Raw genomic sequence first — 57,671 nt, 5'->3', positions numbered from 1 at the left:
CGGTCCGCCGTGGCCGGGTGACCGGAACCGATCTGTTCGGACGGTTCGCGGGCGTCGCCCCGGTGGACGTCTTCGGCATGGGCGTCTCCGGGCTGACCGGCGTCACCGCGCACGAGGACCTCCCGCAGCGCGACATGCACGCGGCCGTCGCACAGCGGCGCGCCTACCTGCACCTGTGCCGGTGGACGTCGCTCGGGCTGAGCCTCATCGAGGCCATGCAGATGGGCATGCCGGTGCTCGCCCTGGCCACCACCGAGGCGATCGCCGCGGTCCCACCGGACGCCGGGGTGCTGTCCACCCGGGTGAGCACGCTCGTCGAGGCCGCCCAGTGGCTGATCGACGAACCGGAGGAGGCGGCCCGGCTGGGCGCGCGGGCCCGGCAGGTGGCGCTCGCGCGGTACGGCCTCGACCGGTTCCTCGCCGACTGGGACCGACTGCTGGAGGAGGAGACATGCGGATCGCGATGATCTCGGAGCACGCCAGCCCGCTCGCGGCGCTCGGCGGCGTCGACGCGGGCGGGCAGAACGCGCACGTCGCCGAACTGGCCGCCGCGCTCGCCGGGCACGGTCACCAGGTGCGCGTCTACACCCGGCGGGACAGTCCCGCGCTGCCCGAGGTGGTGCCGATGGCCGACGGCGTCGACGTCGTGAACGTGCCCGCGGGACCGGCCGGCGCGCTGCCGAAGGACGAGCTGCTGCCGTACATGGGCGCGTTCGGCGAGTGGATGGCCGCGGACTGGCGTGACGTGTGGAAGCCCGACGTGGCGCACGCCCACTTCTGGATGAGCGGCCTGGCCGCCGTCGCCGCCGGGGACGCCTGCCGGGTTCCGGTCGTGCAGACCTTCCACGCCCTCGGCTCGGTGAAGCGCCGCTATCAGGGCAGCGCCGACACCAGCCCGCCGGAGCGGATCGGGTACGAGCGACGGCTCGGCCAGACCGTCGACCGGGTCATCGTGCAGTGCCGGGACGAGATCGGCGAGCTGCTGCGTCTCGGGGTGCCGCGCTCCCGGATGGCGCTCGTACCGTCCGGGGTCAACACCGAGCGGTTCTGCCAGCGGGGGCCGGTCGTCGCGCGTACCCCCGGCCGGGCCCGCATCATGACGGTGGCCCGGCTGGTCGAGCGCAAGGGCATCGAGGACGCGATCCGGGCCATGCCGGGAGTTCCCGGTGCCGAACTGGTCGTGGTGGGCGGGCCGCCGGTGGACCGGTTGCACGCCGACCCGTACGCGCGCCGGCTTCTCGCCCTCGCCGAACGGTGCCGGGTCGCCGACCGGGTCACCCTGGCCGGCGCGGTCCCGGCGCACGAGATGCCGGCCTGGTACCGGTCGGCCGACGTGCTCGCCGCGACGCCCTGGTACGAGCCGTTCGGGCTCACCCCGCTCGAGGCGATGGCCTGCGGGGTACCGGTGGTGGCCACCGAGGTCGGCGGGCTGACCGACACCGTCGTCGACGGGATCACCGGCGACCTGGTGCCGCCCCGTGACCCGCGGGCGCTGGCGGCGGCACTGCGACGGCTGACCGGGGACGAGGTGCGGCGCTTCTCCTACGCGGCCGCGGCCGCCGACCGGGCCGTCTCCTCCTACTCCTGGCCCCGCATCGCCGAACGCCTCGCCTCGGTGTACGCAACCGTCGCCGACCTCGAGGTCGCGGCGTGACCCCCTCGCACATGGGAGACCGCGTGAATCTGCTCGACGAGCATCTGACCGGGCTGATCCAGGCCCTGCTGCCGTACCGGTCGCAGGCCGGGCGGCTGGCTCGCTGGGGCGCCTATCTGGCCCGCCATCTGGCCGGTGGTGGCCGCCTGCTGGTCGCCGGCAACGGTGGCAGCGCCGCCGAGGCCCAGCACCTGGCCGCCGAACTGGTCGGCAAGCTGCGCGAGGACCGGATGCCGTTGTCCGCGATCGCCCTGACCCCCGACTCGTCGGCGGTCACCGCGATCGGCAACGACTACGGCTTCGACGAGGTGTTCGCCCGGCAGGTCCGGGCACACGGCCGCCGCGACGACGTGCTCATCCTGATGTCGACGAGCGGCCGCAGCCCGAACCTGATCGCCGCGGCCCGGGCCGCGAACGAGATCGGCATGCGGACCTGGGCGATGGTCGGGGAACGGCCCAACCCGCTTGCCGACATCTGTCACGAGGCGCTGTGCTGCCCGTCGCCGGACAGTCAGGTCGTCCAGGAACTGCATCTGCTGTCGGTGCACGTCATGTGTGAGTACGTGGACCGGTACCTCGTGCGCCCTTTCGACGTGGACCGCGACGAGCTGGAGGAGATGGTCAAGGTATGAGGCTTGTCATCATCGGTGACACCCTGCTCGACCGGGACGTGCACGGGACCGTGTCCCGGATCGCCCCGGACGCCCCGGCCCCGGTCCTCGACGAGGAGACGGTGGACGAACGTCCCGGCGGCGCCGGTCTGGCCGCGGTGCTCGCCGCCCAGCAGGGCCACGAGGTCGCCCTGGTGACGGCTCTGGCGTCCGACGCCGCGGGAGCCCGGCTCAGCGAGCTGCTGTCGGCCGCCGGCATCGAGGTGTACGCCCTGCCACTGCCCGGCGCCACGCCGGAGAAGATCCGGCTGCGTGCCGGCGGTCAGGTGCTGCTCCGGCTGGACCGCGGCGGCCCGGCCCAGCCGCCGGGTGACGCCCCGCAGGCGGTCGTCGACCTGCTCCGCGAGGCAGACGCGATCCTGGTCAGCGACTACGGCCGCGGTGTCGCCCGGCATCCGGCCCTGCGCGCCGCGATCGAGGAATCCAAGGCGCCGGTGGTCTGGGACCCGCACCCGAACGGTCCGCCGCCGGTGCCGAACGTCCGCCTGGTCACCCCGAACGAGTCCGAGGCCCGCCGTCTGTCCGGTGACGCCGGTCGCGGGTTGAGCAGCGCCCAGCGAGCGGGGCACACGCTGCGGCAGCGCTGGCAGGCCGGAGCGGTGGTGGTGACGCGCGGCGCCGAGGGCGCGGTGCTGTGCCAGGGCGGCCCGACCCCGCTGGTGGTGCCGGTCCCGGAGACGTCCGGCGGGGACACCTGCGGAGCGGGGGACGCGTTCGCGGCGGCCGCCGCGGTCGCACTCGCCGGAGGTGCGCTCGTGTCCGAAGCGGTGGCCGCGGCGGTGAACGCTGCCAGCGCCTACGTCAGCGGCTCCCGCGAGGAGGAACCCGGCACGGGGGAGGAGCGGATCGGCGCGGACCAGGCCGGACGGCTGGTCGCGGAGGTCCACGCGCGCGGCGGCACGGTGGTCGCCACCGGCGGCTGCTTCGACCTGCTGCACACCGGCCATCTCGCCACCCTGAAGGCCGCCCGCGCGCTCGGCGACTGCCTGATCGTCTGCCTGAACAGCGACGACTCGGTGCGCGAGCTGAAGGGCGAGGGCCGTCCGCTGACCCGCCAGGACGACCGCAGCCGCCTGCTCGCCGCCCTCGACTGCGTCGACGCCGTCGTCATCTTCGACGAACCCACACCCGAGTCCGTCCTCACCTGGCTGCGCCCCGACGTGTGGGTCAAGGGCGGCGACTACGACACGCTGCCGGAGACCGAGGTCGTCGAACGCTGGGGCGGCCAGACCGTGATCGTCCCGTATCTGGACGGCCGTTCCACCACCAAAACCATCGCGCAAGCACGCAGGAGGTAACCGAGTTGGACGCAGTCATCGTCACCGGCGGTTCGAGCGGCCTGGGCGCCGCCGTCGTCGACGCCGTCATCAAGGCCGGCGGCCGCCCGTACGTCATCGACCGTCAGGCCCCGAAGGAGGGGGTCGAGTGGATCGAGTGCGACCTGGCCGACACCCGTGCCGCCGAACGCGCCACCCGGGAGCTGATCGAGCGGGCCGGCGGCAGCATCGACGGTGTCGTCACGGCGGCCGGGATGGACGTGCCGGGCGCCCTGTCCGACGTGCCCGGCGAGATCTGGGACCGGATCGTCGCGATCGACCTGCTCGCCACCGCCGCGGTGATCCGGGCCGCGTTGCCCGAGCTCAAGCGGTCGCACGGCGGTGTCGTCACGATCTCGTCGACGCTCGGCGTCAAGGCCGTCTCCGACGCGACCGCCTACTGCGCCGCCAAGTTCGGTGTCGTCGGGTTCACCCGGGCGCTCGCCGCGGAACTCGCCGGGCAGGTCAACGTCACGCTGCTGATCCCCGGCGGGATGCGGACGAAGTTCTTCGACGAGCGCGACGAGAGGTACAAGCCGGGCCCGGACGCGATCCTCAACGATCCGGCGAACGTGGCTGCCGCCGTCCTGTTCGCCCTCGGCCAGCCGGCCGGCTGCGCGGTCCGGGAACTGGTCGTCGCGGCGGAGACGGAGAGCTCGTACCCGTGATCCTCGTCCTGCGCGCGCTCGGCGTGGGTGATCTGGCGACCGCGGCGCCCGCCTTGCGCGGGCTCCGCGCCGCCTTTCCCGGTGAGACGCTGAGCCTTGCTGCTCCCGCCTGGCTCACCCCGCTGATCCTGACGATCGGCGGTATCGACCGGATCGTGCCGGCCGCCGAGCTGGAACCCCTCGATGCGGCGCCCGCCGAGCCGCGGATCGCGGTCAACCTGCACGGTTCCGGCCCGGAGTCGCATCTGCGGCTGCGGGCGCTGCGGCCCGGCGCGCTGTGGGCGTTCGCCAGCCGGGCGGCCGGTCACCACGACGGTCCCGGCTGGCACGACGACGAGCACGAGGTCCGCCGCTGGTGCCGGCTGGTCCGCCACTACGGCGTCGCCTGTGACGAGACCGACCTGGACCTGCACGTTCCGGACGCCGACGTGCCGTCCGGCGTCACGATCATCCACCCGGGCGCGAAGTCCCCGGCACGGCGATGGCCTCCGGAGCGCTTCGCGGCCGTCGCACGGCGGTTGCACGCGGCGGGCCATCAGGTCCTGGTCACCGGTTCTCCCGCAGAGCACGATCTGTGTGTACGGGTGACCGAGCTCGCCGGGCTGCCGGCGCACGCGGCACCCCGTACCGGATTGGGGGAACTCGCCGCCCTGGTCGCCGCCGCCCGCCTGGTGATCTGTGGTGACACCGGCGTCGCGCATCTCGCGACCGCCTACCGGACGCCGTCGGTGGTCCTGTTCGGCCCGATGTCGCCGGCCCGCTGGGGCCCGCCCGCCGGCCGGCCGTACCACCGGGCCCTCTGGCACGGCACCACCAGCGAGCGTGGGGACCTGCCGGGTCCCGTGCACCCCGCGCTGCTGGCCGTCGGCGTGGACGAGGTCCTCGCCGCCGCCGAGCAGGTGCAGCATGCGGTTACGGCGCAGTGACCTCGGCCGGCCCGGCCTGACCCGGCGGCGGGCGGGCAAGGGCTGGAGCTATCGGGACGCCTCCGGCGAGCCGTTGCGCGACGAGGAGACCATCGAACGGATCAAGGCGCTGGTCATCCCGCCGGCCTGGCGGGACGTGTGGATCAGCCCGGATCCGCAGGGTCACATCCAGGCCATCGGTGTCGACGGGGCCGGCCGCAAGCAGTACCTCTACCACCCGGCCTGGCGTGAACAGCAGGACCGCGCCAAGTTCGACCACGCCCTCGAGGTCGCGGAGCGGCTGCCGGAGGTCCGCGACCGGCTGCGCGACGACCTGACCGGCCGTGGCCTGACCCGTTCCCGCGTTCTCGCCGCGATCGTCGGGCTCCTCGACATGGGCATGTTCCGGGTCGGTGGCGAGGAGTCCGCGGCCCGCGAGGAGGACCCGTCGTACGGGCTGTCCACGTTGCGGCCGGACCACGTCCGTACCCGTGGCGGCTGCGTGCTGCTGGAGTTCCGGGGCAAGTCGGGTGTCGAGCACGCGGCCAGCGTCGGCGACGGTGAGGTCTGCGCCGTGCTGCGCGACCTGAAACGCCGCCGCCGGGGTGAGGAGCGGCTGTTCGCCCACTGGGATCCGGCGCGCCGCCGCTGGCAGGAGATCCGCGCCGACACGATCAACGACTACCTGCGCGAGATCAGCGGCGAGCAGATGACCGCCAAGGACTTCCGGACGTGGCACGGCACCGTCAAGGCCGCCGAGGTGCTCGCCGAGGCCGGGCCGCAGCCGACCGCCGCCAAGCGCAAGAAGGTCGTCGCGCACGCCATGAAGGAGGTCGCCGGGCTGCTCGGCAACACCCCCACGGTGGCCCGCAACTCCTATGTCGACCCGCGGGTCGTGGAGGCGTACACCGAGGGCGAGGTGATCGACGTCGAGCCGGACGATCCGAAGGAGAAGGCCGAGGAGGAGGTCCGTGACCTGCTGAACGACGCAGTCACCTGACCGGGCCGGCAAGCGCGCGGATCACCAGTCCATCCAGCCGTCCAGGCTGGGTTTACGCAGGTACGGCGGCTCGTCGTAGTTGATCGCGGTGAGCCACCGCTGCCCCGGGGCCGCCCGGCAGCCGAGCTCGCCGGTCAGCGTCCGCACCACGAGCGGGATGTGCGCTGCCCCGAAGACGACGCCGACCTCCATGTCCTCGCCGGCGAACTCGTCGTGGATCTCCCGGATCACCCCGAGCAGCAGCCGGTCCCGTTCACCGAGGCCGTCGGGCCCGATCACCTCGCCGGGCGCCGGCAGGAACCGGGTGGTGTCGTGGATGTCGACCGTGTCGCCGGCGATCCAGTCGTCCCGGCCGGAGATCGCCATCTGGATCGCCAGCCTCGGCGTCGTCAGCACCACGTCGGCCCAGCCGATGTCCGGCATCCGCCGGTCCGGCTCGGGCGGTGGGGCGGTGTGCGCGTCCGGGAAGATCACCGGCACGCCCAGGGCCCCGTAGTCGATGTCCTGGTGCACCAGTTCCCGGCCGGCCCGCTGCCCGGTCAGCCGCATCGCCGCGACGTAGGCGTACCCGGTCGAGCTCGGCCCGTCGTACTGCTCGGCGATCACCGCCTGGCATTCCCGGAGCCGCTGCCAGATCGCCCAGTAGTAGTCCGGGTGCCCCATGTGGATCGTCGGCAGGACCACCCACCGGAGCCCACCGCCCGGCTGCTCGAACACCGTCACCGAGGTCCGGTATCCGGTGACACTCATCTCTGCCAGCAGCATGCCGTCAGCGTAGGAATCGCCTGCCAGCCGGCCGTACCGGTGGCGCCGCCTACGGCAGGGTGAGACCGTCGAGCATGGCGGCCGGGCCGCCGCCGAAGGCGGTCAGGCGGTCCCGGACTGCGGCCGGCAGGTGCGGGAGCAGGCGCATCACCTGGGCCGTCGCCCACACCTGGGAGCGGCTGCGGGGCACGATCGCGTTCAGCACGGCCGGGCCGATGCGGCGGCTGTTGCGGACCGGGGCGGCGAGGGCGTCCTCGTACTCCCGGAGTGCCGTGGGAATGCCGGCTACCGTCACGTCGCGCAGCCGCGCCGCCAGCACGTAGGCCCCGGCGGCGGCCAGGCTGGTGCCACCGCCGACCGCCGGGCCGGGGCCGTAACCGGCGTCGCCGACCAGCGTCACCGGGCCGCGTGACCAGGTGTCCATCCGGATCTGCGAGATGTCGTCGAGGTAGAAGTCCCCGGCCGCGCCGGCGTGCTCCAGGACGGTGGCGACGCGCGGCCCGAGCGCGTCGCCGACGAGCTCCCGCAGCAGCCGTTTCTGCGCCCGCGGGTCCCGGCGGTCGTGCGGGATCTCCTCGGGCGTACGGGCGAGGAACAGCGCCCGGGACAGTCCCTCGGTCCGGGTCGGATAAACGGTGGCGGCCAGACCCGGCGCGGTGAACGCGGCGACGGTCGGCCCGGCGCCGAGCACGTCGGGGAGGGTGTAGACGCCCAGGTAGGCGCCGAGGAACCGGCGATGGTCGCGCTCCGCCCCGAACACCAGGCGGCGCACCCCCGAGTGCAGACCGTCGGCGCCGACGATCAGGTCGGCCTCGATGGTGGTGCCGTCGGAGAGCGTCGCTCGCCCGGCGTCGAGGCGGTCGATCACCGTGCCGAAGCGGTAGTCGACGTCGTCGAGAGTCGCCTCGTGCAGGAAGCCGGCCAGGGTGCCGCGCATGATCTCGACGTGCCGGCCCGAGATGCCGCCGGCCAGGTCGGCGGTGGCCACCGTGATCGGACGGCGGCCCTCACGGAACAGGGTGATGGTGTCGTTCGCGGTGCGGGCCCCGGTGACCCGGTCCAGCAGGCCCATGCGTTCGATCACCTCGACGGCCGGGCCGAACAGGTCCACCGCGTGTCCGCCGTCGCCGGCGCGCATGTCGGTGGCCCGGTCCACGACGGTGACCTGCCAGCCGTTGCGGCACAGCCAGTAGGCGAGCACGGGACCGGCAATGCCGGCGCCCGAGATCAGCGCGTGCACGGGGGCTCCTCTCCACGTTTGTTTACCTATCGGTAAGTAATCAACACGGTAGGACGGCCCGTCAATGCTTACCTTCCGGTAAGTAGAATTCGGGTGTGCCACGTGCCCGTACGACCGAGACCGCCGACCGCATCCGCAGCGCCGCCCTCGAGCTGATCGCCGCCAAGGGCGTGCACCAGGTCAGCCTGCGCGAGATCGCGGAACGTGTCGGTGTCACCAAGCCGGCGCTCTACTACCACTTCGCGTCCCGGGAAGAGCTGGTGCGCAGCCTGGTCCAGCCGTTCATCGACGACGTGGAGGCGACGCTCGCCCCGTTCGGGCCGGGTGCGGACGCGCGGGAGCTGCTCGGCGCCTACTTCGACGTCACGTACCGGCACCGGGACATCACCGCCATGATCATGCGGGAGCCGAGCATCCTGGCGCTGGTCGACCTGGCCGCCGCAGTGGGGGACTGGCGCCGCCGGATGGTCGCCATGCTGGCCGGGCCGGAGCCGTCACTGTCCGGTCTGGTCCGGGTGCAGATGGCGATCGGTGGCCTCGGTGACTGCACCGTCGTGCTGCCCGGGATCCCAGGCGGCGACCTGCGTGAGGCGGCCCTCGACGCGGCGTGCGACCTGTTGGCGGGCGGTCCGGACCGAGCGTGAGGCGTCCGTCTCCCGCGTGGCGTGCGACCTGCTGGCGAGCAGTTCGGACCGGGAGTCCAGTCCGGTGCGGCGTGCGAGTTGGCAGCGGGCGGTCCGCGCCCGGCGTTCGTTTCCGGCGCGGGTTCAGGTGAGGCGGGCGACGCCCGGGCCGGACAGGTCGGCGAGTGCGGCCCGCCGCCCGGTTATCGCCATGCCGAGGGCCTCGGCCGGGCCGGTGACCAGCGCACCCGAGCCCGCCGCCCACTCGATGTCGGTGGCGGCCAGGCGCAGACCGTCCAGCCGTCCGGGCGGGCACAGCGCGGGTGTGGCCGACGGTGCGACGAGGTGGTCGAGCAGAATCCGCCAGTGCGCGGCCGGCACGTCGATGCTCAGGCCGAGCGGCCTGGCGATGTCGCGCAGGTGCACGCACGTCTCGGCGAACGGGCCGATCGGGCCGACCCGTGGCGGGTCCACCCGGTCGTGCGCGTGCTCGCGCAGCAGGGTGATCAGCTCCCCGCGCGACTTCCGGGCCAGGCGCCGGGTGAAGTGGTCGACGGTCCGGGCGGTGTCGCCGCGATAGCGGAACGAGGCCAGAAAGAACCGTCCGAAACCGATCAGCATGGGCTGAACGAGATGGGCCGCCATGTGATGAACGGTCCAGCCCTCGCAGAGCGTGGCCGTCGCCCAAGCCCGGTCGTCCAGGCCCTCCAGGAAGCCGGCGATCATCAGCCGGTTCTCGGTGGCCAGCCGGAAGACGTCCGGGCCGGTCACTGCCGGGCCTCCGCCCGCACGTCGCGGTTGAGAGCCGCCAGCACCCGCAGCGCGGTGGTGATCTCCTCGTCGGTGCAGTCGGCGGCCATCCGGCCGAGGCGCCCCAGTTCGTCGGCGCGGATGCGGGCGAACAGTGCGGCTCCGGCCGTGGTGGTGCCGATCAGCACCGACCGGCGGTGTGCCGGGTTCGGTCGCGACTCGACGCAGCCGAGCGCCATCAGATCGTTGACGTGCCGCTGGATGCCCTGCCGGGCAAGGTCGAGCCGGTCGGCGATGTCCGGCACGGTCAGGGGGCCCTGCTCGGCGAGCATCTCCAGGACAGCCCGCATGCCGACGGTCAGGCCGTCGCCGTGCAGGGCGGCCTCGACCACCCGGGCCGAGTTGAGCACGAGCGGCCGGACGTGCCGGAGAACGTCGTAGAGCATCGTGCCACGTGGGTTCATGACAACAATGATGTCATATCTAATTGAGCCGATACTATTGGGGTCCGTCCTCAATTTCCCGCACGAAGGCGGGCCTCGACGAGCGTCCGGGTCGAATGCGCGACGAACGCGCCGTGCGTGCGAATGTGCTCGTCCATCCGTACCAGCGCCTCGCGGTATCGGTCGATGTCGAAGTCCGGCACCCACCACACACATTTGCGCAGGATCCAGACGACCGCGCCGACGTCGGAGAACTCCATCCGGCAACGAGCCGTCCGCAGGTCCACGATCTCCAGCCCGGCCGCCCGCGCCTCGTCGGCCTCCCGTACCGGATCGCGGGCCAGATCCCCCCGCGGCAGCGGCCCGAGGAACCACTGGATCAGCTCGAACGCGGACGCCGGACCGACATGCTGCGCGAAGTAGACACCGCCGGGCGCCAGCACACGGGCGATCTCGGCCCAGTCCGGCCGGACCGGATGCCGGCTGCTGACCAGCTCGAACGCGCCATCCTCGAACGGCAGCGGCTCACCCGGCCGTGCCGGAACCACCTCTACACCGCGCGGCCCGAGCAGCCGCCGGGCCCGTTCGGCGTTCGGCGCCCAGCCTTCGGTCACCGCCATCCGGGGTGGCAGCACCGGCATCTCCGCGACGATCTCCCCGCCGCCGGTGTCGATGTCCAGCGCCGACTGCACGCCCTCCAGGCGCCCGGCGAGCAGCCGCGCATACCCCCACGGCGGCCGCTCCTCGGTGGCCCGGCCCTCCAGCCAGCCGAAACCCCACCCGCCGACGTCCGCAGCAGAGGCTTCCTTCAAAAGATCATCGATCGTACGCACAAGCGACTCCCGCCTTGGCCCGGCCCGAAGTCTGCTGCCCCGCCGGAGTCACCGCATCCGATTTCCTCGCCGCGGTCACGCTCCGGCGTCGCCGGTCGCCCGGCGGCGTCGCCGGTCGGCGGCGGGTCAGGCCGAACGGGCCGCAACCTCACCAGTTCGTGGTGGACGCGGGTGGCGCTGCCTGCTTTATGCCGCTCGATCAGGCGGGCCGTTCCACCAGCACCGGCACTCCCGCCTCGGCGAGTTGCGCGGCCAGTAGGCGCAACTCCATCTCTGTGCCGCCCAGGCCCTCTCCGGCCAGGGCCGCGATCAGGATCGGGATCTCGGACAGCGGTGTGCCGCGGCGTTCCCGGAGCACTCTCATGACGGCAACCCGGCTCGCGTCACCACTGCCCAGCCGCAGCCGATGGAGCCCACACTGCTCCAGCAATGCCCGGCGCAGCTCAGCGGGCGGCTCATCACGCCCACATTCCTCGCTCAGCCCGACGGTCCCCGGATCGCTCACGTCCGGACATGAGTGCGAGACCGACCAGTGCAGCCGCCCACCGATGATCGTCTCCCCGAAGGTCGCGCTCCCCGCACACCGTTCACAGTCGAAGGGCACGACCGCCTCACATTTCGATCCCACAACGCGAACCTAGTCCCCGGCCGACGTGACGGTGTCCAGCTCACCGGTCGGCTCGATCGTCCCGGTCTGATAGATGCGGAGCACGTCATCGCAGACGATCAGCGCGTCCCGCCCGAACTCCGGCGCCCGCACGGGCGGCGCCGGCAACGACATCCCTCTCACCCGGCCCGCGGTTGTAGAGATCTTGGGCGCCTTTCTAGCGCTCCACCGCACCGGCAGTCGAACCGGTGCCGCCCCGGATCAGCTCGGCCACCCAGTCGACCGCCACCTGCGCCTGCGTCGCCGGTCCCGTGTGCAGACCGTTGACGATCAGCCAGATACGGTCGGCCAGTAACTCGTCGCCTCCGATCCCGGCCACCAGCCGATCCAGCCGTGCACGGCATGCGGCCAGATAGGACCGGGCGACTTGAGCCGGCTCGTCGTCGTCATTCGGGAACTCGGTCAGATAGTTGCGAAACGGGCACCCCCGGTATCCGGGCCGCCGGACGAAGTCGGCGATCTCAGTGACCAGCGCCGTCAGTTGCCCGGCCGGATCCGGGAACCAGCGCAGCGCCTCGGCCACCGACCGTTCCCGCTCCTGCCGGGTGAGCGCCAGATATGCCGCCGCGAGCTCGGCCTTGCTGGGAAAATGCTTGTACAGCAGGTTCTTGCCACAGCCGGCCGCCTCGACCACCTGCGCCATCCCGACGGCGCGGACGCCGTACTCGTAGAACAGCCCGGCGGCCGCGGTCAGAATGGTGTCCCGGGTGCCGGGGGCGGGCGACCGTGCCATGATCCCACTCTAAAGAACTAACCGGTCCAATCAGACATTCTTCACTTTCAGCCCTCGCCGGCCGCCCTGCCGCCCGATGCCGTCCCGGCCGACCTCGGCCAGGCCTCCGGGGCCGAGCTCGAATGTCCGGTCCACCAGGTCGAGGCCTTCCTCCCGGTGCGCGAAGACCAGCACGGTCCGCCCGGCAGCCGCATCCAGCAGGTCCGCCATCAACTCCCGGGCGCCCGCCTCGTCGATCCCCTCGGTGGGCTCGTCGAGAATCAGCAGAGCCGGATCCGCCAGCAGGGCCCGCGCGGTCGCCAGCCGCCGCCGCTGCCCGCCGGAGACGGTGCCGCCACCGGTACCCAGCCAGGTGTCCAGCTCCATCCCGCCCAGACCCACCCGTGCGAGCGCGGCCAGGAGCTGCGCATCGGTCGCGGCCGGCGAGGCAAGACGCAGATTCTCCCGTACGGTCGATGCGAACACGTGTCCCGTCTCGTCCCCCACGAGAACCGCGGTGCCGCCGGCCTCCACCACACCGGCCCGGGGCGCGAGCAGCCCGGCCAGCACCGCCGCGAGTGTCGACTTCCCGCACCCCGATCGCCCCGTGATCGCGGTACGCGAGCCCGCCGGAAGGCGAAGGTCCAGCCCGTCCAGCACCGGCGGCCGCCCCGGATCCCACCCGGCCACGAGCCCCTCGACCCGGACCGCGCCGTCCGCACCGGCTGTCGCGGGAAGGCCGGTGGCGGTCCGGTCCGTACCGGCGATCCCGGGGGCGGCGGTCAGCGCGCCGACCCGGTCCTCGGCGGCCGCGGCCCGGCGCCGGGCGATCGCCGCCTCCGGCAGGGCGACGACGGCCTCGCCGAGTACCACGGTCGCCAGCAGCAGGACCGCGCTCCACTCCGCTGACAGCGTCGCGCCGCTGAGCGTCATGGCGACGCCGGCCACCGCCACGCCCCAGCCGGCGTGAGCGACCGCCGCAGCCAGTCCGGCGGCTCGTGCGGCTCGCGCCTCCAGCCGGGCCAGTGCGCGGCTGCGCTCGTGCGGCACGTCCGGCCGCCCGCCCCCGGAGCCCAGTTCCTCGGCACCGCCGACGGTCTCGACCATGGCGTCACGCAGTTCGGCCCGTGCCGTACCGGTGGCCGCCTCCTGCCGGTCCGCCTGCCACCCGGCGACTGCCGGAGCCAGAACTCCGGAGATCAGCAGGCCGGCCGCGAGCAGGACCGCGGCCCGCGGCGCCGTCCACACGACCGCACCGAGGCACATGACGGCGGCCACCGCGGCGGCGACGGCCGGCAGGCGGCCCCGCAACAGCCCGTCGGTCCCGGCGTCCACATCGTCCACCAGCCTGGTGAGCAGGTCGCCACGGCGGTGCAGGCGCGGCCCCGGTACGTGCGGGATCAGATCGGCGTAGACCCGGGCCCGCTGGTCTCCCAGCCGGGCGAACGCCACCTCGTGCGAGACGAGCCGTTCCAGGTACCGCAGCAGCGGCCGCGCGACAGCGCTGCCCCGCACCAGTACGACGGCGCCCGACAGGCTGAGCACCGGCGGCAGCGAGGACGCCCGCACCAGCAGCCATGCCGCCGCCCCGGTCAGCAGGATCCCGGCCAGCGACGACCCGGCTCCCAGTCCGGCCGCCACCCCGGGGGTCCGTAGCCGCGCCCACCACGCCCGCCGCGCGCCCGCCACCGCCCGGCCGTCGGTGACCGCTGTCTCGGCGGTGCCGCTGCGGCGCTGGTCGCCGGCCGGGTGGGCCGGGCCGTCGGCAGGCGCTGTTTCCGGGGTGTCGTTGCGGCTTTGGCTGCGGGCGAGGTTCGCCGTGGTCCAAAACGGCCCCTCCGAGGGGTGCAGGATCGCGGCGGTCACGGCACCGCGCAGCGGGAGCGTTCCGGTGGGCGCGGTGACGGGGACCGTGCGGTCGGCGGCGGCAAGCAGGGCCGGGCGGTGTGCGACCACGAGGACGGCGCAGCCCCGCGCCGCGAACTCGTGCAGGCGGTCGATCACGAGGCGTTCCGCGAGGCTGTCGAGGTGCGCGGTCGGCTCGTCGAGAAGAAGGGTGACCACGGGTCCGGCGGCGGTCCGGCGGCGCTCCGCGATCGCGCGGGCGGCCCGGTGCAGGAGCACGGCGAGGGCCAGCCGTTGCCGCTGGCCCGCCGAGATCCCGGCGGCCTGCTCGCCGAGCGGTGTCAGTGCGGTGACCTCGCCGGTCAGGCCGACGGTGCGTAATGCGTCCTCCCGCTCGCCCGGCGTGGTGTCCGGCGGGAAAGCGCCGGTGATCGTGCGGGCGTGCGGCAGGGCCGGGCGTTGCGGCAGATAGAACGTGCTGCCGACGGCGATGGCTCCGGCCTCGGCGGGATGCAGTCCGGCCAGTACGCGCAGCGCGGTGGTCTTTCCGGCTCCCGACGGGCCCTTCAACGCGACGAGCTCACCCGCGCGGACGGACAGCCCGGGCAGCCGCAGCGCGTCCTCGACGGCCCCCGGATACCGGGCTCGGAGGCCGGTGACCCGCACACCCCAGCGTCCGGCGGCGATGGCGGTGGAGGCCAGGGCGGCGCCGTCGGCCGTGGTGCTTGCGGAGGACTGCCCGACGACGGTGGAGGACTGTCCCGTGCCGGTGGAAAACTGTGCGGTGCCGGGGGAGGGCTCGCCGGCGGTGAGCACCTCGTCGACGTCGGCGATCACCGCACCCGCGTCGGTGGAGGCGTGGTAGCGGGCCGCCATCTCCCGCAACGGGCGATAGGCCTCCGGCGCCAGCAGGATGACGAGCAGGGCTGGGCCGAGGTCCATGTCACCGGCGGCCACCCGCAGTCCGGCCTGGACCGCGATCAGGCCGACGGACAGCGTGCCGACCAGGTCGAGCGCGGTCGACGACAGGAACGCCACCCGCAGCACCCGCATGGTGGCCCGCCGGTGGCGGTCGGTCAGGTCGGCGATGACCTGGATCTGGCGTTCCGCGCGGCCGTACATCCGCAGGGTGGGCAGGCCCTGCACGACGTCGAGGAAGTGGCCCGCCAAGCGGGCGTCCGCGGCCCAGCGCTGCTGCGCGCGGGCTTTGGTGGCCCAGCCGATCAGCGCGCCCAGCAGTGGGATCAGCGGCAGTGTCAGCAGGGTGATCACCGCGGACGCCGGGTCCACCACCGCCATGATCGTGATGACCAGCGGCGGGAGGACGACGCCGAGGACCAGCGCCGGCAGGTATCCGGAGAACCACGGGCGCAGTGCCTCCAGCCCGGTGCCGAGCACGGTCGTCAGCCGGCCGGGGCCGTAGGCGGCCACCCAGGCCGGGCCCCGCTCGATCACCCGGTCCAGCAGCGACCGCCGCAGTTCGTCGGTGACGCGGGCCGCGGTGCGCTGGGCCGCGACCTGCTCGGCCCAGGCCAGCGCGCCGCGCGTCACGAACGCGGCGGCCAGCAGGAGGATCGGTCCGCGGCCGGGCCGGGGGAGGGCGGTGACGATCGCGCAGAGCGCCACCGCGATGGTGATCGTCACGGCGGCCTGGCCGGTTCCGATCACGGCGAGCATGGCGACTCCGGTCCGGCTGGAGCGGGCGTGCCGCAGCAGTCGCGGGTCGATCGGTGCGGCGGTCACGACGGGACCCGTTCGCTGGCGACGCGGCGGCGGAAGACCCAGTAGGACCAGGCCTGGTAGGCGAGGACGCCGGGGAGGGTCAGGACGCCGGCCACGGTGATCAGGCGCAGTGCCTCCGGGCCGGCGGCGGCCGCGTCGCGGGTCAGGGACCAGGCCGGGTCGAGCGTGCTGCGCAGGACCACGTCGCCGTGGGTGGTGAAGACGGCGGCCACGGCGGCGGCGACCGCGACGGCGACGGCCGCGAAGGCGGTGCCCTCGCGGGAGCGCCGCGCCTGCAGCCCGGAGATGAAGACGATCGCCGCGGCGGCCAGGGTGAGGCGGCTTCCCGTACCGATGCCGGTGACGAGAAGTGTGACCGCGCCGGCCGTGCCGGTGTGCCGGGCCACGTCGCGGGCCCGGCGGCGGACCGGGCCGGTGGTGCGCAGGGCGAGGAAGGTGGCGCCGAGCAGGACCGCCGCGAGAAGCGCGGCGAGCGCGCCGATTCCGGCGGCCGGGGTGACCAGCGGGCCGAGGCTGCGAGCGATGCCGGTGCCGGTGACCTCACCGTCCGGGCCGAGGGCCAGGCCGTCGACGAGGATGCCGAGGACGGCACCCCAGAGGACGACGATGGCGGCGGAGCTGCCGGCCAGGAGCAGGTCGGCGCGGCGGCGCCACGCCGGTGAGTCGTGCTTGCCGCGGAACTCCAGGGCGGTGCCGCGGATCGCCAGGAGCAGCAGGACGGCGACCAGGGGCAGGTAGAGGGCGGACATCAGGGCGGCGTACCAGTCGGGGAACGCGGCGAACGTGACCCCGACGGCGGCGACCAGCCACACCTCGTTGCCGTCCCAGAACGGCCCGACCGTACGGACGATGGCTCCTCGTTCGTGCTCGTCCCGGCCGAGCAGCGGGGACAGGATGCCGACGCCGAAGTCGAAGCCCTCGAGGACGAAATAGAGCACCCAGGCGAGTACGAGCACCGCGAACCAGAACGTGATCATGAGGGGTCGCTCCTAGTAGGCGGGAACCGGCTCGGACTCTTCCCGTTCGGCGGGAAGCGGTGTCAGCGGCTTGCGGGACAGGTGCACGACGAGGCGGTACCAGACGACGGCGAGCAGGCCGTAGACGATCGTGAACCCGGCCAGCGACACGATCACCTCGGCGCGGGTGAGGCCGGGGGAGATGCCGTCGGCGACCTTGGAGATGCCGAAGGCGAGCCACGGCTGCCGTGCGGTCTCGGTGAAGATCCAGCCGAACGTGTTGGCGGCGGCCGGGATCATGGGTGCGAGCAGGACGAAGCGCTTCAGCCAGCCGGGTGTGCCCCCGCCGGGCTGCAGGAAGCCGGGCAGCAGCGGGACGCGCCGGGTGGTGTCCCAGTTCGACCACAGGTGGTACGCGGCGAGCGCCATCCCGAGCACGCCGGCGCCGATCATGAGACGGAAGGTCCAGAACGCCACCGGGATCATCGGTACGTAGCTGCCCGGCCCGTACTGTGCGACGTAAGCGGCCTGGAGGTCGTCGATGCCCTGGACGGTCCCGCCGAACGAGCCGGTACCGAGGAACGACAGCAGGCCGGGGATCTCGATGCTGAAGAACGGCCGGTCGTGACCGAGTTCGCCGATCGCGAAGACCGAGAACGGTGCCCCGGTGGTCGTCTCGTACAGGGCCTCGGCCGCCGCCATCTTCATCGGCTGCACGGCCGTCATCACCTTGCCGAGGTGGTCGCCACTGATCGCGGTGACCGCGCCGCCGATCAGCATGGTCCACGCCCCGACCCGGGAGAGCGTGCCGAAGGCGGTGTCGGCCGAGGCCCGCCAGATCCCGATCGCCAGCAGCAGCCCGCCGCCGGCCATCGCGGCCCCGCCGATCGTGTGCGGGAACGCGGCGAGCACGACCTCGTTGGTGAGCAGTTCGGTGAAGCTGGTCAGGTGCGCGCGCCCGGTGTCCGGGTCGAGTGCGTAGGCGACCGGGTTCTGCATGAACGAGTTGGCGGCCAGGATGATGTACGCCGAGAGCAGCGTCCCGACGGCGACGATCACGATGGTGGCGGCGTGCAGGCGGCGGGGCAGCCGGTCCCATCCGAAGTACCAGAGGGCCAGGAACGTCGCCTCGAGGAAGAACGCGAGCATGCCCTCGATGGCCAGGGTGGGTCCGAAGACGTCGCCGTAGAACCGGGCGAACGAGCTCCAGCCGAGTCCGAACTGGAACTCCTGGACGAGTCCGGTGACGACACCGACGGCGAACGTGACGATCAGCAGCTTGCCGGTGAACTTGGCCAGGTGCAGGTACTTGTCCCGGCCGGTGCGCAGCCAGGCGAGGTGGAACCCGGCCGCGGTGGCGGACAGCGAGATGGAGACCGGCACGAACAGGTAGTGGTAGATCGTCACGACCGCGAACTGCAGCCGGGTGAGGTCGAGCACGTCCATGGCAGCCCCTCTACGACGTTTCGTAGTAGATACTACGACGCGTAGTACGACACGGTGAAGTAGAGTGGGTCACATGGCGAGGAACGATCTCGAACGCGAGGTCATGACGAAGTTGTGGGACGCGGGCGAACCGCTCACCGTCCGGCAGGTGCACGAGCTGCTCAGCCGGGACCGTGACCTGGCGTACACGACCGTGATGACCGTGCTCGACCGGCTCGCCAAGAAGGGCCTGGTCACCCAGCAGCGCGCCGACCGCGCCTACCGGTACGCCCCGGCGCAGACCCGCGAGGAGATGACCGCCGGGGTGATGCTCGACGCGCTCAGCGCCACCCCCGACCGGGACGCCGCTCTCGCGTACTTCATGGGGCAGTTGCCCCCGGAGGCGCTGCGGGCCGCGATGGAGAAGGCCGCCCGTAACATCGAGCGGTGACCGCCCTCCTGCTCGGTGCCCTCGGGCTGACGCTCTCCCTGGCCGCGCCGAGACTGCTGGCGAACGCCCGGTGGACCGACCGGGCGCCGGTCGCCGCGATCCTGCTCTGGCAGTCGCTCACGCTCACCGCCGTGCTCTGCGCGCTCGGCGTGGTGCTGGCCGCGCCCGAGGAGATGTCCCGCGAGGCCGGAGCCCGTCATCCCGAGGTGGTCGCGGCCCTGCTGTTCTCCCTCGCGGTGGCCGCCGTCATCGTGATCCGGCTGCTGATCTCGCTGGGCCGGGTCAGCCACCGCGCGCGGGCCCGGCGCGCCCGGCACCGGATGCTCGTCGACCTGCTCGACCGGGTGGAACGCCACGACGACCTGGGCGGCGAGGAGGTACGGGTGCTCGACGGCCCGCTGCCGCTTGCCTACTGCGTGCCCGGCCGGCACCCGCGGGTGGTGCTCAGCGACGGGGTCCTGCGCGTGCTCGACCGGGAGCAGGTGGACGCGGTCCTCGCCCACGAACGCGCCCACCTGCGGCACCACCACGAGCTGGTGATGGAGTCGTTCACCGCGTTCTACCGGGCGGTGCCGGGACCGCTGCGGTCGAAGGCGCCGCTGGACGCCGTGCACCTGCTGCTCGAGATGGTCGCCGACGACGCCGCCCGGCGCCGGGCGGGGACGGCGCCGCTGCGTACCGCGCTGGCCCGCCTGGCCGACGCCGTCCCCCTGGCGGAGGAGGTGACCGCCGACCCCGAGGGTGAATCCCGGCGTCGCCGGCTGGCCCGGCTGGACGGCCCGGAGCGGAGTTCGGCGGTCCTCACGGTGGCGGCCGCGGCCGGGGCGGCGGGTCTGCTGGTGTTACCCACCGTGATCGTGGTGGTGCCCTGGCTGGCGCGGGCCATGGACAGCTGGCCGTTTTAGACCACCCAGCGTGAACTTAACCGTGCGTACAGTTCGCCGGGGTGTGCGACCTTCATTTGCCGCCTTGATCCGAGTACGGTGGTCCCCGGTTCGACCAGCCCCCCATCGGTCACCCGGCCGATCTGGCGAGCCACCGCCTAATCGCGCCATCGCCTGATCGCGAGCCGGGGAACCGAGCACCTGGGGTGAAGCCGCGGCGACGCGGCCGGGCAGACTTCCCGCCCGAACCCGTCAGCTAACCCGGTCGGCGGCTGAACGGGAAGAAAGGAAGACGCACCAGCGTGAAACGGATTGGCGCGCGTCGCGCCGGCCTCGTGCGCATCGTGCTGTGCGCGGCGGCCGCGGCCGGCATCCTGGTCACGGGACCGGCCGTCGCCCATGCCGAGCCTTCCCCCGCGGAGATCGAGAAAAAGATCGACAAGGAGTGGAACGAGCTCGAGCCCGTCATCGAGGACTACAACGGCACCCACGCCAAGCTGGTCAAGCTGCGCAAGCAGCAGAAGGACCTGGCGAAGACCCTCGCCCCGCTGCAGGCCCAGGTGGACAAGGCGATGGTCCAGGTGAAGGGTCTCGCGGTCGACGCCTACATGCAGGGCCCGCCGGGCACCATGAACGCGATGATCCTGACCGGTTCGCCGACCGGCTTCGTGGACAAGCTGACGCTTCTCGATCAGCTGTCCGCCAACCGGAAGGCCTCGATCGCCGAGGTCGCCAAGCTTCGCGACAAGTACGCCGCCGACAAGGCGACCGTCGACAAGCTGGAGTCCGAGATCGAGGTCCGGGACACCGACCTCGCGACCAAGAGGACGGCGATCGAGAAGGAGATCACCAAGCTCCAGAAGCTCCGTCTCGACGCCTACGGCGATGTCGACGCGAGCGACGGGGAGCTGCGCACCGGCCCCTGCCCGGTCGCGTACACGAACGACAAGGGCGGCCGCGCCGCCCAGAAGGCGTGCGACCTGATCGGCAAGCCCTACGTCTTCGGCTCGAACGGCCCGAACACCTACGACTGCTCGGGCCTGACGCAGGAGGCCTGGGGTGCGGTCGGCGTGCACCTCGAGCACTACACGAAGGATCAGTGGGGCTCCACCAGGGCGGTGAGCCGGAGCGAGCTGAAGCCGGGCGACCTGGTCTTCTACTACTCCGATGTGCACCATGTCGCCCTCTACATCGGCGGCGGCAAGGTGGTGCACGCGCCGCGCACGGGCGACCACGTGCGGATGGCCACCATCGACCGGGGACCTATCGCGGGCTATCGACGCCCGGCCTAGAAACCCCATGCGGAAAGGTCGCCGTCCTCGGACGGCGGCCTTTCTTCATTTCGTACGGGCCACATTTCGTACGGGCCACGAAGGTAACCGGCCCGCGCCCGCGAGCCGGGCGGTCCGCCCCGGCGGGACACGCGACCGCCGAGCTTGAGCGATCCGTCACCGGCTGTGGTGCTCCAACAGCCTGCGCAGCAAGCCGGTGAGCTGTTCCCGTTCGCCCGCCGAGAGCGGCGCCAGCAGCTCGTCCTGGATCGCATCCGCCCGTCCGCTCAGCTCGGCCCCGCGCTCCTGCCCGGCGGCGGTGACCACGACCACGTTGCGCCGCCGGTCCGCCGGATCCGGTGCCCGCTCCACGAAACCGGCCGACTCCAGTTCGTTCAGGGCTCCGACGAGGTCGCTCAGGTGGATCCCGGTGCGCCGCCCGAGCGCTGCCTGACTGGCCGGGCCGTCCGTGATCAGCGACGCCAGCAGCCGGTAGTGACAGCCCTTCGCCCCGGCGGCCGCGAAACCGCCGGCGACGAGCCGGTGCGCGTGCACGGCGGTCTGGGAGAGCAGCCAGCTCGGCAGGTGATCCACGTGACGACGATATCATTCGACGGGCTAACGTTAGTCGGACTAACGTTAGCCGTATGAACGATTTTCGGGTGCACGTCCCGCAAGCCGACCTCGACGACCTGGCCGCGCGCCTCACCCGTACCCGATGGCCCGAAGAAGCGCCCGAGGAGTACGGCATCACCGTGGCCCGGGTGCGCGCACTCGCCGGGCATTGGCTCGAGTTCGACTGGCGCGCCCACGAGGCCGCGCTCAACGCCGTACCGCAGCAGGTCACCGAGATCGGCGGTGACCGCGTCCACTTCTTCCACGCCCGGTCCGCCGACCCGAACGCCCTGCCCCTGCTGCTCACCCACGGCTGGCCCGGCTCCACGGTGGAGTTCCTCGACGTGCTCGGACCGCTCACCGAGTACTTCCACGTGGTGGCCCCGGCAATCCCCGGCTTCGGGCTCTCCGGCCCGACCGGCGGCCGCTGGGCAATCCAGCGGGTGGCCGAGGCCTGGGCCGAACTGATGTCCCGGCTCGGATACCGGCGCTACGGCGCCCAGGGCGGCGACTGGGGCTCCGGCATCTCCCGGCTGCTCGCCACGGTCGCTCCCGAGCGGGTCATCGGCGTGCACGTCAACTACCTGCCGACACCCGGCTCCCCGGACGGGCTCGGACCCGAGGATCAGGACCGTCTCGCCCGGACCATGCGGCTGGCCGCCAACCGGCACCCGCACCAGATCCTGTTCGCCGCGACCCCGCAGACCCCCGCGTACGCCCTCAACGACTCACCGGCCGGACTGCTCGCCTTCATGGCCGAGAAGTTCGACACCTGGGCCGACCCGGCCACACCGGTCCCCGACGACCGCATCGTCGCGAACATCGCCCATCACTGGCTGTTCCGTACCGCCGGCTCGGCCGCACGTCTGATCAAGGAGAGCGGCCTCGGCGGACCGCTCCCGGCCTGCCCGGTCCCGCTGGCCGTCGCGGTTCTTCCCCGTGACATCGTCCAGTCGATCCGCCCGCTGGCCGAGCAGCGCGAGACGATCACCCGCTGGACCGAGTACCCCCGTGGTGGCCACTTCGCGGCCCTGGAGGTGCCCGGCCTCTACACCGCCGACGTGACCGAGTTCTTCCGCACCCTGACAAACCGCTGACCCCCGGCTGTCGCGCACCGCTGTCTCAGCAGCCCCCGAAACAGCGGCACAGTCCAGCCGCAAAGGCCCGGCTGTGCGCCACTGTTGTCTCAGCTGCGCTGAGACAACGGTGTGCGACAACCGGGGGGTGGGTGGGTGTCAGGCGGGGCCGGGCAGCCCTGCGGGACCGGCCACGCCGGGCCCACCCTCCAGGTCGTGCAGCTGCCGGACGACGTGGTCACCGAGCGCCGCCCGGTAGTCGACGGCCAGCTGACCCAGGTTGTCGATCTCCTCGAGCAGGGCGGCCCGGCTCCGGGCCAGGTCGTCCATCGCCTCGGTGTGCTGCCGCTCGGCGTCGGCCTCCAGTGCGCCGGCCGCGCGGCGGGCCTCACCGGTGACCTGCTCGGCGCGGACCTGTGCGTCGGCGAGCAGCTGGTCGGACTCCCGCTGCGCGTCACGGACGTGCTCGTCGGCGGTGCGCTGCGCCATCATCAGGACCCGGTCGTCGGGCTCGCCCGCCATGCCGTTGCCGCGCACCTCCGGCGGCGCGGAACGAGCCTCGCGCCGCGCCTGCTCGAGCCGGGCCTGCGCGTCGCGCGCCTCCTGCTCGGCCCGCGCGAGACCCTCACGCAGCTGCATGAGCCGCGCCGCGAGTTCGGACACCTCGCCGTTCAGCACGGTGGTCGCCGCCGGGTCGGCCGGGGCGCCGCGGTCCTGGCGCAGCCGCTCGGCCAGGCGGTCGTTCTCCTCGATCAGCCGGATCAGCTCCTGGCCGGCCTCGTCGAGGAAGGCGTCGACCTCCTCCTCGTCGTACCCCCGCTTACCGATCGGTGGTTTCCGGAAATCCATGTTGTGGATGTCTGCCGGAGTGATCGGCATGGTGACCTCGATTCCCGCCGGTTCCGGTCGATCCGACGTCGTTGGACGACAGCGCCGATTCGAAGCCCGGCCCTCGGGCGGCAGCCGGACTCCCGGCGTGAACAGGCGCGCCGGCGAATCGTATCCGCATCTGTCACCCCACTCACGGTGAACCGATCCGGTATCACCGGTAACGCCTACCGCATCGTCCGCGTAACGGCAGGTCACCGGCGATCGCCCGGTGCGCCGAACATTTCCCCGGCCGGGCCACTCGTCGGGACGCCGCCGGTGGCCGGGCGGCGGGGCCGAACCCGGGGCGTGACCGGGGCATAATCGCTTGTCATGAGCGATGCCTTGATCAACAGCCTGGCCGCTGCCGTCGAGTCGCAGCCGGACGATCTGACGCTGCGGTTGCACCTGGCCGAGATGCTCGTCACGGCCGGCCGGGGCGCGGAGGCGATCGGGCACGCCGCTCAGATCTTGGCACGTGAGCCCGGCCACAGTGCGGCCCAGCAGTTGATGGCCCGCGCGCTGGGCGGCGCCGCCCCGGCCGTTCCGGCCCAGGATTCCGAGGACCCGGACGCGACTCCGGCCGTACCGGCGCGGGGGTCCGGAGATCCGGGAGAACCGCCGACCGGGACCGAACCGCCGCCGCCCGCCGCGAAGGGGGTCGACTGGGCGGCCCTGGAGGAGCAGTTCGGGGACGTGGTGCCACCCCGGTTCACGCGGGCCGACGGCGAGCCGGACCCGGTACGCGGGCACGCCGACCGGGCCTTCGACGTGGAGCGGTCCACCGTGACGCTTGCCGACGTCGGCGGCATGGACGAGGTGAAGAAGCGTCTCGAGGTGTCGTTCCTGGGGCCGCTGCGCAACCCGAAGCTGCGCAGCCTGTTCGGCAAGAGCCTGCGGGGCGGGCTGCTGCTCTACGGGCCACCCGGCTGCGGCAAGACGTTCCTGGCCCGTGCGGTGGCCGGTGAGATGGGCGCGGCGTTCATCAGCCTTAGCATCACCGACGTGCTGAACATGTGGATCGGCAGTTCCGAGCGGAACCTGCACGACCTGTTCGAGTCGGCACGGGGGCACGCGCCGTGCGTACTGTTCCTCGACGAGATCGACGCGCTCGGGCACAAACGCAGTCAGCTGCAGTCGTCGATGCGTACGGTGGTGAACCAGCTGCTGACCGAACTCGACGGTGTGGACGGCGGCAACGACGGCGTGTTCGTGCTGGCGGCGACGAACGCGCCGTGGGACGTCGATCCGGCCCTGCGCCGGCCGGGACGGCTGGACCGGACCGTGCTGGTGCTGCCGCCGGACGCGACGGCCCGGACCGCGATCCTGGAGTACCACCTGCGGGACCGTCCGGTCGCCGGGATCGACCTGCCGGCGGTGACCGCGGCGACGGAGCACTACTCGGGGGCCGATCTGGCGCACCTGTGCGAGACCGCCGCCGAGTACGCGATGCGTGACTCGATCGCCGCCGGCGAGGTCCGCATGATCAACCAGGCGGACATGCTGGAGGCGGCCCGCGAGGTGCGGCCGTCCACGGACGCCTGGTTCGCCACCGCCCGCAACGTGGCGATGTTCGCGAACGAGAGCGGCGCCTACGACGACCTGGCCGCCTACCTGAAGAAGCGCAAGATCCGATGAGCGCGGCGGCGCGGGCCCGGGCGCTCGCCGACGTCGGCCGTCTCGACCAGGCGGAGCGCGCCGTCCGGGACGGACTCGCCGGCACGCCGTCCGATCCCGAGCTGCTCGGGCTGCTGGCCGGGTTGCGGCGGCTGCAGGGCGACTCCGGGGCCGCGCTGGAGTTCGCCGACGCGGCGGTGGCCGTCGCACCCGGTCAGGCGTTCGTGCACATCGAACGGGCCGAGTGCCTGCTCGTCCTGGCCCGCCCGGCGGAGGCGCTGGAATCGGCGAGCGAGGCGGTGCGGCTCTCTCCGGACCGTCCCGAGCCGCACCGGTCGCTGGCCCGCTGCCTGACGCTGCTGAGAAGACACGACGCGGCCCGGGACGCGGCCGGGCGTGCGGTGACGCTCGCGCCGCACTCGGTCGAGGACCTGATGACCCTGGCGGAGGTGGAACGGCATGCCGGTCGCGGGGACGCCGCGCGCGCGGCCACCGTCCGGGCTCTGGCCGAGAATCCGGACCACACCGACGGCCGCTGGATGATGGCGGTGCTCGATGCGCAGCGGCTGCGGATCGGCGAGGCGATGCGGGGCCTGCGAGGGCTGGCCGCGGACCATCCGGGCCGGTACGGCGCTCCCGTGCTGAGCTGGCCGGTCCGCGGACTGCTGGCGAGTCTCACGGTGGGTCTGTCGGCCGGGCTGCCGGTGGTGGCGCTGCTCGCCGCGGGCGGTCACCGGTGGGCGTCGGCGCTGCTGCTGGCGCGCGGTTCGGCGGCGGTGATCGTGCTGGTGGCGGTGACCATGGCGATCCGTGTGCTGATCCCGGCGGGGCGTCTGCCGTGGATCTCCCTGCGCCTGCTCCCGGCGGCGACGCGCCGGGCGGTCGTCGTCCGGCTGGTCGCCGCCGGTGCCGCTCTCGCGCTTCTTCTCCGGTACGCGGTCAGCCCGGCCTGGCCGGTGCTGGCCTCCGTGCTGGCTGTCCAGCTGGTGATGCTTGCCGCCGGGCGGGTGGAGCGGCGATGACACCGGCCGAAGGCGGCATGCGTCGGTGCGAACCTGTCCGGCGATCTCCGGGCGGTGGCCGGATGTTGAGAGCGGTGCTGTTCGACCTCGACGACACCCTGGTCGACCAGGTGACCGCGTCCGGGGCGGCGGTGACCGCCTGGGCGGCGGAGCTCGGGATGACCGGCCCGGAGGTGCCCGTCCGGTGGGCGGCGGTGTCCGAACGGCACTACGCCCGTTACCAGACCCGGGAGATCACCTTCACCGGTCAGCGCCGCGAGCGGGTCCGGGACTTCCTGGGTGTCCCGCTGAGCGACGATGAGGCCGACGAGCTGTTCGCCGGATACCTGCGACGGTACGAGGCCGGCTGGACCGTCTTCGGCGACGCGGTGCCGGCCCTGCGCCGGGCCCGGACGGCGGGCCTGACCGTGGCCGTGCTCACCAACGGCGACGAGTCCCAGCAGCGCCGTAAACTCGACCGGCTCGGTCTCGCACCCGAGATCGACGTGCTGGTCGCCTCGTCGGCACTGCCCGCCGGCAAACCCGATCCGCGCGCCTTCGGTCACGCCGTCGGCCTGCTGGGACTCGACACCGCGCAGGCGTTGATGGTTGGTGACTCGCTGGAGAAGGACGTGCGCGGTGCCGTCGCGGCCGGGCTGCCCGCGGTGCTGCTCGACCGGGCCGGGGTGCACCGGGATCCCGGTGTCCCCGTCGTGCGCGGCCTGGACGAGCTGGAATTCTGACCCCGGCTGGACAGGCGCGCCTATTTTGCCTGGTGTGCGAATCGACTGGCCGGACCTCGTCAACGCCCGCGATCTCGGTGGCACCCCGGCCGGTGACGGCGGCGGTGTGACCGCCGCCGAGATCGCGGTGATCCGTGATCGCCTGACCGGACCCGGCATCCGATGACCTGATGACCCGGGGTGCGCGCCGGTCGGCAGCCGGAACGGCGGAACGCCGCGCCGGGGCAGCCGGCACAGTGAAACGCCGCGCCGGGGCAGCCGGCGCGGCGTCTCACTTGGTGCGGTGATGCGTCAGGCGGCGGCCTTGTACAGGGCCTCCGGGGTGACGGCGCCGGCGATGATCCGGCCGTCGTCGGTGAGCAGGACGCTGAAGAGGGAGCCACTGAGCAGCTTGCCGCTGCCCCAGGCACCGCTCACCGGCGTCAGCGTGCCGAGGAAGCCCTCGGCCATTTTCGCGGCCTCGGCAGCATCGGGGTCCTTGGTCCCGTCCGCCGCCTTGGGCAGGGCGTTCAGCTCGTCGAGCTTCGGGCCCTTGGTGATCGCGATGGTGGTCCAACCCTCGCCGACGATCTTGAAGTTGTCGCCCTGGGTGGCCGCCTCGCGGGCCGCCTTCTCCGCCTCGGCCGCGGCCTTGGCGTCTTCCTTCACCGCGTCCTCCGGCACCGATTCCTCGGTGATCTTGGCGCCCGGCGGCGGGTTGAAGGCGAACTGCTGGTCGTCCGGTACCGCGAAGTTGATCTGCTCGAACGCGACCCGGAACGCCGGCTTGGTGGTGTTCTTGGCGTAGACGTCGACGCGCAGCGGGATGCGCTCCTTCGCGTCGATCGCCAGCCGCACCTGGCCGACCAGCGAGTCCGTGTCGCGCGGGCTGAGCACCAGCTCGTACGCGTCACGCCCGGCCACCTCGGCCGCGCCGGTCGTCTCCACCTTGGTGCTGTCGTCGATCACGGCCAGGGCCGCCTCCGCCGCGGCCTGCGGGGTGCTCGGCACCGCATGGGGCGCCGTCTCCCGCTCTCCCGCGCCGGCCGGCAGCTTGAAGTGCGTGCCGGTGTTCTCCTTGCTCTCCCAGACCCACACGTCGGTGCCGTTGCGGATCACGTCGGTCTGGTTGCTCGTGCCGAGCAGCGAGAACCGCATCTTCTCCTCACCGGCGTACCACACCCGTGCGGTGTTGCTGCCGGCGATCAGGCTGGTCAGGTTGCCGCCCCCGCCGGTCGCGTTCCCGAGCAGCCCCGCGATGCCCGGCAATCCGAGGTCGGAGCTCTGCACCACGGTGCCGGACAGCCCCTTGGGGTCGGCGCTCTGCAGATCGACGAGCAGCTGAGCGGCACTGCGCTCAGGCAGCGCCGGGTCGGCATTCGCCACAAGTGTTCCAGCCGCTGCGCCGCCCCCGATGACAGCTACCGCCGCAGCCGTCGGGACGAGCCAACGCAGCGCCGGCCTAGACCTCAACACGGACACGATGTCCACCTCCCGAATCTTCTGCGTCCCATCGTGCGCCGGTGCCGCTGTGATCCGGCTGAGAAGGACCCTTAGGGGAGAGGGCTCATATACCGTTATATGAACGATAAGGGACACTTGGGATCGAGGACGCCGTGACCGCCTACGAGGGCCGTGAGCTGCCCAGACCCGGCTCCGAGCTGGTCGACCAGGGATGCGGGTTCGACCTGGGGACGATGCGCCGCCGGGACCTGCTGCGCGCGGTCGGCCTCGGCGCGACCCTCCTCGGCCTCGGCGGTTGCGGATCCCCGGAGGAGCGCACCACCGAGACGTCCGGGACGGTCGCCGAGATCCCGGACGAGACCGCCGGCCCGTATCCCGCTGACGGCTCCAACGGCCCGGACGTGCTGGACCGGACCGGTGTGGTGCGCCGGGACATCCGCTCCAGCTTCGGCACCGCGACCGGCACCGCCGCCGGTGTCCCGATGACGCTCACGCTCAGCGTCAAGGACCTCGCCAACGCGGGCGCGCCCTACATCGGGGTGGCCGTCTACGTGTGGCACTGCGACCGGGCGGGCGGGTACTCGCTGTACTCCACCGGCATCACCGCGGAGAACTACCTGCGCGGGGTGCAGATCACCGACGACGCCGGCGAGGTGACCTTCACCAGCATCTTCCCGGCCTGCTACCCGGGCCGGTGGCCGCACGTCCACTTCGAGGTCTACCCGGACGAGGCGAGCATCACCGACTCGGCCAAGGTGATCGCCACGTCCCAGGTGGCGCTGCCGCAGGAGATCTGCGACGTGGTCTACCGGGAGCCCGGGTACGAGGCGTCGGTGACGACTCTCGCGCAGGTCTCCCTCGACGCCGACAACGTGTTCGGCGAGGACTCCGGGGCGTTGCAGCTCGCCGTCGTGACCGGCGGCGTGACCGAAGGACTGGTCGCCACCCTGGAGGTCGGTGTCGACACCACCACCACGCCGACGGGCGGGCAGCTCACCGGTGACGGCGCGCCGTCGGGTGCTCCGAGCGGCTCGCCACCCTCCGGTGGACCCGGTGGACCGGGCGGGCCGCCGCCGAGCCGCTGAGATGCGGCTGAGAGCCGGATGAGAATCCGGCGGCCGCATGACAGTGTGATCGCGTGCGGTTGCTGGTGGTGGAGGACGAGGCGCGGCTCGCCGCTGCGTTGAGGCGGGGCCTGCAGGCCGAGGGATTCGCGGTGGACGTCGCCGCCGACGGGCAGGACGGTCTCGAGATGGCCCGCCACGGCGGGTACGACGCGATGATCCTCGACGTGATGCTGCCCCGGCTGTCCGGGTACCGGGTGGTGCGGCAGCTGCGCGCCGAGCGGCACTGGCTGCCGGTGCTGATGCTCAGCGCCAAGGACGGCGAGTACGACCAGGCCGACGGCCTCGACTGCGGCGCCGACGACTATCTGACGAAGCCCTTCTCGTACGTCGTGCTGCTCGCCCGTCTCCGTGCCCTGTTGCGCCGCGGCGCCCAGGCCCGTCCGGTGGTGCTCGCGTTCGGGGATGTGGAACTGGATCCGGCGGAACGCCGGGTCCTGGTCGCCGGCACCGAGGTGACCCTGACGACCCGTGAGTTCGCCCTGCTCGAATACCTGATCCGGCGCCCCGGCCAGGTCGTGTCCAAGACCGAACTGCTCGACCACGTGTGGGACGCGTCCCTCGAGACCGCCCCGAACGCCGTGGAGGTCTACGTCGGCTACCTGCGTCGCAAGATCGGCCGGGACCGGCTCGAGACGGTCCGCGGCGCCGGGTACCGGCTGGCGATCGTCCCGCCCGGGACGGGCGTGAGCTAGGTGCGCCGCATCCGTGAGCTGAGCCTCCGTGCCCGGCTGCTGATCGCCTCGGTCACCGCGCTCACCCTCGGACTGGCCGCCGGCGGGTTCCTGCTCACCGTCGTCCTCGGGTACGCGCAGCTGCGTTCGGTGCACAGCGAGGCGAAGAACACCGCCGACGGCGTCGCCGCCCTCGTCGAACGGAACTCGGTGCCCGACCCGATTCCGGTCCCGGCGGGCGTGCAGGTGCAGGTCATCGACGAGAAGGGCGGGATCCGGGCGGTGTCGGCGACGGCGGACCGGCTCTTCACCATCCTCTATCCGCAGGAGCTGGCCGGCCTGGAGGACGGCGAGGGCAGGACCATTCCCGGTGTACGGATCGGGTACGAGGGCGACGTCCACGTGGTGCAGGTGACCGCCGGCCCGCCGACCGCCCCGCTGCGCATCCTGGTCGCCCAGTCCACCGGCCAGATCGCCCAGAGCGTGCACGTTCTCAAGATCACGCTGCTGGTCCTCTACCCGCTGCTGATCGCGCTGCTCGCCGCGGTGCTGTGGCGGGCGCTCGGCGCGGCCCTGAAGCCGGTCGACGCGCTCCGCTCGGGAGCCGAGGAGATCACCGGCGGCGCGCGGGCCGGGCGGTTGCCCGTACCGGACTCGAAGGACGAGGTGCACCGGCTCGCGGTGACCCTCAACGACATGCTGCACCGGCTGGACGCCGCCCGTGCGCGGCAGCGCGCGTTCGTCGCGGACGCCGCGCACGAGTTGCGCAGCCCGCTCACCAACATGCGCACCGAGCTGGAGGTAGCGCAGCGGCTGCCGGACGACACCGACTGGCCGGAACTCGCCGACGACCTGCTGGCCGACGTGCAACGGCTGTCCCGGCTGGTCGACGATCTCCTGTTGCTGGCCCGCTCCGACGAGGGCCTGCCGGCCGCCCGCGTCGAGGAGATCGACCTGGCCCAGTTCGTCGGCGAGGCCGCCGAACGCTACCCCGACGTCCGCTTCGACGACCCCGGCGAGCCGCTGCCACTGCTCGCCGAGCCGGACGCGCTGGCCCGGGTGGTCACCAACCTGCTCGACAACGCGGTCCGGCACAAGCGGTCCCGGGTGACGGTCTCGGCCGCCGCCGACGGACCGCAGCTGGTCGTCGTGGTCACCGACGACGGGCCCGGCATCCCCGAATCGGACCGGGAACGCGTCTTCCAGCGGTTCACCCGCCTCGACGACGCCCGGGCCCGTGACGCGGGCGGGTCCGGGCTCGGCCTCGCCATCGTGCGGGAACTGGTGCGACGGCATCGCGGTTCGGTCACCCTGGGCGATGCCCGGCCGGGGCTCCGGGTCGAGGTACGGCTCCCGAGCTCCTGATACCGTTCCGCCCCGTGAAGATCGACAACGCCAGGCTGTCCCGGGCCTGGCACGGCGCCCTGGCCCTGATCGTGTTCGCGTCGCTGACCACCCGCATCGTGCTGACCGCCACCGGCTCCGGCGAACCGGTGGGTACCCGCTTCGAGCGGTTGTTCAGCTACTTCACCATCCAGAGCAACCTGCTCCTGCTCATCGCCGCCGCCACCTTGGCCGTGAATCCGCACCGCGACGGCCGGCTGTGGCGCATCGTGCGGCTCGACGGCCTGCTGGGCATCGTGATCACCGGCATCGTCTACAGCACGATCCTGGCCGGCACGGTCGAACTGCACGGCGTCGCCTGGTGGGCCGACCTGGGGTTCCACTACATCGCCCCGTGGGCGGCCCTGCTCGGCTGGCTGCTGTTCGGCCCGCGCCCGCGGATCGACGCCCGGACCATGGCGTGGGCCGCCGTGTGGCCGCTGCTCTGGATCGGCTACACGCTGGCTCACGGCGCCGCGACCGGCTGGTACCCGTATCCCTTCTCGGACGTCACCCGCTGGGGCTACCCGGCGGTCCTGATCAACCTGGGCGTGGTGGTGCTGATCGCGGTGGTGCTGGGGACCGTGCTCCGCCTGCTGGATGCCCGGCTGCCCAGTGGATCGCCGGCCGTGCCGGAGGCGACGGCTGTCGTCGTGACGAAGCCGGGTTCCAGTGCAGAGTCCGTTGGCTACCGCGACATGTGATGCCTCCGTCAACGGAGGTGATGCCGCTTGCTCCGGCTTCCAGGATCGTGGTTCCGTTCGCGGGATGGAAGTTGACCGCGGTTGTCTGTGGTAGTCCCGAGGGTCTGGCGACATTGGTGGCAACGCCGGCCGGTGCCTCCGGTTTGCGCCCGGTCTGGTGCTTTGTGGAGCACGGCGAGGATGTGCGGCTGCGCCTGTTTGATCGGTAGCCGTTTGAGAGGGCGGTCGGAGCTGCGTGCAGGGCGGACAGGCGGTGCCGTCCGGATGCCGAGTCGGCAGGGTGCCTCCGAGGCAGTGCGGATGCCGATATGCCTCAAGTGGCATGACGACGCCGGGGTGAAACTAAGAGGCTCTCACCGTAGCCGGCGAACCCGGCGAGTCCAGCTTGACGATTAACCCCGTCCGAGGCGTTCCGCCCGACCGGCCTGGCGATGGTGATGTTCCGGAGTCTGTCCGATTGCGCTAGGTCACATTCGGTGGTTGTCCCATGGCTGGCCGCTACTCTTGCTCCGTGTGTCTCATGCATAACTTTATGGCGTTTAAGCAGCTAAAAAACATGATCCTTGATCTCCTTGAAGATTGTGTGCGGCTCGGCATCTACATCAGGCGCTCCCCACGGACAGTGATGCAGTAGGGGATGCGACGAGGGGGCATGATGGGCGCGTTGATGGCGGGGCCGCTCTCCGATTACGGAGTGATGGTCTTGGCGCTTGCGGGTGCGGGCGTGATCGCGGGTCTGGTGCGGGCCTACATTGCGCACCGCACGCGGTTGCACGCGGAACGGGAGGCGTCGGCGCGTGCCGCGGCTCGCGCGACCGGCCTGATGGGGCTCGCGGAACGCCCCCGCGGCGTCGTGCGGATCGTGGAGCGTGATCGTGATGGGCACCGCGAGGTGGAGTTCGGGGGCCGCGAGCCGTTGAGTGGCCGCGAGGAGGCGGCGTGAGCGCGCTGGACGGCTCGGCGGCCCTGGCGTCGGAGCCAGGCGACGGTGAGGAGTCACAGCAGGCGGAGTCGGTTCGGCTCAAGAAGGAGCACGACGCCGAGTTCGGTGTCTTCTTCAATCAGAGCTACCACTCCGCGGAGCGCGTTCTCCGCGCCCGCTGCTGGGATCCGGAGATGCTCCGGGACGCTCTCCAAGAGGCCTATCTGGAGGGTCGGGTCCAGTGGGCGAAGATCCGGGAATACCGGGAACCCATCGCGTCAATCATCACCACCGCGCGGTACAAGATTCTCAAGGAGCAGGACCGGCGCCAGCGTGAAGCGGCGCCACTGCCCGATGAGGTGCCGGTGGGACCGCAATCCGACCTGGCGGATGCGTGGGAGGCCGAGGAACTGCTGCGTGGCTGGCTGCAGCAGCTCCCGCCGCGACATGCGGAGGTGTTCCAGATGTCGCGCGAAGGCTTCTCCAACCAGGAGATCGCCCGAGCCCTCGGCCTCACCGACAACAGCGTCCGTAGCTACAAGGTGGCTGCGAGGCAGCAGCTTCGTCAGTTGGCGGAGAGAGCCGGCTACACCGACGCGAAGAGCCGCCGTACGGGAGGTGCGCATGGACCTCGATGACATCCTCGCGCTGGCGGATACCCGGCAGCCCAGCCCACTCGAGCTCGCGCGGGCCCGCCGGGTCGGGCGGGCGGCGCAAGCCGCCTACGACCGTTCGCGCGCCGACGGCTACGAGATTCTCGCCGACACCGATCTGATCGACCCGCTGACGGCGGACATCGACGAGGCGGCGCGGGTCGAGCGGGCGGCACAGCGAGCGAAGCGGGGCACTATCACCTGGACGGCTGGGTCTGGCAAGACGACAGGCGTGGTGGATCTGATCGCGGGCCGGCTGAAATGGTCGGACGAGATGGCGATGATCTTCGGCTATGCGCCGGGAACACTAAACCTGACCGCGGACGCCCTGGTCAAGCTCATCCATCCGGCGGATCGAGTGGCGGTCCGGACGGCGGTCGGAACCGTCTGGGCCCAGCGTCGTCCGGGGGAGATCACCTTCCGGACGGTCCACCCCGGCGGCGCAGTCCGTCACGTGCACTGCCACATCGAGGTACTCACCACTGCCGGTGAGCCATCAGGACTCATCGCCACGGGACGCGATGTCACCATCCTCGAAATCGCCCGGCAGGAACGGCGCCGGCTCACTACCCGTAATGCGATGCTCTGCGCCGACCAGCGTGCCCGGGATCTGGTGACCGGGTTGCCGAACCGCGGTTACCTGACCGACGAGGTCGACCGCGCCCGCCGCATCACGCACGGCGCTGTGATCGTCGTGGCGACGCAGCCAGCCTCTCGTCTGTCCGCCGCCACTGGCGAACGGGATCATGAGGAGCTGACCTCAGATGTCGCGGCGCTGCTGCGCGAAGCAGTCGGCCCGGAGCTGACCTGCGGCCTGATCGCGCCTGGTCTGTGGGGTGTGCTCATGACCGGTCAGCACGCCGAGTCCGCTCACGCCATCGCGGTCAGGGCGGTCAGCGCCCTCCGAAGGCACCTGTTCACCGTCCGGCAGAAGGCACTACGCCTCGACGCCTGGGCAGGGGTGGCGCGTTTTGCCGGCGGCGTGCACGACACCGGATTCGATCTGTTCGCCGACGCCGAGCACGCGGCTCGAGAAGCACGCCGCCAAGGCCTCGCCGTCCACGCACTCGACCAGCCAGCCGACGGCACCGACCGGGAGAACCGTTGCAGATCCCAGGTTCTCCAGGCGGTCGCGACCGACGGGTTCGCTCTCTACGCACAGCCCATCGTCGACCTCGCGCTCAACCAGATCGCCCGCCACGAGATCCTACTCCGCGTCCGAGGAAGCAACGGCGACTTCATCGCCCCGTGGGCGTTCCTCGACATGGCTGAACGTGTTGGGGAGATCCTCGCCGTGGACAAGTGGGTCATCGATCATGCCTTGGAACTGATCGGCCAAGGCGCTCAGACCTCGCACTACCAGATCAATATCTCCGGGAAGTCGCTCGCCGATCCCGGCCTACTCGCCCACGTTACCGAGGCGATCCATCGGCACCGGGTGAAACCGGAGTGCCTGACGTTCGAGATCACCGAGACTGCTCTGATCGAGAACCGTAACGAGGCGCTGGCGTTCGCCACGGGCATCAGGGACATCGGCTGCCAGCTCGCGCTCGACGATTTCGGTACTGGCCATGCCGCCCTGGCGTATCTGAAGTACCTGCCGGTGGATCTGGTCAAGATCGACGGGGTGTTCGTCGTCGACATCTGCCAGTCGCCACCGGATCAAGCCATCGTGTCGACATTGGTCGAGCTATGCCACACGCTCGGCATTCGCGTCGCCGCCGAATGTGTCCAGGACGACGCAACCGTCACCCTGCTGAGGGAGTACGGCGTCGACTTCGCGCAGGGTTATCGGATGGGCCGGCCCGCACCGATCGTTGCCGGCCTGAAGAACGACAAGAACTCGATCGAGTTGGAGCTCCGGTTCCCGGAAAGCCACTCCGCCATGGGATAGGCGAATATGAGCGTTCGTCACCTTCTCGACGGGTGCGGGGAATCTTCTCGGGTGTGGGCGGGTCGGGATGGTGGGCCCGCCCTGCTTCGCGTGCTCACCCGGCTCAGGTGTGCTGGGCGGCGTTTCCGCGTGGAGATCGGCTCAGGATTGCCAGGCAGCGACCACATCGTCCGGCGTCCAAGCGACATCGACGGCGCCGTCCGGTAGGTCGGTGCCGGATCGGCTAACGGCGATCAACCCGGTTCGTTCCGGGTCGAAGCCTGGAACCTGAGCCGCGCCGTTCTGGAGTTGCCGGAGGTCGTGGGTGTCGAACGGCTTACCGATCCATTTCAGCGACCCGCAGAAACGGATCTGGGAAGCGATGGGTGCGGTGTCGGCGCCGACCAGGTCGATCTCGGGGTTGAACTGGCGATTCCACCAACCACCGACGACCTGGGTCTCCGGCCATGGCAGGGCACCGGTGATCGCGGCCTGTTCCAGCGAGGTGCGGATCAGGGGTTCGACCGCGCGGCCGCGCCAACTTGTCCAGCGGTTGGTGAACAGGGCGTAGCCGGCGTCGGGTCGGCCGCGCCGAGCCAGGTTGTGGACGTCGCGAAGGATGGCGAGGTAGAGGCGGAGGTTGGTGTCGGCGACTCGGTAGCGGGTCGGTTTGCCGCCGCCGGTCGACAGTGGCCGGTCGGCCGCCAGGATCTGTTTGTCCTCGGTTAGTTGCCTGAGCAGCGGAGATAGTGTGCCGGAGGGAACCTGGCCGCCCCGGCCGCCGGCGGTGCTGGCGATGTTGGCGAAGGCGCGAGTATCGCCGCCGGCTGCTTCGAGGACGCGGCGGGCGACGTCCGGGTTGGGGAATTCTGAGGCGAGAGATTGTTCGGGTACGGCGAACAGCGGTGAGGCCGGGTCGGCGCATTCGTCACGCAGGTGGTCGTCGGCGTTCGTTCCGGTCGGCCAGCGCAGCTGCCCCCACGGGCGGCGCCCGATGTTCTACAGTGGCCGCGAGATCAATGATCTTCGGTTGCGACTGGGGCGTGCGCACCGGCGAGTTTCTACGCCGTCACCCTGATACGGGGAGCCCCATGAGTCGTGCCCGTCCACCATTCCGTGCCCTCAGCCCGACATCGCTGCGCCGGTATTCGCCCGCGTACTTCCTGGCCCTTCTCGTCGTCGCCCTGCCGACGGTGATCGTGCGGCCGGCGTCCGCAGCGGAGCCGCGGCCGACCCCGCTGACCGCGCAGGTGGAGAAACTGGACAAGGCCGGTGGTGAGGTGGCCGGCCTGCCCCGCGGGCGCGTTCTCCCGCCGCCGGCGAAGCTGCCCGCGCCGGTCTGGCCGGGCGCCGGCAAGCCACTGCCGGTGCGCTGGGCGAAGCCTCAGCAGGCCACGGTGAGCGCGACGGTCGTGGACCGTTCGCAACTGCCTGCACAGTGGCGGGCGACGGTGGCGGCCCGCGTCAAGGGGTCGGCCGCCGGTACCGCCTCGGTCACCCTCGACTATTCCTCCTTCCGCAACGCGTACGGCGCCGACTGGTCCTCGCGGTTGCGGGCCTGGCGTCTGCCGGAGTGTGCACTGACCACACCGGGCCGCGCGGGCTGCGCTCCGGCACTGCTGCCGTCCCGCAACGACCCGGTGACCCAGCAGGTGACCGCCGAAGCCGCTGTCGCCGCCTCGGCGAGCACCCTGGTGGCGCTGGCGGCCGCGCCGGCCGGTGACGCCGGCGACTTCACGGCCACGCCCCTGGCCGCCTCCTCCACGTGGTCGGCCGGCGGTTCCACCGGCGACTTCTCCTGGAACTATCCGATCCGCACACCACCGGGCATCGGCGCCGCGCCTCCCTCGGTGGGGCTGGGGTACTCGTCCGGCAGTGTCGACGGACGGTCCTCGGCGTCGAACAACCAGCCGTCCTGGGTGGGCGAGGGCTTCGGCTACTCGGCCGGCTTCATCGAGCGTTCCTACGTGTCCTGCAATGACGACACCGCGGGCGACGACAACAACCCGACCTATACCGGTGACCAGTGCTGGCGGTCGGACAACGCGACGTTGTCGTTCGGCAGCAGCAGCACCGAATTGATTCACCAGGCCGGCAAGGGCTGGCACGGCCGGGCCGAGGACGGCTCGAAGTTCGAACTGCTGACCGGCGGCAGCAACGGCGACGACAACGGCGAGTACTGGAAACTCACCACGTCCGATGGCACCCAGCACTTCTTCGGGCTGAACAACCTGCCCGGCCAGAGCACGGCGACCGGTTCGGCGTGGACCGTGCCGGTCTACGGCAACCACGCGGGCGAACCCGGGCACGCCGGCACCTTCGCCGCCTCGCGCCGGACGCAGGCTTGGCGGTGGAACCTCGACTACTCGATCGACGCGCACGGCAACACCACGTCGTACTGGTACGACCGGGAGACGAACCAGTACGCGGCCGAAGGAACGAAGACCAGGACGATGTCGTACGTGCGCGGCGGCAACCTGGCGCGCATCGACTACGGCACGTGGGACCGGGGTTCGTCCGACCGGTCGGTGAAGGCGCCGGCCCAGGTCCTCTTCGAAACCGGTGATCGTTGCCTGTCGGACTGCTCGAACCACGACGGCGCACACTGGCCGGACACCCCGTGGGACCAGGAGTGTGCGGCTTCGGCGACGTCGTGTACGGACTTCTCGCCGACGTTCTGGACGACCAAACGGCTCGCGAAGGTCACCACGCGGGTGTGGGACACCACCAGGACGACGCCGGACTGGCAGGTCGTCGACTCGTATACGCTGAAGCACACCTTCCCGTCGCCGGGTGACGGGCAGCGGCCGGGTCTGTGGCTGGACTCGATCGTGCACGCCGGCCACGTCGGTGACACGGTGACGATGCCGCCGGTGTCCTTCGACCCGGTGGCGATGCCGAACCGGGTGCTGAGCAAGACGAACACCACGAACAACTGGCAGCGGATGGCCGCGATCCACACCGAGACCGGCGCCCTGATCCAGATCACCTATTCGCTGCCCGAGTGCTCGGCCGGGAACCTGCCGCGGTCACCGCACGACAACACCAGGCTCTGCTACCCGGTGGTCGGACCGGATCCATACTCCACCAGCGGCGGAACCCTCACCGAGTGGTGGCACAAGTACGTCGTCAGGCAGGTCACCGAGACCGACGTGCAATTGGCGGACGGCCATCAGTCGCCGACGAAGAACACCTTCTACACGTATGAGGGCGCACCGGCCTGGCATTACGCCGACGACAACGGCATGGGCAAGCCGAAGTACAAGACGTGGAACCAGTTCCGCGGATTCGCCGGCGTGCTGACCAAGGTCGGGGACAGCGCGCAGACCCTGACGAGGACGACGTATCTGCGCGGCATGCACGGCGACCGGCTGGCGCCCTCGGGCGGCACCCGCAGTGTGACGGTGCCCGCGTCGATGGGGTCGGAGACGGTCCATGACGACGATCAGTTCGCCGGCCTGGTCCGCGAGGAGGCGGTGTACAACGGGAGTCTGGACAAGCCGGTCGGCAAGACGGTGAACGTGCCGTGGCGGTCGGCGCCGCTGGCCTCGCGCACCATCAACGGCGACACGGCGGAGGCCCGCTTCACCGGGATCAAGACGACCTACACGGGTACGGCCCTGGGCGTCAACGGCGCCCGCGGCTGGCGGATCAGCAGCAGCACCAGCACGTTCGACGACACCTACGGTACGGCCCAGACGGTGCAGGAGAACGGTGATCTCGGCCGGACCGGCGACGAGAAGTGCACCACCAACACCTATCACCGCAACGCCGCCCGGAACCTGGTGAAGGCGACCAAGCGGGTGACGGTGACGACACGGCCGTGCGGCACCGCGCCGTCGAGCCGTGACCACGTGCTCTCCGACACCCTGTTCTACTACGACGCGGCGGACAACGCGGACACTCTGCCGGAGCGGGGCGACCTGACCCGTACCGACACCCTCAAGGACTGGACCGCGGCGACCGGGACCCTCTGGCTGGCCGGGAGCGCCAGAGCGACGTTCGACGCCTTCGGGCGGCAGACCACCGCCACCGACGTGCGGGGCAACACCACCTCGACAGAGTTCAGCCCGGCCGGCTCCCTGGCCACCGGCCGGGTCGACCGGACCGCGACGAATTGGACCACCACCACGACCATCAACCCGGCGTGGGGCAGTTCGGTGCGCGTCACCGACATGAACAGCCGGGTCAGCGAGGGCGCCTACGACGCGCTCGGCCGGACCACCCATGTGTGGAACAGCAGGTGGACCCGTGCCGACCACCCGGATCAGCCGGCCATCCGATTCACCTACCACTACAGCGCGACACGCAGCGGATATCCGTATGTGAAGACCGAGACGATCAACGCGGGTGGCGGCATCGACGTCTCGTACGAGATCTTCGACGGATTCCTCCGGCCGCGGCAGACCCAGAAGGCCGCCGTCGGTGGCGGGCGGGTGGTCGCCGACAAGATCTACGACGCGCACGGCCGGATCGGCATGGAGTTCGCGGCGCACGCCGAACCCGGTGGCCCGTCGGGCACGCTGTGGTGGGAGCCGGAGTGGTCGGTGCCGACCCAGGCGGTCAACGTCTATGACCGGGCGGGCCGGGTCACCGATGCGATCTTCCGGTCCGGTGACGGCGTCACCAACCTCGTGGAAAAGTGGCGTACCCGCACCGGCTACGAGGGTGACCGCGTGACGACGGTGCCACCGGCCGGGGGCGCCACGCAGACCGCGCTGGTCGACGTGCAGGGCCGCACCACCGAACTGTGGCAGTACACCACGCCGTCGGGAACCGCGGGGCCGTACGAGCGCACGGTGTACCACTTCAACAGCAAGGACCAGCTTTCCTCCGTGGTGGACCCGGGGGAGAACAGGTGGACCTATCTGTACGACATGAGCGGTCGCAAGGTCGAGACGAAGGACCCCGACAAGGGGCGGACCAGGACCGACTTCAACGACGCCGGTGACGTCGTCAGAACGACCGACGCCCGGAACGAGGTGCTGGTCTACACGTACGACTCGATGGGCCGCAAGGTGGCGGTCCACGACGACGAGGCCGTCCCGGGAAAGATCCGGGCGGAGTGGAAGTACGACAAGCTCTACACCGGAGTCACGGTGCGCGGCCAGCTCACCGAGAAGATCCGGTACGACAACGGCAACGCGTACAAGTGGCAGGCCCGGGGTTTCACCAGCGACTACCGGCTCACCGGTGAACACTGGGTGATCCCGGAGGCGGAGACCGGCCTGGCCGGCACCTACATCTACGGGCACTCCTACTCGCCCTACAACGGCGCGGAGACCAGCCTCAGCCACCCGGACGCCGGAGGGAACGCCGGCGAACAGGTGACCACCGCCTACGACCGGGTGTCCGGCCTGCCCACCAGTCTCACCTCGGCCTGGTCGACGGTGGGGACCTACGTGGCGGGACAGGAGTACAGCGCCTACGGCGAGCCGACGATTACCACCATGAAGATCGCCGGCGGGGTGTATGCCCAGCAGGCGATTTCCTACGAGACCGACACACGCCGGATGCGGGGGTTCAAGGTCAAGCCGGAGACCGCCGCCGGCACCGTGTCCGAACGCGGCTACACCTGGGACCCGGCCGGCAACCTGACATCGATCGCCGACACCCCGCAGGTGGGTCCGGCCGACACTCAGTGCTTCCGGTTCGACGTGCTCCGGCGGCTCACCTCGGCCTGGACTCCGAAGGCCGGCGTGTCCTGCGCCGCTGCACCGTCGGTGGCCGGCCTGGGTGGCGCGGCGCCGTACTGGCTGGACTGGGCCTTCGACAAGCTCGGCAACCGTACACAGGAGGTGTCGCACGCCGCGGCCGGCGACACCGTCAGGGACTACGCGGTGCCACCGTCCGGAGCCGACAAGGTGCGGCCGCACGCGGTCACCGCAATGACCACCACCGTGCCCGGCGGCACCGCCGGCACGATCGGCTACGAGTACGACGCCACCGGCAACATGACGATGCGGGGCGGTCAGGAACTGGAGTGGGACTCCGAGGGCAAGCCGGTCGTGCTCAAGGAGAACGGGCAGACCACCACCAGCCTGTACGACGCCGACGGCACCCGCCTGCTGCGCCGGGACTCGTCCGGCACGACCCTGTTCCTGCCCGGGAACGAGATCCGTAAGACCGCGGTCGCGGTGACCGGCACGCGCTTCTACACCTTCGGTGGCCGGACGGTCGCGTCACGGACCAACGTCGCGCAGAGCCTCACCTGGCTCTTCGACGACCACCAGGGCACCCAGCAGGTGGCCGTCAACGCGTACACCCAGCGCGTCGACATCCGCCGGCAGACGCCCTACGGCGGGGAGCGCGGTACCAACCCGATCTGGCCCACCAACAAGGGATTCGTCGGCGGTGACAACGACCCGAGTGGCCTGGTCCACATCGGAGCGCGATTGTACGACCCGGTCCTGGGGCGCTTCATCTCGGTGGATCCGGTACAGGACCTCAACGATCCGCAGCAGTGGAATGCCTACGCGTACGGCCACAACAACCCGATCACCTCGTCCGACCCGACCGGCATGTTCGACCCGTTCTGGCTCATCAGTCTGGTCGTGGCCATCACCAGGGGCGTGACCGCCCTTATCAACGGCGGCGGCGCCGGCAACGGTGGTGGCCGCCGTAGAAGCGGTGGCCGCGGCGGTTCGTCCGGTGGCGGTTCGTCCGGTGAGAGAGCGTCCGGCGGCGGTTCGTCCGGCGGCGGGTCCGTGGCCGGTGGAGTGGCCGGATTCGTGGTCGACAAGTTCGCGAATCTGATGAAGCAGAACGTCAGCTGCTTCATGGGCATCTGCGGCCCGGTCGGCGACCGCATCTCCGAGGATCTGGACTTCAGTCAGGAGATCGGGGACGCCTGGGGGAAGTACGACGAGTTCATGGACAACAACGTCTTCGAGCCGCTGATCACTTTCGGTGGAAGTGTGGCCGACGGCATCGTCGCAGAGGCCCGGGCGCTCTGGCTGACTCCGAAGGAACAGTCCGACATGGTAGGAAGCGCGGTGAAGGACCTGGTGGAGGTCACCGGTGGTACATGCCACGAAGAAGGAGGCATGACCGTCTGCGCGGAAAACGCGAAGAACCCCCTCGGGGATCTGCTCGGTCAAGCCGGAGGTACCACCTACGGCGGCACTTTCGTCACCACCGACCGAACCAACATGAAGGGCAAGAGAGAAAAGACCAAGGCGGAACGCGACGCACTCTTCGCTCACGAGCGCTACCACAAGGAGAAGCAGTGGGAGAAGCAAGGGTTCCTGTTCGCGATCAGGTACCACACCTTGGGCTGGCTGAAAGCGGAGGACGGTTGCAACTACTACGAGATAGAGGCCGAGATCAAAACCATGCCGGAGGGAACGGCATGGAACGGGCAGAACGGCGGTGGCAGCTACGTATGCGTAGCTGAATAGGACTCCTGGACGGGAGGGTGCCGGCCGGAGGAGCCGGCACCCCCGCCGAATGCGATGTGAGAAATGGAGGAACCGTGGTGAGTCGATCGGGACCGTCCGTCCGGCGTGTGCTGGGTGCGGCGATGGCACTGGTGGCCGCGGCCGCGTCGGCCGGATGCATCGGCCAGTCGGAGCCGGTCGATGACTACTTGATCGGTCTCGCGAAGATCGGTGACACCTATCATGTGTTCGTTCCGTTGTGCCCTGGTCAGAAGGTGGTCGGCCTGACTGTTCGCGACGGTGAATCCGGGCAGTCGCCGGCCGCCGGTCAGCCGCGGGTGTGGTGGCAGGCCGGCGGGCCGCGCTCCGTCACCGGGCCGGGCGAGTTCCTCGCGCTGGGTGCCGACGAGCCGTTCACCGATGTGCCGGTGCGGGCCGGCAGCGATCCGGCCCGCCCGGTGCTGCCGGAGGACTTCGTCAGCGAGGTGGACATCGTCGACCTGACCGGCGGAACCGACCGCAAGGGGTTCGTCTTCACCGCATCGGAGGCGCCCGTCCACCCGGCCGGGACCGATCCGCGCACCGTCCGTTACTTCACAAGCGGGGAGCCTCTGGCGCCCGACGCGATCCGCGACGCGTCGGGCTGTCCACTCAGCAACGGCAAGCCACCGCCGTCGCCCGGCGCCACGGCCCCCGGCCAGCAGCCCGGCTCGTCGGTGCGGGCGGGCGCCGCCGGGCGGGTCGAGCGAGCCCTGCTGGATGCGGACGAGATCCACGGCAGGAAGATGACCGGCCCGCCGTCGCCCTACACCGACGACCTGGCCTCCTCGGTATGCGGCAACGATGCGGCGAAGGGCGCCTACAGCAGCGCTTTCGGCCGCCAGCGGCAGTGGTGGGGCGGTGAGCGTTTCGTGATCCAGTTCGCCGGTGCGTTCGGCGCGGTCACCGCGGCCGAGGCGGTGGCACAGGTCGAAGGTGTCCTCACCTGCGAGAAGTACAGGGACCTCGGCGATCACACCGGCGTCCACAGTGTCCCGCTGCCGCCCCTGCCATCGGTGGATCGCCAGTTGATGTTCTGTGATCGGGTGGACAGGTTCGGCGACGAACTCCGAACCTGCACCGTGCTGCTGGCAGAGGGAGACGTGCTGACCCGGCTGATCGTCGAGGCCGACACCGAGGAGGAGGCCATCCGGATCGCGGGCGACGTCGCCGCCCGCGCCGGGGCCGCGTTGCAACCGGTCGGCTGATCTCCGTTCCCGAATAGCAATTCAGTTCTCTGACACTGCTGGTGAATTGCCTCCAGCGGTGTGGCAGACGACGTCCCCGTTCACCATTGTCAAATTGCGAGACTTGGAGAATTCATGCTCGACCGGCCACCGCCAAGACATAGACATCTGCTGCGCGCTTTCATGGCTTTTCTGACCGTTTCGACGCTTGCCGCCGCGGTATCGCAGACAAATGCGGAATCGGCTGCCGCCGTACCCGCGGCGAATGCCGTTCCGGCCGTCGCCGCCGCGGTGAATGCCGCGAAGGACAGCGGTAAGCGGGTGGAGGTGCTGTCCGAGCGGACCGAGTTCGTCCAGGTGTTCGCCGAGCCGACCGGCCGTCTGACGTACGAGGCCGCGGCCGTGCCGCAGCGGGTCCGCCGCGACAACGGTTCGTGGGCCGACGTCGACGTCCGGCTTTCCGAGGCCGGAGGAACGCTGCGCCCGGCGGCCACGCTGGCGGACGTGCGATTCTCCGGCGGTGGCACGGGCCCGCTGGTCACGTTGGTGAGGGGCGGGAAGACGTTCACGCTGACCTGGCCGTACGGCCCGCTGCCGGTGCCGGATCTGAAGGACCCCGCCGGTGACCGGCAGGCCGCCACCTACCGCGAGGTGCTGTCCGGTGTGGACCTGACGGTACGCGCCACGCCGACCGGGTTCACTCACGTCCTGGTCGTCAAGGACGCCACCGCGGCGGCGAATCCGAAGGTGCGGGAGGTCCGTTTCGCCCTCGGCGGTGACGCGCAGGCGCGCCGCCTGCCGGACGGCTCCCTGCAGGCGGTCGCCGGGTCGGCGGTGCTCGCCTCCGCGGCCGTGCCGCAGATGTGGGACTCCCGCGACAGCGTCGCCCGGAAGGGCGCCACCTCCGGCAAGGACGCGCCGGTTCCACGGGCCAACGTCAGGTCGTCCCACCATGGTCCCGGTGACCTGGCCAGGACCGCGCCGCTCGGCTCCGAGGTGACACCCGGCGGCAGCCTGCTGCTGCGTCCGGACGTGGGCCTGCTGGGCGCCGGCGCGACGTTCCCGGTTTTCATCGATCCGGCGTGGAGCACCGAGGACTCGCGATGGGCGTACTCCACGCAGAACAACACCAACAACACCGACACCTCGGTGGCCCGGGTCGGCAAGGATCCCGACGGCCGGCTCTACCGGTCGTTCTTCGAGTTCCCGATCAAGGCGCTCGCGGGGGCCCATGTGGAGGACGCGTACGTGCAGATGAAGGTGGATCACACCTGGTCGTGCACGAACACGCCGAACAGCATGCACCAGGCGGGCTCGTTCACCACGCCGCGCAACGCCTGGAAGTCCGGAGTGGGCACCTACATGGCCACGGTGTCGTCGCACGCCAACGAGGGCGACGGCTGCAGCGACTCCCCGCAGCCCGACATGACCGTCAACTTCAACACCAACGCGGTCACCACGCTGGTCGGCAACCTCGCGAAGAAGGGCACCGCGTCGGTCGGCTTCGTGTTCACCGCCCATGACGCCCAGGGTGAGTCGGAGTCCGACGGCGCGCGCTGGAAGAAGTACTTCCCGGGCAGCGCCAAACTCATCGTCGACAAGGACGCCATCCCCACGCCGCCCGACCGGCTCAAGGTCAGTGGCGTCGACTGCAACGCGACCGACGACATCCACATCGGCACCACCACACCGGACTTCTCGGCCGTGCTGGGTGACGCCGACGGCACCTCCCAGACGCTGAAGGCCACGTGGACGCTGGTGGAGGCGCCCAGGGACGGGCCCGTGGCCGGCGTGCCGGGGCCCGGCGTGAACTACGCCACCGCCGGCAGCCGCGCGACCAGCGGGCGGGCCCCGGCGATCACCGACGGGAAGAGATACGCGTTCAAGGTCTTCAGTACCGATCCCTCGCCGTACCACCAGCAGAGCAAGGATTCGGCGTGGTGCTTCTTCGTCGTGGACCTCGGAGCCCCGCAGGTCTCGGTCGCCGTGGTGCAGACGCCGCCGGGACCGGGTGCGCCGGCGACGTTCAGGTTGTCCTCGCCCGACACGGACGTGCGGGTGTTCCGGTACGGCTGGGGCGAGGCCGGCATCCACGAGGTCGCGGCGGCGTCCGTGGCGGGTGGCAAGGAGGCCGTCGTCAAGCTCAATGCCGAGAAGTACGGCTTGGCGATCATGTACGGGCAGGCGATCGACGCCACGAACAACAAGGGTTACGCCTCGACCGGTATCACCGTGCCACGTCCGTCGCCGGCGCTGGCTCGCTGGGGCCTGGAGAGGCGGCCCGGCACGGCCGAGGCGGACGCCATGGCCGACCGGCAACCGGGTCTCGCCGGTGACAACGTCCTGACCGCCGCCGGTACCTCGTGGGCCGACAAGGGCCGGTTGGCCGACACGCGCAACCTCCACTTCGCCGGCGCCGGCTCGGTGACGACCCCCCGCCTGACCGAGACGACGGGCAACTATTCGGTGGCGGCGTGGGCCCGGCTGGACAACGTCACCGGCGCGCAGACACTGGTGTCGCAGGACGGTGCGAACACCGCCAACTTCCAGCTGCAGTTCCGGCCCGAGGACGTGGACGGCGACGGCACCACGGACCCGAGCTGGTGCTTCGGGGTGCGTCCCACCGACGAGGCGTCCAGTGGAGGCATCACGTCGGCGTGCGCGATCGACAGCGCGGTCGCCGGCCGGTGGAACCATGTGGCCGGCAGCTACGACGCCACCAGCAGGAAGCTGGGGATCTGGGTCGACGGCGTACTCAAGGCGGAGGTCGCCGCACCCGCGACGTGGAGCGCCGGCGGAGCGCTGCGCATCGGCAGCCGCAGGATGACCGCCTCGGGCTACGGCGAGTATCTGTACGGCAGCGTCGCGGACGTGCAGGTCTACAACCGTGCGTTCGTCCGTGACGACTTCACCGGCAAGCCGGCGAGCGACCCGGATTCCGGCGGATTCGACGAGCCCAGCATCATGTCGCCGGTCACGGTGGGCCGCTGGGACTTCGACGCCGCCGCCCCCTGCTACGAGTCCGGGACGGCGGACATGTGCGAGGCGCCGGGCGCCGGCACCGGCTGGGGCCGCCGGCTGACCCTGAGCCAGGGCACCAGCAACTTCGGTGGCGGGGCGAACTGGACCGCCGCCTCGCTGGACCTCGACGAGACCCATTTCGCCGACGATCCGGCCGATCCGCACTATCGGGAGACGACCCGCGAGTACGGCTGGGCGCAGCGCAACACCGCGGCGGCGGGGCAGCCCGCCGTCTGGCAGGACGCCCCTGTCCTGCGCACCGATCAGTCGTTCTCCGTCTCGGTGTGGGTCCAGCCGGCGAAACACGACGCCGTGATGACCGCCGTGGCGCAGCGTGGCGGCAAGCAGTCGGCGTTCTACCTCGGCACGCGCCCGTCGACGGTCGGCGGTGTGACCGGAACCCGGTTCGAGGTGGCGTTCCCCAGCGCCGACCAGGACGTCGGTGAGCAGGTCTCGCACCTGATCGCCCCGCGGGTCCTGACCGCCGACGACACCAGCGACTGGTTCCGCCTCAGATTCGAGTACAACGCGGCGAGCGCTGTCCAGCTGCGGCTGTACGTCAACGACGAGCTGGCCGCGGCCCGCGCGGGTGTGCTGTGGCACGCACCCGGCGCGTTCACCGTCGGCCGTGCCTGGAGCACCCCGGACGGTCAGGCCGGTGCCTACGGCGAGCAGTGGTTCGGCAACATCGACGAGATCGAGGTTCGGCAGGGCGTGACCGGCGACGACTGGGTCACCGACAACGTCGCCGGTTTCGCCACCGGTACGGAGTCCGGCCAGCCGGGACTCACCTGGCAGAGCACCATCGCCCGGGGCCCCGGTCATGGCGCCGACTCCGGCATCGGCGGTGTCTGCTGCGCACTGACCGGTGCGGAGCTGGTGCCCACCCACGACGCCCCGCCGGGTCCGCGCGGGGGCACCGGTGCGGTGATGTACTCGGGCAAGGACGACAGCACGACCCGGTCGTACGCCTACGCCAAGGCCTACGACCTGCGGCACCTCAAGCTCCAGCCGGAGTCCGTGCTGTCGTATCTCATCTATCCGCAGAGCACCGCGGCCACCACGATGGTCAGCGGGACCAACAGCACCTGCGTCGCCGTGGACGTCGTCTTCACCGACGGCACGAACGTGCGCGACAGCGGTGTCGCCGATCAGAACGGTAACCGGGCCCACCCGGCGTACCAGTGCGGCAAGCTCACCATGGACACCTGGAACGAGGTGATCGTCCCGATCGGCCGGATCGCCGCCGGCAAGCAGATCGACGCGCTGGACATCGGGTACGACCAGCCGTCGAACACCGGTGGCTACCGCGGCTTCGTCGACGACATCCGCATCACCGACGCGGTCTGGACCCCGCCGCTGTTCGCCAATGGCGTGGAGCCCGGCGAGCCCGGCCTGAACTGGCTCAACAGCGTCTCCGCGGGAAGTCCTCGAGGAGGCATCGCCAATGTGATCGGTGTGTGCTGCGCACTGACCGGCCCGGAACTGTTCACGACCGGCGGATCCCCGGCGGGCGCCTACAACGGCAGCAACTCGGTCCTGTATTCCGGGAAGGACAACAGCACGCAGAGTTCGTTCGCCTACACCAGGGCGTTCCAGCTGACCGGCGTGAAAGTCTCACCGTCCACCCGGCTCACCTACCGCATCTACCCGCAGAGCACCGCGACCAGCCCCATGGTCAGTGGCGGCAACAGCACGTGCGTCGCGCTGGATCTGATCTTCACCGATCCGCTCAGCGGCACGCAGACCAACCTGCGGGACCGGGGTGCCACCGACCAGCACGGTCGCCGGATCCACCCGGCCGGGCAGTGCGGCAAGCTGGCGATGGACACCTGGAACGAGGTCGTGGTCCCACTCGGCGGGGCGGCGACAGGCAAGGAGATCAGTCAGATCGACGTCGGCTACGACCAGCCCGGGAACACCGGCGGCTATCGGGGCTTCATCGACGACATCCGTATCACCGACTGATCACCTGCCGGCCCGCCCGGATCGTCTCGCCGGGCGGGCCGGCCCGTCGCATCATGCCGGGTCATCGGCAGGAGTCCTGCCAACTCTCCTGCCGCCCGGCGATCGACGCCTGCCTGTGTCATGATCTGCGGGTGACGGTTCCGCCGCCCGGGGATCGCACTGCCGGTCCGCCGGCCGGTGCGGCAGGCCTCGCAGCCCGTCCCGCGATCCGCATGTCGCTGCTGCTCCTCGCCTACTGCGCCTTCATCAGCCTCGGCCTGCCGGACGGACTTCTCGGCGTCGGCTGGCCGTCGATGGCCGACAGCCTGGGACTCTCCACCGGCACCGTGGGCGTGCTGCTGTTCGCCGGCATGATCGGCTATCTGACCTCGAGCATCGCGACCGGCTTCAGCCTGGACCGGCTGGGGGTCGGCCGGCTCCTCGCCGCCAGCACGGCCGCGGCGAGCCTGGCCCTGGCCGGGTACGCCGTCTCACCGTCGCTGGCCGTGCTGGTCCCGTGCGCGCTGCTGGCCGGATTCGGGGGCGGCGGTGTCGACGCCGGCCTCAACGCGTACGCGGCCGGTGCGTTCGGGGCCCGGCAGATGAACTGGCTGCACGCCTTCTTCGGGCTCGGTGTGGCCATCGGTCCGATGATCATGACCGCGGTGCTCAGCGGTGGCCTGTCGTGGCGGTGGGGGTACGGCATCGTGGCCGGCGCCCAGGCTCTGCTGGCCATCGCCTTCGTCCTCACCCTGCGGTCCTGGACGCGTGACGCCGCCGGTGACACGGGAACGCACGAGGCGCGGGCCGCGGAGCAGCCGCGTGTCATGGAGACCCTGCGGATGCCCGCGGTGTGGCTCGGCGTGGCCGCGTTCGCGATCTACGTCGGCATCGAGGTGACGACCGGACTCTGGGCTTACCTGCTGCTCACCGAGGACCGCGGGGTGAGCGCGGCGGTGGCCGGTGTCTGCGTCTCGGCGTACTGGGGGAGTCTGTTCGTGGGCCGGGTCGTGCAGGGCTTCACCGTCGAACGTTGGGGCACCGGCCATACCCTCGTCGCCGGTCTGGGCGGCATGCTGACCGGATCCGTGCTGGTGGCGCTGCCCGGGCCGGGCTGGCTGGCGGTCACCGGCCTGATGGTGATCGGTTTCGCCGCCGCCCCGGTCTTCCCGCTGCTGACGCTGGCGACCGCGGACCGGGTCGGCGACGCGCACGCGAACCGTGCGATCGGTCTGCAGATGGCCGCGGCAGCCGGATTCGGCGGGGCGGTCATCCCGGCCGGTGCCGGTGTGGTCGTCGAGCAGATCGGGCCGTACGTCGTCGGTCCGTTGCTCGTCGTCCTGTGTCTTGTGTTACTGGCGCTGTACGCGGTCATGTCCCGCCGCCGTGGACTCCTTGACAACCCTCGGAGCACTTCCTAGCTTTGGCGCATATTCCGATACGCCACCGAAACTTTCGCTCTCGAGAGGTCGAGTGACGACAGAAGGGCACCAGAGATGACATCGCTGCACGTGGCGACCACCGGATCCGACGACGCCGACGGCTCGGCCCAGCGGCCGTTCCGGACGATCAACCGGGCCGCCGCGCTCGCCCGCCCCGGGGACACCGTGGTGGTGCACGCCGGCGAGTACCGGGAATGGGTGACGCCCCGGCGCGGCGGCCTGAGCGACAGCCGCCGGATCACCTACCGGGCCGCTGAGGGCGAGCACGTCGTCATCAAGGGCTCGGAGCGCGTCACCGGCTGGACACCCGCGGACGGGACCGTCTGGACCGTGTCCGTGCCCAACACGTTGTTCGGCGAGTTCAACCCGTTCGCCGAGGAGCTGGCCGGGGACTGGGTCGTCCACGCCGAGAAGGGCCCCCGCAAGCACCTCGGTGACGTCTACCTGAACGGGCTGAGCTTCTACGAGGCCGGGTCGCGCGCCGAGGTGTCCGCGCCCGAGAAGCGTACCGAGATGATCGACGACTGGACCCGTACCGTCGACCGGGTCCGCAACCCGGAACAGACCCTGCTGGTCTGGTACGCGGAGGTCGGCGCCGAGGAGACCACGATCTGGGCCAACTTCCAGGGCGCCGACCCGAACACCGAACTGGTCGAGATCAACGTACGCCGGTCGGTGTTCTACCCGCTCGTGCCGCATCTGGACTACATCACCGTGCGCGGCTTCGAGCTCGCGCAGGCGGCCACCCCGTGGACGCCGCCCACCGCCGACCAGCCCGGTCTCATCGGCCCCAATTGGTCCAAGGGCTGGATCATCGAGGACAACGTCATCCACGACGCCAAATGCTCGGCGATCTCCATCGGCAAGGAGGCCTCGACCGGCCACAACTACGCCACCGAGCGCGGTGACAAGCCGGGTTACCAGTACCAGCTCGAGTCGGTCTTCTCCGCCCGGCAGATCGGGTGGGACAAGGAGCACATCGGGTCGCACGTGATCCGGCGCAACCACATCTACGACTGCGGGCAGAACGGCATCGTCGGGCACCTGGGCTGCGTCTTCTCCACCATCGAGGACAACCACATCCACCACATCGCGGTCAAGCGCGAGTTCTACGGGTACGAGATCGGCGGCATCAAGCTGCATGCCGCGATCGACGTCGAGATCCGGCACAACCGCATCCACGACTGCTCGCTGGGCACCTGGCTGGACTGGCAGACGCAGGGCAGCCGGGTCTCCCGCAACGTCTACCACGACAACAACCGCGATCTGTTCATCGAGGTCAGCCACGGGCCGTACCTGGTGGAGCACAACGTTCTCGCCTCACCGGCCGCGCTGGAGCTGTGGAGCCAGGGCGGGGCGTTCGTCAACAACCTCCTGCTCGGTACGGTCTGGGTCGAGCCGGTGATGGACCGGGCCACCCCGTACCACCGGCCGCACAGCACCCAGGTCGCCGGCTACGCGTTCATCGTGGGCGGCGACGACCGCTGGATCGGCAACGTGTTCATCGGGGGAGACCGCGACGCGGCGTACGGCGCCATGCCCGAGGGCATGTCGCCGGCGTACGCGGGCACGGCCGGCTACGACGGCTTCCCGGCGTCCTTCGAGGAGTACCTGCGGCGCATCGACGAGCAGCCGCCCGGCGACCACCAGCGCTTCCTCAACGTCAAGCAGGCCGTCTACGCACGGCAGAACGTCTACGCGGCCGGCGCCCGCCCGTTCGCCGGTGAGCGGGACGCGGTGACGCTGGACCGCGCGTCCGCCTCGGTCGTGACCGAGGGTGACGAGGTCTACCTGGTGACCGACCTGCCGGAGGACTTCGACGGCGCCGCGCTCGTCCCGGTCGGTGGCCGCGACCTGGAGCGGGTCCGTTTCGCCGACGCCGAGTTCGAGGAGCGCGACGGCAGCCCCGCGGTCATCGCCACCGACCTGACCGGCACCGGCAAGGACCCGGAGCGGGCGTACCCGGCCGGCCCGCTCGCCGGCCTCACCGCCGGAAGCCACCGGCTGCGCCTCTGGTGAACCAGGACCGGGCTGCCTCCGCGATGCTGGAGGCAGCCCGGACCGGTGGGGTTGACGTGACTCAGATCAACAGCGATCCGCCGGTGCCCGCAGTAGCGTGGCGGCGTGCCTTTGACAGCAGATCTGACCAGCGCCGACCTCAATGAGATCCGGCAGTCCGCTCTCGGGGCGGCCGACCCGCTCGGTGTCGCCGCCGATCTGGCGCACTCTGCCGAGGCCGGCCGTCTCGCCGACCCGCAGGACGCGGGTCTGGCGCTGAGCCTCGCCGCCGAGATCGCCGAGAGCCGTTCGAAATTCGACGCCGCACAGCGGTACGCCGACGCGGCGGTGACCGCGTACGGTGACCGCGACGACAGCCCGGCCGCCGCGGCGCGTGCGCTGCGTGCCCGGATCCTGTACCGGAGCGGCCGAGCCGACGAGGCGAATGCCCTGGTCGAGCCGCTGCGACCGCTGCTCACCAGGTACCCGGACGCGGCCGCCTACGTCACCGCGGCCCTGGCGGTCGGTGGCCGCGCCCGCGATGCGGAGAGGTGGCTGACCGAGGCGGTCCAGGCGGTGGTGGCCGAGCGCGGCGTCACCGAGCCGGCCGACGCCGACGACGCCGGGGTGCTGTTCTTCCTGCTGCAGCAGCGGCACCGGCTGCGGCACGCGCTCGGCCTGCAGCACGACACACACGACAACCTGGCGGAGCGGCTGGAGACGAGGCTCGCCAACGCCAATTCCGGAGCGGCGGCCGCTCCCGCCACGGATCTGGTGTTCTGGCCGCGGGCGGAGTTCGATCGGCTGGCCGAGCGGACCGACGCCTACGGCGCGACGTGGGACGAGCACCGGGCAAGCCTGGAGCAGGAGCTGGTCCGGCAGACCGCGGCCGGCCGCACCGGTCTGGCCCTGCTGCCGGGGTCGGTCGACGCCCTGACCGCGCAGGCCGGTATCGGTGGCGACCCGGTGTCGCCGGAGAACCGGGCCGGCTACGCCCGTGCTCTGGCCACCGGCACCGCGCGGATCGCATGGCCGCCGGAGCGCAACGGGGCATGCTGGTGCGGTTCGGGGCTCAAGTACAAGAAGTGCTGCCTGCCGCGATCCCGCGGCTGACCCAGCGGCCGCCGGGTCCGGCCCGGACCCGCCGGCCCCGGGCCACACTGCTCCGCCGAGCCTGCCGCCGCAAGCCGCAGCGCAAGCCGCATACCGCACGCCGCACGTTGGCCCGGCCCGGCCCGCCCGGCGCACGCCGGCCCGGGCCCGCCCGGCCGCACGGCTCACGCCGCTTCGCCGGTCCGGACCAGCGCACATGCCGGGACCCGCGGGTCCGCGCCGAGCGAGCGGAGCACGCGAGCGGCCCGAGTCCCGGGGTGTGCGGTGAGCGCCCGGAGCAGTCCGGCCGTGTCGCGGGGCGCGCCCATACCGGCCTTCAGCAGGCTCTTCAGCGGAACCTCGTCGTCACCCCGCTCGGCGGCCACGGCGGTGGCCAGTGCCTCCGGGCCGACACCGGTGAGCAGGCGCCGGGTACCGTCGTACAACTCGGCGACCTCGCTCGCGAGGTGCGGATACGCCTCGGCGACCTGGAAGGTCGTCACCATCGCGAGCAGCACGTCGTCGGTGCGGGCCACCCGCCCGGCATGTCCGGCCGCCTCGGTGGCCTCCGCCGACGCCCACCGTACCGGCGCCGCCGCGTAGTCGACCGGCACCCGCGTGATCACCGGCCGCAGCAGGTCACGCAGGCCACGCCCGCGGTACCGCTGCCGGCCGATCAGCCGGTCGCGGACCGGCCGCAGCGGGGCGGGCAGCCGCTCGGCGCGGACCGGTGTCTGCCCGGTGCGCAGCGCCCGCCGTACCGCCTCGACGTCGGCGCCGCAGAAACGCAGCAGGGTGACCGCTCCGGTGCCCGGATCGTCCAGGATGGTGGCCAGCAGCTGCCGTGACGTGCGGGTGCCCGCGTGGTAGGCGGCGCAGCGCACCAGCGCCGCCCGGACCCCGGCGGTCAGCGGCAGCGTCGCGTGACCCCGGACGACCGCCGCGACCGGTGGGGCCGGGCCGTCACCGATGACCCGGTCCCGCAGTACGGCCCGGAGTACGGCGGGCGTGATGTCGTAGGTGTCGAGCAGTGCCGCGACGTCGGGCGCGGCACCGGCCATCCCGGCCAGCAGATGGACGGTGCCGAGCTCGTCGCGGGCCGCGGCCCGGGCGGTGGCGAGAACTGCGGGGAACCGGTCGTCGCCGGTGAACGTGACAGCCATGCCGAGAAGGCTAGGGATGGCGGCGCCCCGGCACGTCTGCCCACGAGCTGAACTCACCTCTGTCCAAAGTCATAGACGCCGCGGGTCAGGCTATGTCGATGGCGTCCAGTTCGGCGTAGTTCGCGCCCTTGCCGTACGCGATGGTGTTGGTTCCCGCCCGCAAGGTCACGTCCCGCTCGGTGACCTGCCAGTTGTCCCAGCCGGTGAACGGGTAGTCGGCGGTTCCGGCGGCCGTGCCGTTGACGGTCAGGGTGTGGCTCGCCGCGCCGGCGTCGGATCCGTTGGCGTAGCGGGTGTAGAGCCGGTAGGTGCCGGCCCGGGGCACGTGGACGGTGAAGGTGACCCGGCTGTCGTCGAAGTCGATGCCGCCGACGACCACACCGTTGCTGGCGCCGCCGGTGGCGTAGCGGGCGTTGGCGCGGGTGAAGGCGGCGTCCTCGGCCTCGTAGCGGATCTTGGCGCCCTCCACGACCGGACGGCTGCCCTGCCAGTCGAGCCGCTGGGAGTACATGGCCCGGTAGGTGAAGTCCGCGTTCCAGCCGTGGAAGACGATCCGGTCCCGGCCGTCCGGCCCGGTCACGATGTCCTGCCCGCCCGGCCCGCGTACCGTGCCGGCGAACGCGTCGGTGGTCATCAGCGGCGATTCGGCCTTGGTGTACGGCCCGCGCAGGCTCGCCGAGGTGGCGTAGCTGCTCACGTAGCTGCCGTTGCCGAAGAAGTTCGCGGAGTAGAACAGCACGTACGTGCCGCCGCGCTTCCACAGTGTCGGCGCCTCGACGAGGGTGCCCTCGAACGGCTTGTTCTGTTTGATCAGCGGCGTCTCGGTGCCGATCCGGCGCAGCCCGTCCGCGCTCACCTGCTGCAGGCGCAACCAGGTGTCCTGGGCGCAGCAGTTGCCGTCGTTCTTCCACAGGATGTAACGGCGCCCGTTCTCGGTGAACGAGGACGCGTCGATCGCGCCCCCGATCTCCGGGGTGCAGACCAGGGCGGTGTCACGGGGCACGAACGGTCCGCCCGGCGTGGTGGCGGTGGCGGCGCCGATGCACTGCTTGCCGGAGGCGCGGTCGTGGGCGGTGTACCACATGACGAAACTTCGCGGCCCGGTGGCGAACACCTCCGGCGCCCAGACGCCGCGGTCACCGGGGCCACCGGGCGGGAACGTCCAGTCGGTGTCGACCCAGGCGCCCAGCTTCGGCAGCGGGTCGCTCGCCTGCACCGTCCAGGTGACCAGGTCGGTGGAGGTGGCCCACTTGATGTTCCGGCCGTCGCTGTTGGTGGCGTACGCGTAGTAGGTGCGGCCGACCTTCATGACGTCCGGGTCGGCGAAATTCTGGTCGATGACCGGCCCGGACACGACGGCGGCCGAGGGCGTGGCCGTGGCGGTGAGCAGGCCGGCGGCCAGGGCCACGGTGGCGGCGACGGTGGTTGCCAAGCGGAAAATGACCATGGAAACTCCACTCTGGTCGGCGGAGTCCCATCATTCCCAGTGTCCGTGGATCTATGTCAAGAGAAGACTCTCGATAGACCTGTCCCGGCCGCCGCGTGCCCGCTTCACCGCATACATGGCGGCGTCAGCGCGGGCCATCAGCTCGTCCGGGTCGTTCTCGCCGTACCGGGACCAGGCGACACCGAGGCTTGCCTGCGGGACCAGGGTGTTGCCGCCGATCCGGACCCGGGCCGCGCTCAGCGCCGCGAGCAGGTCGGCGCCGATCCGGTCGGCGTGCTCCCGGCCGGCCACGTCACGGCAGACCGCCACGAACTCGTCACCGCCGATCCGGCCCACGATCGCGCCGGGCGGCACCGCACCGCGCAGGCTGACCGCCACCTGGCTCAGCAGCAGATCGCCGGCCGCGTGTCCGTACCGATCGTTGATGGGTTTGAAGGCATTGAGGTCCAGGAAGATCACCGCTGTGCCGGCGTGCCGGTCGGTGCCGCCGAGCGCCTCCTCCAGTGCCGCCATCGTCGCGGCCCGGTTGTGGCAGCCGGTCAGCGCGTCGAAGGTGGCCTGACGCCACAGCTTCTCGCGCAGCAGCGCCTCCTCGGTGACGTCGGCCAGGCAGACGATCGCGCCGGTGACCGCACCCGCGTCGCCGGTCAGCGCCCGCAGGTTCGCCCGGATCCGGCGGTTGCCGGCACCCGGCTCGCGGCGGCCGTACTCGAAATCGGTGTCCTGCCCGGTCAGCACGCCGGCCAGCGCCCGGGCGACCAGCGGGCGGTCGGCCGGTTCGGTGAGTTCCAGTACCGCCTCGCTGAGCACGTCGCCGGTCTGTGCCTTCAGCTGCTGTGCGGCCCGCTCGTTGAGGAAGCTGACCCGGCCCTCGTGCGTGACCTGCAGGATGGCCAGGGGGATCGTCTCGGTGAGCCGGCGCATGAGCTGCTCGGCGGCGCGGACCGCCTCCTGTGCCGCCATCTCGTCGGAGATGTCGAGCATCTCGGCGACCACCCGGGGGTTCTCCGGGTCGGCGAGGTGGTTGTGGTTGGTCACCTCGAACCACACGGTGTGCCCGTCCCGGTGCAGGTGCCGCAGCCGTACCCGGCGGGCCGATCCGTTCGGGGTGCCGAGCATGTCCATCCAGCTGGCGATGGCCCGCTGCTGGTCGCCGGGGTGCACGAGTTCGAGGGTGCGCTGTCCGACGAGCTCGGCCGGTTCCCATCCGAGCAGCGGGCCGATCTCGGGGCCGACCTCGGTCACCACCGACGTCGGGTTCTTGACCATGGTGACCATGCGGGGGCGGACGAGTTCGGGGAGCACGGTCAGGTCCGCCGAGAGGCCCGACCCGCTGATGACGGCGACGTGCACCCCGAACCGGTGGGTCGCGTCGACGAGGTGCATCCGGGCCGTGCTGTCCGGTGCCGCGTTGAGGCGGACCATGCAGCTGGCCGCGC

The 57,671-nt window shown here is 71.3% G+C and carries 47 protein-coding genes and 1 riboswitch (2 of these 48 running past the window's edge); of the genes, 30 read left to right on the top strand and 17 right to left on the bottom strand.

All coding sequences use genetic code 11. From position 1 onward, the window contains the following. The 7 genes in view from AB0G04_RS12720 to AB0G04_RS12690 are tightly spaced (at most 23 nt apart) and all read left to right on the top strand, a layout consistent with a single transcriptional unit that may run on beyond the window. Positions 1 to 467 carry the 3' portion of a glycosyltransferase gene (locus AB0G04_RS12720; protein WP_360981181.1) on the top strand. The gene continues 454 nt to the left of window position 1, outside the view, so the window shows 467 of its 921 coding nt (coding positions 455-921); its start codon lies off the left edge, out of view; it ends in the stop codon at positions 465 to 467. Further along, entirely contained in the window at positions 452 to 1,654 is a 1,203-nt protein-coding gene (locus AB0G04_RS12715) for a glycosyltransferase (protein WP_360981178.1), read from the top strand. Before AB0G04_RS12720 ends, AB0G04_RS12715 begins: the two co-directional genes overlap by 16 nt. Before the next feature lie 23 nt (positions 1,655 to 1,677). After that, positions 1,678 to 2,286: an SIS domain-containing protein gene (locus AB0G04_RS12710; RefSeq protein WP_360981175.1), complete on the top strand. Its 609-nt coding sequence runs from the start codon at positions 1,678 to 1,680 to the stop codon at positions 2,284 to 2,286. After that, a complete protein-coding gene (locus AB0G04_RS12705) occupies positions 2,283 to 3,623 on the top strand; it encodes a PfkB family carbohydrate kinase (RefSeq protein WP_360981172.1) in 1,341 nt (446 codons plus the stop codon). The genes AB0G04_RS12710 and AB0G04_RS12705 overlap by 4 nt, the downstream gene beginning before the upstream one ends. A 5-nt stretch (positions 3,624 to 3,628) precedes the next feature. Beyond that, a complete protein-coding gene (locus AB0G04_RS12700) occupies positions 3,629 to 4,309 on the top strand; it encodes an SDR family oxidoreductase (protein WP_360981169.1) in 681 nt (226 codons plus the stop codon). Continuing rightward, positions 4,306 to 5,235: a glycosyltransferase family 9 protein gene (locus AB0G04_RS12695; protein WP_360981166.1), complete on the top strand. Its 930-nt coding sequence runs from the start codon at positions 4,306 to 4,308 to the stop codon at positions 5,233 to 5,235. Before AB0G04_RS12700 ends, AB0G04_RS12695 begins: the two co-directional genes overlap by 4 nt. Further along, positions 5,216 to 6,214 (top strand): DNA topoisomerase IB, encoded by a 999-nt coding sequence (locus AB0G04_RS12690; protein ID WP_360981163.1) that lies wholly within the window; start codon positions 5,216 to 5,218, stop codon positions 6,212 to 6,214. Before AB0G04_RS12695 ends, AB0G04_RS12690 begins: the two co-directional genes overlap by 20 nt. Positions 6,215 to 6,235: 21 nt before the next feature. Here AB0G04_RS12690 and AB0G04_RS12685 read toward each other — a convergent pair whose 3' ends face one another. Then, complete coding sequence (locus tag AB0G04_RS12685; protein ID WP_360981160.1) at positions 6,236 to 6,979, bottom strand: hypothetical protein; 744 nt, start codon at positions 6,977 to 6,979, stop codon at positions 6,236 to 6,238. A gap of 49 nt (positions 6,980 to 7,028) precedes the next feature. Beyond that, on the bottom strand, positions 7,029 to 8,219 hold the full coding sequence (locus AB0G04_RS12680) for an FAD-dependent monooxygenase (protein ID WP_360981157.1): 1,191 nt from the start codon (positions 8,217 to 8,219) through the stop codon (positions 7,029 to 7,031). A gap of 95 nt (positions 8,220 to 8,314) precedes the next feature. Between AB0G04_RS12680 and AB0G04_RS12675 the strand changes: the two genes are divergently transcribed. Continuing rightward, positions 8,315 to 8,863, top strand: a complete 549-nt coding sequence (locus tag AB0G04_RS12675; protein WP_360981154.1) for a helix-turn-helix domain-containing protein — start codon at positions 8,315 to 8,317, stop codon at positions 8,861 to 8,863. 123 nt (positions 8,864 to 8,986) lie between these two features. On the opposite strand, the gene AB0G04_RS12670 is transcribed toward AB0G04_RS12675, so the two are convergent. The 9 genes from AB0G04_RS12670 to AB0G04_RS12630 form a co-directional block, all read right to left on the bottom strand. Then, a complete protein-coding gene (locus tag AB0G04_RS12670; RefSeq protein WP_360981151.1) occupies positions 8,987 to 9,613 on the bottom strand; it encodes a maleylpyruvate isomerase family mycothiol-dependent enzyme in 627 nt (208 codons plus the stop codon). Beyond that, a complete protein-coding gene (locus AB0G04_RS12665) occupies positions 9,610 to 10,056 on the bottom strand; it encodes a MarR family winged helix-turn-helix transcriptional regulator (protein WP_360981148.1) in 447 nt (148 codons plus the stop codon). The genes AB0G04_RS12670 and AB0G04_RS12665 overlap by 4 nt, the downstream gene beginning before the upstream one ends. 50 nt (positions 10,057 to 10,106) lie before the next feature. Continuing rightward, on the bottom strand, positions 10,107 to 10,868 hold the full coding sequence (locus tag AB0G04_RS12660) for a methyltransferase domain-containing protein (RefSeq protein ID WP_360981145.1): 762 nt from the start codon (positions 10,866 to 10,868) through the stop codon (positions 10,107 to 10,109). Between the two features lie 199 nt (positions 10,869 to 11,067). After that, positions 11,068 to 11,232: a hypothetical protein gene (locus AB0G04_RS12655; protein WP_360981142.1), complete on the bottom strand. Its 165-nt coding sequence runs from the start codon at positions 11,230 to 11,232 to the stop codon at positions 11,068 to 11,070. Positions 11,233 to 11,505: 273 nt separating this feature from the next. Then, positions 11,506 to 11,649 carry a hypothetical protein gene (locus AB0G04_RS12650; protein ID WP_360981139.1) on the bottom strand — a complete coding sequence of 48 codons (144 nt, stop codon included), beginning with the start codon at positions 11,647 to 11,649 and terminating at the stop codon, positions 11,506 to 11,508. Between the two features lie 43 nt (positions 11,650 to 11,692). Beyond that, positions 11,693 to 12,268 (bottom strand): TetR/AcrR family transcriptional regulator, encoded by a 576-nt coding sequence (locus AB0G04_RS12645; protein ID WP_360981136.1) that lies wholly within the window; start codon positions 12,266 to 12,268, stop codon positions 11,693 to 11,695. Positions 12,269 to 12,298: 30 nt separating this feature from the next. Next, positions 12,299 to 15,835, bottom strand: coding sequence for a thiol reductant ABC exporter subunit CydC (gene cydC / locus AB0G04_RS12640; protein ID WP_360981133.1), 3,537 nt, complete (start codon positions 15,833 to 15,835; stop codon positions 12,299 to 12,301). Then, positions 15,832 to 16,812: a cytochrome d ubiquinol oxidase subunit II gene (cydB, locus tag AB0G04_RS12635; RefSeq protein WP_360981130.1), complete on the bottom strand. Its 981-nt coding sequence runs from the start codon at positions 16,810 to 16,812 to the stop codon at positions 15,832 to 15,834. Before cydB ends, cydC begins: the two co-directional genes overlap by 4 nt. Positions 16,813 to 16,824: 12 nt before the next feature. After that, the gene (locus tag AB0G04_RS12630; RefSeq protein ID WP_360981127.1) at positions 16,825 to 18,237 is read right to left on the bottom strand and encodes a cytochrome ubiquinol oxidase subunit I; all 1,413 of its coding nucleotides are present in this window, start codon (positions 18,235 to 18,237) and stop codon (positions 16,825 to 16,827) included. 73 nt (positions 18,238 to 18,310) lie between these two features. Here AB0G04_RS12630 and AB0G04_RS12625 point away from each other — a divergent pair, with 73 nt between their 5' ends. From AB0G04_RS12625 to AB0G04_RS12615, 3 genes are all read left to right on the top strand, one after another. Then, positions 18,311 to 18,667 (top strand): BlaI/MecI/CopY family transcriptional regulator, encoded by a 357-nt coding sequence (locus AB0G04_RS12625; RefSeq protein WP_360981124.1) that lies wholly within the window; start codon positions 18,311 to 18,313, stop codon positions 18,665 to 18,667. After that, positions 18,664 to 19,572 carry a M56 family metallopeptidase gene (locus tag AB0G04_RS12620; protein ID WP_360981121.1) on the top strand — a complete coding sequence of 303 codons (909 nt, stop codon included), beginning with the start codon at positions 18,664 to 18,666 and terminating at the stop codon, positions 19,570 to 19,572. The genes AB0G04_RS12625 and AB0G04_RS12620 overlap by 4 nt, the downstream gene beginning before the upstream one ends. A 140-nt stretch (positions 19,573 to 19,712) precedes the next feature. Beyond that, a riboswitch (cyclic di-AMP (ydaO/yuaA leader) is annotated at positions 19,713 to 19,837 on the top strand. A 16-nt stretch (positions 19,838 to 19,853) separates the two neighbouring features. Then, on the top strand, positions 19,854 to 20,843 hold the full coding sequence (locus AB0G04_RS12615) for an NlpC/P60 family protein (protein WP_360981118.1): 990 nt from the start codon (positions 19,854 to 19,856) through the stop codon (positions 20,841 to 20,843). Between the two features lie 156 nt (positions 20,844 to 20,999). Here the strand turns inward: AB0G04_RS12615 and AB0G04_RS12610 are convergent, their stop codons facing one another. Next, complete coding sequence (locus tag AB0G04_RS12610) at positions 21,000 to 21,416, bottom strand: MarR family winged helix-turn-helix transcriptional regulator (protein ID WP_360981115.1); 417 nt, start codon at positions 21,414 to 21,416, stop codon at positions 21,000 to 21,002. A 53-nt stretch (positions 21,417 to 21,469) separates the two neighbouring features. Here AB0G04_RS12610 and AB0G04_RS12605 point away from each other — a divergent pair, with 53 nt between their 5' ends. Beyond that, positions 21,470 to 22,534, top strand: coding sequence for an epoxide hydrolase family protein (locus AB0G04_RS12605; protein ID WP_360981112.1), 1,065 nt, complete (start codon positions 21,470 to 21,472; stop codon positions 22,532 to 22,534). Between the two features lie 138 nt (positions 22,535 to 22,672). Here AB0G04_RS12605 and AB0G04_RS12600 read toward each other — a convergent pair whose 3' ends face one another. Next, positions 22,673 to 23,392: a DivIVA domain-containing protein gene (locus AB0G04_RS12600; RefSeq protein ID WP_360981109.1), complete on the bottom strand. Its 720-nt coding sequence runs from the start codon at positions 23,390 to 23,392 to the stop codon at positions 22,673 to 22,675. A 321-nt stretch (positions 23,393 to 23,713) separates the two neighbouring features. Between AB0G04_RS12600 and AB0G04_RS12595 the strand changes: the two genes are divergently transcribed. From AB0G04_RS12595 to AB0G04_RS12580, 4 genes are all read left to right on the top strand, one after another. Further along, the gene (locus tag AB0G04_RS12595) at positions 23,714 to 25,018 is read left to right on the top strand and encodes an AAA family ATPase (RefSeq protein ID WP_360981106.1); all 1,305 of its coding nucleotides are present in this window, start codon (positions 23,714 to 23,716) and stop codon (positions 25,016 to 25,018) included. After that, on the top strand, positions 25,015 to 26,019 hold the full coding sequence (locus AB0G04_RS12590; protein WP_360981103.1) for a tetratricopeptide repeat protein: 1,005 nt from the start codon (positions 25,015 to 25,017) through the stop codon (positions 26,017 to 26,019). The genes AB0G04_RS12595 and AB0G04_RS12590 overlap by 4 nt, the downstream gene beginning before the upstream one ends. Positions 26,020 to 26,081: 62 nt before the next feature. After that, positions 26,082 to 26,741, top strand: coding sequence for an HAD family hydrolase (locus AB0G04_RS12585; RefSeq protein WP_360981100.1), 660 nt, complete (start codon positions 26,082 to 26,084; stop codon positions 26,739 to 26,741). A gap of 34 nt (positions 26,742 to 26,775) precedes the next feature. Continuing rightward, on the top strand, positions 26,776 to 26,907 hold the full coding sequence (locus AB0G04_RS12580; protein ID WP_360981096.1) for a hypothetical protein: 132 nt from the start codon (positions 26,776 to 26,778) through the stop codon (positions 26,905 to 26,907). 125 nt (positions 26,908 to 27,032) lie between these two features. Here AB0G04_RS12580 and AB0G04_RS12575 read toward each other — a convergent pair whose 3' ends face one another. Beyond that, the gene (locus AB0G04_RS12575) at positions 27,033 to 28,202 is read right to left on the bottom strand and encodes a DUF2092 domain-containing protein (protein ID WP_360981713.1); all 1,170 of its coding nucleotides are present in this window, start codon (positions 28,200 to 28,202) and stop codon (positions 27,033 to 27,035) included. A gap of 134 nt (positions 28,203 to 28,336) precedes the next feature. On the opposite strand from AB0G04_RS12575, the gene AB0G04_RS12570 reads away from it, so the two are divergent. The 14 genes from AB0G04_RS12570 (at position 28,337) to AB0G04_RS12505 (ending at position 53,643) form a co-directional block, all read left to right on the top strand. Beyond that, positions 28,337 to 29,269, top strand: a complete 933-nt coding sequence (locus AB0G04_RS12570) for a 3,4-dioxygenase subunit beta (RefSeq protein WP_360981092.1) — start codon at positions 28,337 to 28,339, stop codon at positions 29,267 to 29,269. Between the two features lie 53 nt (positions 29,270 to 29,322). Then, complete coding sequence (locus AB0G04_RS12565; protein WP_360981089.1) at positions 29,323 to 30,003, top strand: response regulator transcription factor; 681 nt, start codon at positions 29,323 to 29,325, stop codon at positions 30,001 to 30,003. Continuing rightward, positions 30,004 to 31,347: a HAMP domain-containing sensor histidine kinase gene (locus AB0G04_RS12560; protein WP_360981086.1), complete on the top strand. Its 1,344-nt coding sequence runs from the start codon at positions 30,004 to 30,006 to the stop codon at positions 31,345 to 31,347. Positions 31,348 to 31,361: 14 nt separating this feature from the next. Continuing rightward, a complete protein-coding gene (locus tag AB0G04_RS12555; RefSeq protein ID WP_360981083.1) occupies positions 31,362 to 32,069 on the top strand; it encodes a Pr6Pr family membrane protein in 708 nt (235 codons plus the stop codon). 652 nt (positions 32,070 to 32,721) lie between these two features. Beyond that, positions 32,722 to 33,012 carry a hypothetical protein gene (locus tag AB0G04_RS12550; RefSeq protein WP_360981080.1) on the top strand — a complete coding sequence of 97 codons (291 nt, stop codon included), beginning with the start codon at positions 32,722 to 32,724 and terminating at the stop codon, positions 33,010 to 33,012. After that, on the top strand, positions 33,009 to 33,629 hold the full coding sequence (locus AB0G04_RS12545) for an RNA polymerase sigma factor (protein WP_360981076.1): 621 nt from the start codon (positions 33,009 to 33,011) through the stop codon (positions 33,627 to 33,629). The genes AB0G04_RS12550 and AB0G04_RS12545 overlap by 4 nt, the downstream gene beginning before the upstream one ends. Further along, the gene (locus tag AB0G04_RS12540; RefSeq protein ID WP_360981073.1) at positions 33,616 to 35,538 is read left to right on the top strand and encodes an EAL domain-containing protein; all 1,923 of its coding nucleotides are present in this window, start codon (positions 33,616 to 33,618) and stop codon (positions 35,536 to 35,538) included. The genes AB0G04_RS12545 and AB0G04_RS12540 overlap by 14 nt, the downstream gene beginning before the upstream one ends. Positions 35,539 to 35,838: 300 nt before the next feature. Further along, a complete protein-coding gene (locus tag AB0G04_RS12535) occupies positions 35,839 to 36,246 on the top strand; it encodes a hypothetical protein (protein WP_360981070.1) in 408 nt (135 codons plus the stop codon). Between the two features lie 362 nt (positions 36,247 to 36,608). Further along, positions 36,609 to 42,917 (top strand): RHS repeat-associated core domain-containing protein, encoded by a 6,309-nt coding sequence (locus AB0G04_RS12530; RefSeq protein ID WP_360981067.1) that lies wholly within the window; start codon positions 36,609 to 36,611, stop codon positions 42,915 to 42,917. Positions 42,918 to 42,991: 74 nt separating this feature from the next. After that, entirely contained in the window at positions 42,992 to 44,143 is a 1,152-nt protein-coding gene (locus AB0G04_RS12525) for a hypothetical protein (protein WP_360981064.1), read from the top strand. Positions 44,144 to 44,305: 162 nt separating this feature from the next. Next, entirely contained in the window at positions 44,306 to 49,111 is a 4,806-nt protein-coding gene (locus tag AB0G04_RS12520) for a LamG domain-containing protein (protein ID WP_360981061.1), read from the top strand. A 131-nt stretch (positions 49,112 to 49,242) separates the two neighbouring features. Next, positions 49,243 to 50,511: an MFS transporter gene (locus tag AB0G04_RS12515; RefSeq protein ID WP_360981059.1), complete on the top strand. Its 1,269-nt coding sequence runs from the start codon at positions 49,243 to 49,245 to the stop codon at positions 50,509 to 50,511. Positions 50,512 to 50,586: 75 nt separating this feature from the next. Further along, on the top strand, positions 50,587 to 52,551 hold the full coding sequence (locus AB0G04_RS12510; protein WP_360981056.1) for a right-handed parallel beta-helix repeat-containing protein: 1,965 nt from the start codon (positions 50,587 to 50,589) through the stop codon (positions 52,549 to 52,551). Between the two features lie 105 nt (positions 52,552 to 52,656). Next, positions 52,657 to 53,643 carry an SEC-C domain-containing protein gene (locus AB0G04_RS12505; RefSeq protein WP_360981053.1) on the top strand — a complete coding sequence of 329 codons (987 nt, stop codon included), beginning with the start codon at positions 52,657 to 52,659 and terminating at the stop codon, positions 53,641 to 53,643. A gap of 164 nt (positions 53,644 to 53,807) precedes the next feature. Here AB0G04_RS12505 and AB0G04_RS12500 read toward each other — a convergent pair whose 3' ends face one another. The 3 genes from AB0G04_RS12500 to AB0G04_RS12490 all read right to left on the bottom strand — a co-directional run. Next, positions 53,808 to 54,785 (bottom strand): Clp protease N-terminal domain-containing protein, encoded by a 978-nt coding sequence (locus AB0G04_RS12500; protein WP_360981050.1) that lies wholly within the window; start codon positions 54,783 to 54,785, stop codon positions 53,808 to 53,810. 85 nt (positions 54,786 to 54,870) lie between these two features. Further along, on the bottom strand, positions 54,871 to 56,232 hold the full coding sequence (locus AB0G04_RS12495; protein WP_360981047.1) for a family 43 glycosylhydrolase: 1,362 nt from the start codon (positions 56,230 to 56,232) through the stop codon (positions 54,871 to 54,873). Between the two features lie 51 nt (positions 56,233 to 56,283). Next, a protein-coding gene (locus tag AB0G04_RS12490) for a diguanylate cyclase (protein ID WP_360981044.1) crosses the window boundary here: on the bottom strand, positions 56,284 to 57,671 show its 3' portion. 241 nt of this gene lie beyond the right edge of the window; only the last 1,388 of its 1,629 coding nucleotides appear in the window; its start codon lies off the right edge, out of view; it ends in the stop codon at positions 56,284 to 56,286.

It is taken from the genome of Actinoplanes sp. NPDC023801 (genome assembly GCF_040639655.1).
Lineage (GTDB): Bacteria > Actinomycetota > Actinomycetes > Mycobacteriales > Micromonosporaceae > Actinoplanes.
This window is presented reverse-complemented; position numbering and strand designations above follow the sequence as displayed.

Coding starts and splice junctions, on each gene's coding strand:
- cydB (WP_360981130.1), bottom strand. CDS start 16,812: ATGATCACGTTCTGGTTCGCGGTGCTCGTACTCGCCTGGGTGCTCTAT.
- AB0G04_RS12605 (WP_360981112.1), top strand. CDS start 21,470: ATGAACGATTTTCGGGTGCACGTCCCGCAAGCCGACCTCGACGACCTG.
- AB0G04_RS12715 (WP_360981178.1), top strand. CDS start 452: ATGCGGATCGCGATGATCTCGGAGCACGCCAGCCCGCTCGCGGCGCTC.
- AB0G04_RS12630 (WP_360981127.1), bottom strand. CDS start 18,237: ATGGACGTGCTCGACCTCACCCGGCTGCAGTTCGCGGTCGTGACGATC.
- AB0G04_RS12540 (WP_360981073.1), top strand. CDS start 33,616: ATGGACCTCGATGACATCCTCGCGCTGGCGGATACCCGGCAGCCCAGC.
- AB0G04_RS12495 (WP_360981047.1), bottom strand. CDS start 56,232: ATGGTCATTTTCCGCTTGGCAACCACCGTCGCCGCCACCGTGGCCCTG.
- AB0G04_RS12655 (WP_360981142.1), bottom strand. CDS start 11,232: ATGAGAGTGCTCCGGGAACGCCGCGGCACACCGCTGTCCGAGATCCCG.
- AB0G04_RS12690 (WP_360981163.1), top strand. CDS start 5,216: ATGCGGTTACGGCGCAGTGACCTCGGCCGGCCCGGCCTGACCCGGCGG.
- AB0G04_RS12590 (WP_360981103.1), top strand. CDS start 25,015: ATGAGCGCGGCGGCGCGGGCCCGGGCGCTCGCCGACGTCGGCCGTCTC.
- AB0G04_RS12650 (WP_360981139.1), bottom strand. CDS start 11,649: ATGTCGTTGCCGGCGCCGCCCGTGCGGGCGCCGGAGTTCGGGCGGGAC.
- AB0G04_RS12500 (WP_360981050.1), bottom strand. CDS start 54,785: ATGGCTGTCACGTTCACCGGCGACGACCGGTTCCCCGCAGTTCTCGCC.
- AB0G04_RS12520 (WP_360981061.1), top strand. CDS start 44,306: ATGGCTTTTCTGACCGTTTCGACGCTTGCCGCCGCGGTATCGCAGACA.
- AB0G04_RS12645 (WP_360981136.1), bottom strand. CDS start 12,268: ATGGCACGGTCGCCCGCCCCCGGCACCCGGGACACCATTCTGACCGCG.
- AB0G04_RS12705 (WP_360981172.1), top strand. CDS start 2,283: ATGAGGCTTGTCATCATCGGTGACACCCTGCTCGACCGGGACGTGCAC.
- AB0G04_RS12685 (WP_360981160.1), bottom strand. CDS start 6,979: ATGCTGCTGGCAGAGATGAGTGTCACCGGATACCGGACCTCGGTGACG.
- AB0G04_RS12595 (WP_360981106.1), top strand. CDS start 23,714: ATGAGCGATGCCTTGATCAACAGCCTGGCCGCTGCCGTCGAGTCGCAG.
- AB0G04_RS12665 (WP_360981148.1), bottom strand. CDS start 10,056: ATGAACCCACGTGGCACGATGCTCTACGACGTTCTCCGGCACGTCCGG.
- AB0G04_RS12625 (WP_360981124.1), top strand. CDS start 18,311: ATGGCGAGGAACGATCTCGAACGCGAGGTCATGACGAAGTTGTGGGAC.
- AB0G04_RS12510 (WP_360981056.1), top strand. CDS start 50,587: ATGACATCGCTGCACGTGGCGACCACCGGATCCGACGACGCCGACGGC.
- AB0G04_RS12530 (WP_360981067.1), top strand. CDS start 36,609: ATGAGTCGTGCCCGTCCACCATTCCGTGCCCTCAGCCCGACATCGCTG.
- AB0G04_RS12600 (WP_360981109.1), bottom strand. CDS start 23,392: ATGCCGATCACTCCGGCAGACATCCACAACATGGATTTCCGGAAACCA.
- AB0G04_RS12550 (WP_360981080.1), top strand. CDS start 32,722: ATGATGGGCGCGTTGATGGCGGGGCCGCTCTCCGATTACGGAGTGATG.
- AB0G04_RS12585 (WP_360981100.1), top strand. CDS start 26,082: ATGTTGAGAGCGGTGCTGTTCGACCTCGACGACACCCTGGTCGACCAG.